The 57,671-nt window shown below is 63.6% G+C and carries 47 protein-coding genes (1 of these 47 running past the window's edge); 24 read left to right on the forward strand and 23 right to left on the reverse strand.

The window, feature by feature from the left end; translation table 11 throughout:
- Together ruvC and ASS64_RS14555 are read right to left on the reverse strand one after the other, a co-directional pair.
- Nucleotides 1-31 carry the 5' portion of a crossover junction endodeoxyribonuclease RuvC gene (ruvC, locus tag ASS64_RS14550; protein WP_067696016.1) on the reverse strand. It extends 446 nt beyond the left edge of the window, so only the first 31 of its 477 coding nucleotides appear in the window; the start codon lies at nucleotides 29-31; its stop codon lies beyond the left edge, outside the window.
- Nucleotides 32-148: 117 nt separating this feature from the next.
- The gene (locus ASS64_RS14555; protein WP_067696020.1) at nucleotides 149-895 is read right to left on the reverse strand and encodes a YebC/PmpR family DNA-binding transcriptional regulator; all 747 of its coding nucleotides are present in this window, start codon (nucleotides 893-895) and stop codon (nucleotides 149-151) included.
- Nucleotides 896-964: 69 nt separating this feature from the next.
- Here ASS64_RS14555 and ASS64_RS14560 point away from each other — a divergent pair, with 69 nt between their 5' ends.
- Entirely contained in the window at nucleotides 965-1,714 is a 750-nt protein-coding gene (locus ASS64_RS14560) for a type II CAAX prenyl endopeptidase Rce1 family protein (RefSeq protein ID WP_067696023.1), read from the forward strand.
- Between the two features lies 1 nt (nucleotide 1,715).
- On the opposite strand, the gene ASS64_RS14565 is transcribed toward ASS64_RS14560, so the two are convergent.
- Complete coding sequence (locus tag ASS64_RS14565) at nucleotides 1,716-2,063, reverse strand: heavy metal-binding domain-containing protein (RefSeq protein ID WP_198147729.1); 348 nt, start codon at nucleotides 2,061-2,063, stop codon at nucleotides 1,716-1,718.
- 34 nt (nucleotides 2,064-2,097) lie between these two features.
- Here ASS64_RS14565 and ASS64_RS14570 point away from each other — a divergent pair, with 34 nt between their 5' ends.
- Nucleotides 2,098-2,724 carry a hypothetical protein gene (locus ASS64_RS14570; RefSeq protein WP_067696028.1) on the forward strand — a complete coding sequence of 209 codons (627 nt, stop codon included), beginning with the start codon at nucleotides 2,098-2,100 and terminating at the stop codon, nucleotides 2,722-2,724.
- Nucleotides 2,725-2,727: 3 nt separating this feature from the next.
- On the opposite strand, the gene ASS64_RS14575 is transcribed toward ASS64_RS14570, so the two are convergent.
- On the reverse strand, nucleotides 2,728-2,964 hold the full coding sequence (locus tag ASS64_RS14575; RefSeq protein WP_067696031.1) for a DUF2312 domain-containing protein: 237 nt from the start codon (nucleotides 2,962-2,964) through the stop codon (nucleotides 2,728-2,730).
- Between the two features lie 101 nt (nucleotides 2,965-3,065).
- Nucleotides 3,066-3,386: a DUF1244 domain-containing protein gene (locus tag ASS64_RS14580; RefSeq protein WP_067696240.1), complete on the reverse strand. Its 321-nt coding sequence runs from the start codon at nucleotides 3,384-3,386 to the stop codon at nucleotides 3,066-3,068.
- A 50-nt stretch (nucleotides 3,387-3,436) separates the two neighbouring features.
- On the opposite strand from ASS64_RS14580, the gene pyk reads away from it, so the two are divergent.
- The gene (pyk, locus tag ASS64_RS14585) at nucleotides 3,437-4,903 is read left to right on the forward strand and encodes a pyruvate kinase (RefSeq protein ID WP_067696034.1); all 1,467 of its coding nucleotides are present in this window, start codon (nucleotides 3,437-3,439) and stop codon (nucleotides 4,901-4,903) included.
- Here the strand turns inward: pyk and ASS64_RS14590 are convergent.
- The 5 genes from ASS64_RS14590 to rpoB all read right to left on the reverse strand — a co-directional run bounded on the left by ASS64_RS14590 (nucleotide 4,900) and on the right by rpoB (nucleotide 18,749).
- Nucleotides 4,900-6,192 (reverse strand): NADH:flavin oxidoreductase/NADH oxidase family protein, encoded by a 1,293-nt coding sequence (locus ASS64_RS14590; RefSeq protein WP_067696037.1) that lies wholly within the window; start codon nucleotides 6,190-6,192, stop codon nucleotides 4,900-4,902. The genes pyk and ASS64_RS14590 overlap by 4 nt on opposite strands.
- 12 nt (nucleotides 6,193-6,204) lie before the next feature.
- Complete coding sequence (gltX, locus tag ASS64_RS14595; RefSeq protein WP_067696040.1) at nucleotides 6,205-7,554, reverse strand: glutamate--tRNA ligase; 1,350 nt, start codon at nucleotides 7,552-7,554, stop codon at nucleotides 6,205-6,207.
- A 42-nt stretch (nucleotides 7,555-7,596) separates the two neighbouring features.
- On the reverse strand, nucleotides 7,597-9,966 hold the full coding sequence (locus tag ASS64_RS14600) for an EAL domain-containing protein (protein ID WP_067696042.1): 2,370 nt from the start codon (nucleotides 9,964-9,966) through the stop codon (nucleotides 7,597-7,599).
- A gap of 186 nt (nucleotides 9,967-10,152) precedes the next feature.
- On the reverse strand, nucleotides 10,153-14,481 hold the full coding sequence (gene rpoC / locus ASS64_RS14605; RefSeq protein WP_067696045.1) for a DNA-directed RNA polymerase subunit beta': 4,329 nt from the start codon (nucleotides 14,479-14,481) through the stop codon (nucleotides 10,153-10,155).
- A 59-nt stretch (nucleotides 14,482-14,540) separates the two neighbouring features.
- Nucleotides 14,541-18,749, reverse strand: coding sequence for a DNA-directed RNA polymerase subunit beta (gene rpoB, locus ASS64_RS14610; RefSeq protein ID WP_067696048.1), 4,209 nt, complete (start codon nucleotides 18,747-18,749; stop codon nucleotides 14,541-14,543).
- 516 nt (nucleotides 18,750-19,265) lie between these two features.
- Between rpoB and ASS64_RS14615 the strand changes: the two genes are divergently transcribed.
- From ASS64_RS14615 to rplL, 6 genes are all read left to right on the forward strand, one after another.
- Entirely contained in the window at nucleotides 19,266-19,817 is a 552-nt protein-coding gene (locus tag ASS64_RS14615) for a DUF2975 domain-containing protein (protein WP_083508398.1), read from the forward strand.
- Nucleotides 19,817-20,023 (forward strand): helix-turn-helix transcriptional regulator, encoded by a 207-nt coding sequence (locus ASS64_RS14620; RefSeq protein ID WP_067696054.1) that lies wholly within the window; start codon nucleotides 19,817-19,819, stop codon nucleotides 20,021-20,023. The genes ASS64_RS14615 and ASS64_RS14620 overlap by 1 nt, the downstream gene beginning before the upstream one ends.
- A 50-nt stretch (nucleotides 20,024-20,073) precedes the next feature.
- Entirely contained in the window at nucleotides 20,074-21,111 is a 1,038-nt protein-coding gene (locus ASS64_RS14625) for a type 1 glutamine amidotransferase domain-containing protein (protein ID WP_198147730.1), read from the forward strand.
- A gap of 132 nt (nucleotides 21,112-21,243) precedes the next feature.
- Entirely contained in the window at nucleotides 21,244-21,477 is a 234-nt protein-coding gene (locus tag ASS64_RS14630; protein ID WP_067696060.1) for a hypothetical protein, read from the forward strand.
- Between the two features lie 308 nt (nucleotides 21,478-21,785).
- The gene (gene rplJ / locus ASS64_RS14635) at nucleotides 21,786-22,301 is read left to right on the forward strand and encodes a 50S ribosomal protein L10 (RefSeq protein ID WP_067696063.1); all 516 of its coding nucleotides are present in this window, start codon (nucleotides 21,786-21,788) and stop codon (nucleotides 22,299-22,301) included.
- A gap of 83 nt (nucleotides 22,302-22,384) precedes the next feature.
- Entirely contained in the window at nucleotides 22,385-22,765 is a 381-nt protein-coding gene (gene rplL, locus ASS64_RS14640) for a 50S ribosomal protein L7/L12 (RefSeq protein WP_067696066.1), read from the forward strand.
- Between the two features lie 125 nt (nucleotides 22,766-22,890).
- On the opposite strand, the gene ASS64_RS14645 is transcribed toward rplL, so the two are convergent.
- Nucleotides 22,891-23,556 (reverse strand): hypothetical protein, encoded by a 666-nt coding sequence (locus tag ASS64_RS14645; protein ID WP_067696069.1) that lies wholly within the window; start codon nucleotides 23,554-23,556, stop codon nucleotides 22,891-22,893.
- A gap of 369 nt (nucleotides 23,557-23,925) precedes the next feature.
- Between ASS64_RS14645 and ASS64_RS14650 the strand changes: the two genes are divergently transcribed.
- From ASS64_RS14650 to ASS64_RS14675, 6 genes are all read left to right on the forward strand, one after another.
- Nucleotides 23,926-25,353 carry an MATE family efflux transporter gene (locus tag ASS64_RS14650; protein WP_083508400.1) on the forward strand — a complete coding sequence of 476 codons (1,428 nt, stop codon included), beginning with the start codon at nucleotides 23,926-23,928 and terminating at the stop codon, nucleotides 25,351-25,353.
- Between the two features lie 150 nt (nucleotides 25,354-25,503).
- Entirely contained in the window at nucleotides 25,504-25,791 is a 288-nt protein-coding gene (gene groES, locus ASS64_RS14655) for a co-chaperone GroES (protein WP_067696073.1), read from the forward strand.
- A 53-nt stretch (nucleotides 25,792-25,844) separates the two neighbouring features.
- Nucleotides 25,845-27,497, forward strand: a complete 1,653-nt coding sequence (gene groL, locus ASS64_RS14660) for a chaperonin GroEL (protein ID WP_067696076.1) — start codon at nucleotides 25,845-25,847, stop codon at nucleotides 27,495-27,497.
- Nucleotides 27,498-27,865: 368 nt separating this feature from the next.
- A complete protein-coding gene (locus ASS64_RS14665; RefSeq protein ID WP_157075212.1) occupies nucleotides 27,866-28,309 on the forward strand; it encodes a hypothetical protein in 444 nt (147 codons plus the stop codon).
- The gene (locus tag ASS64_RS14670) at nucleotides 28,300-28,863 is read left to right on the forward strand and encodes a hypothetical protein (protein ID WP_198147731.1); all 564 of its coding nucleotides are present in this window, start codon (nucleotides 28,300-28,302) and stop codon (nucleotides 28,861-28,863) included. Before ASS64_RS14665 ends, ASS64_RS14670 begins: the two co-directional genes overlap by 10 nt.
- 230 nt (nucleotides 28,864-29,093) lie before the next feature.
- The gene (locus tag ASS64_RS14675) at nucleotides 29,094-29,768 is read left to right on the forward strand and encodes an aspartyl/asparaginyl beta-hydroxylase domain-containing protein (RefSeq protein ID WP_198147732.1); all 675 of its coding nucleotides are present in this window, start codon (nucleotides 29,094-29,096) and stop codon (nucleotides 29,766-29,768) included.
- Nucleotide 29,769: 1 nt separating this feature from the next.
- Here the strand turns inward: ASS64_RS14675 and ASS64_RS14680 are convergent, their stop codons facing one another.
- The 3 genes from ASS64_RS14680 to ASS64_RS14690 all read right to left on the reverse strand — a co-directional run bounded on the left by ASS64_RS14680 (nucleotide 29,770) and on the right by ASS64_RS14690 (nucleotide 34,757).
- Entirely contained in the window at nucleotides 29,770-32,016 is a 2,247-nt protein-coding gene (locus ASS64_RS14680) for a DUF305 domain-containing protein (RefSeq protein WP_067696084.1), read from the reverse strand.
- Nucleotides 32,017-32,106: 90 nt separating this feature from the next.
- Entirely contained in the window at nucleotides 32,107-33,399 is a 1,293-nt protein-coding gene (locus tag ASS64_RS14685; RefSeq protein ID WP_067696087.1) for an acyl-CoA dehydrogenase family protein, read from the reverse strand.
- Nucleotides 33,399-34,757 carry a phosphotransferase gene (locus ASS64_RS14690; protein ID WP_369815377.1) on the reverse strand — a complete coding sequence of 453 codons (1,359 nt, stop codon included), beginning with the start codon at nucleotides 34,755-34,757 and terminating at the stop codon, nucleotides 33,399-33,401. The genes ASS64_RS14685 and ASS64_RS14690 overlap by 1 nt, the downstream gene beginning before the upstream one ends.
- Nucleotides 34,758-34,851: 94 nt before the next feature.
- Between ASS64_RS14690 and ASS64_RS14695 the strand changes: the two genes are divergently transcribed.
- Nucleotides 34,852-35,259, forward strand: coding sequence for a host attachment protein (locus ASS64_RS14695; protein ID WP_067696093.1), 408 nt, complete (start codon nucleotides 34,852-34,854; stop codon nucleotides 35,257-35,259).
- A gap of 139 nt (nucleotides 35,260-35,398) precedes the next feature.
- Nucleotides 35,399-36,415 (forward strand): serine hydrolase, encoded by a 1,017-nt coding sequence (locus ASS64_RS14700; protein ID WP_067696096.1) that lies wholly within the window; start codon nucleotides 35,399-35,401, stop codon nucleotides 36,413-36,415.
- A gap of 91 nt (nucleotides 36,416-36,506) precedes the next feature.
- Here ASS64_RS14700 and ASS64_RS14705 read toward each other — a convergent pair whose 3' ends face one another.
- On the reverse strand, nucleotides 36,507-36,758 hold the full coding sequence (locus ASS64_RS14705; protein WP_067696099.1) for a hypothetical protein: 252 nt from the start codon (nucleotides 36,756-36,758) through the stop codon (nucleotides 36,507-36,509).
- A 248-nt stretch (nucleotides 36,759-37,006) separates the two neighbouring features.
- Between ASS64_RS14705 and polA the strand changes: the two genes are divergently transcribed.
- From polA to ASS64_RS14720, 3 genes are read left to right on the forward strand one after another with little or no spacing between them, the layout of a single operon-like run.
- Complete coding sequence (gene polA, locus ASS64_RS14710) at nucleotides 37,007-39,841, forward strand: DNA polymerase I (protein WP_067696102.1); 2,835 nt, start codon at nucleotides 37,007-37,009, stop codon at nucleotides 39,839-39,841.
- Nucleotides 39,842-39,885: 44 nt separating this feature from the next.
- Nucleotides 39,886-41,118 (forward strand): sensor histidine kinase, encoded by a 1,233-nt coding sequence (locus tag ASS64_RS14715; protein ID WP_067696104.1) that lies wholly within the window; start codon nucleotides 39,886-39,888, stop codon nucleotides 41,116-41,118.
- A gap of 39 nt (nucleotides 41,119-41,157) precedes the next feature.
- Nucleotides 41,158-42,246 (forward strand): mechanosensitive ion channel family protein, encoded by a 1,089-nt coding sequence (locus ASS64_RS14720; protein WP_067696107.1) that lies wholly within the window; start codon nucleotides 41,158-41,160, stop codon nucleotides 42,244-42,246.
- Between the two features lie 30 nt (nucleotides 42,247-42,276).
- Here ASS64_RS14720 and ASS64_RS14725 read toward each other — a convergent pair whose 3' ends face one another.
- Nucleotides 42,277-44,589 carry a CDC48 family AAA ATPase gene (locus tag ASS64_RS14725; protein ID WP_067696110.1) on the reverse strand — a complete coding sequence of 771 codons (2,313 nt, stop codon included), beginning with the start codon at nucleotides 44,587-44,589 and terminating at the stop codon, nucleotides 42,277-42,279.
- A 488-nt stretch (nucleotides 44,590-45,077) separates the two neighbouring features.
- Here ASS64_RS14725 and ASS64_RS14730 point away from each other — a divergent pair, with 488 nt between their 5' ends.
- Genes ASS64_RS14730 through ASS64_RS14745 form a run of 4 tightly spaced genes read left to right on the forward strand, consistent with a single transcriptional unit; the run spans nucleotide 45,078 to nucleotide 49,086 of the window.
- The gene (locus ASS64_RS14730) at nucleotides 45,078-46,004 is read left to right on the forward strand and encodes a 5'-nucleotidase, lipoprotein e(P4) family (protein ID WP_083508402.1); all 927 of its coding nucleotides are present in this window, start codon (nucleotides 45,078-45,080) and stop codon (nucleotides 46,002-46,004) included.
- 56 nt (nucleotides 46,005-46,060) lie between these two features.
- Complete coding sequence (locus ASS64_RS14735) at nucleotides 46,061-47,197, forward strand: nitronate monooxygenase family protein (RefSeq protein WP_083508403.1); 1,137 nt, start codon at nucleotides 46,061-46,063, stop codon at nucleotides 47,195-47,197.
- A gap of 39 nt (nucleotides 47,198-47,236) precedes the next feature.
- Nucleotides 47,237-47,905: a ferritin-like domain-containing protein gene (locus ASS64_RS14740; protein WP_157075213.1), complete on the forward strand. Its 669-nt coding sequence runs from the start codon at nucleotides 47,237-47,239 to the stop codon at nucleotides 47,903-47,905.
- 41 nt (nucleotides 47,906-47,946) lie between these two features.
- A complete protein-coding gene (locus ASS64_RS14745) occupies nucleotides 47,947-49,086 on the forward strand; it encodes a CaiB/BaiF CoA-transferase family protein (protein ID WP_067696116.1) in 1,140 nt (379 codons plus the stop codon).
- Here ASS64_RS14745 and ASS64_RS14750 read toward each other — a convergent pair.
- From ASS64_RS14750 to hisS, 7 genes are all read right to left on the reverse strand, one after another.
- The gene (locus ASS64_RS14750; protein ID WP_067696119.1) at nucleotides 49,083-50,267 is read right to left on the reverse strand and encodes a DUF418 domain-containing protein; all 1,185 of its coding nucleotides are present in this window, start codon (nucleotides 50,265-50,267) and stop codon (nucleotides 49,083-49,085) included. The two genes, ASS64_RS14745 and ASS64_RS14750, sit on opposite strands and share 4 nt — an antisense overlap.
- 1 nt (nucleotide 50,268) lies before the next feature.
- Nucleotides 50,269-51,507, reverse strand: a complete 1,239-nt coding sequence (gene metK, locus ASS64_RS14755; RefSeq protein ID WP_067696122.1) for a methionine adenosyltransferase — start codon at nucleotides 51,505-51,507, stop codon at nucleotides 50,269-50,271.
- 30 nt (nucleotides 51,508-51,537) lie between these two features.
- Entirely contained in the window at nucleotides 51,538-53,133 is a 1,596-nt protein-coding gene (gene lnt, locus ASS64_RS14760; protein WP_067696253.1) for an apolipoprotein N-acyltransferase, read from the reverse strand.
- A gap of 42 nt (nucleotides 53,134-53,175) precedes the next feature.
- The gene (locus tag ASS64_RS14765; protein WP_067696125.1) at nucleotides 53,176-53,841 is read right to left on the reverse strand and encodes a DUF4167 domain-containing protein; all 666 of its coding nucleotides are present in this window, start codon (nucleotides 53,839-53,841) and stop codon (nucleotides 53,176-53,178) included.
- 241 nt (nucleotides 53,842-54,082) lie between these two features.
- On the reverse strand, nucleotides 54,083-54,916 hold the full coding sequence (gene prmC / locus ASS64_RS14770; protein ID WP_067696128.1) for a peptide chain release factor N(5)-glutamine methyltransferase: 834 nt from the start codon (nucleotides 54,914-54,916) through the stop codon (nucleotides 54,083-54,085).
- On the reverse strand, nucleotides 54,913-55,980 hold the full coding sequence (gene prfA / locus ASS64_RS14775; RefSeq protein WP_067696130.1) for a peptide chain release factor 1: 1,068 nt from the start codon (nucleotides 55,978-55,980) through the stop codon (nucleotides 54,913-54,915). Before prfA ends, prmC begins: the two co-directional genes overlap by 4 nt.
- A gap of 331 nt (nucleotides 55,981-56,311) precedes the next feature.
- The gene (hisS, locus tag ASS64_RS14780; protein WP_083508404.1) at nucleotides 56,312-57,580 is read right to left on the reverse strand and encodes a histidine--tRNA ligase; all 1,269 of its coding nucleotides are present in this window, start codon (nucleotides 57,578-57,580) and stop codon (nucleotides 56,312-56,314) included.
- Between the last annotated feature and the right edge of the window lie 91 nt (nucleotides 57,581-57,671).

The following is a 57,671-nucleotide window of genomic DNA, read 5'->3' on the forward strand; positions in this document are numbered from 1 at the left end:
GCGAGGGATCAAGGCCGAGGATCACGGTCATGCGCAGGATACCTTGTGAGAGATCAGCCCGGCAGGCCGATCAGCCAGCCCAGACGCCAGGCGATCGCCAACAGGAAGGCGCCGCCCAGCACGAGTGCCAAGGCCCAGTCGCGCCAGGTCAGTTGTCCAGCTTCTCCATCACCTCATCCGAGATGTCGTAATTGCCCCAGACGGTCTGGACGTCGTCGTCTTCCTCGAGCGCGTCGATCAGCTTGAGCAGAGTTCCAGCGCCCTTCTCGTCCATCTCTACAGTGAGGTTGGGTTTCCATGCGAGCTTGACCGTCTCCGCTTCGCCCAGCGCCTTTTCGAGGTCGCCGGCGACTTGGTGCAGGTCTTCCGCCGCGGTCCAGATCTCGTGGCCGTCTTCGGAGGACGAGATATCGTCCGCGCCGGCCTCCATCGCGGCTTCGAGAACCTTTTCCTCGTCGCCCGCATCGGCCGGGTAGAAGATGAAGCCCAGTCGCTCGAAACCGTGGGCAACCGAACCTTCGGTGCCGAGATTGCCGCCGTTCTTCGAAAAGGCGGTGCGCACGGCGGTGGCGGTGCGGTTGCGGTTATCGGTCAGCGCCTCGACGATGATCGCGCTACCGCCCGGGCCGTAGCCTTCGTAACGGACCTCTTCGTAATTCTCGTCATCGCCGCTGGTCGCCTTGTCGATCGCGCGCTGGATATTGTCCTTGGGCATCGACTGCGACTTGGCGTTGTTGACCGCCAGGCGCAGGCGCGGATTCATATCCGGATCGGGCATGCCCATCTTGGCCGCCACGGTGATTTCGCGCGACAGCTTGGAAAACAGGTTAGAGCGCTTCTTGTCCTGCGCGCCCTTGCGATGCATGATGTTCTTGAACTTGGAATGGCCGGCCATGGGTTCGCTTTGTAGCTGGTATGGTTGGACGTCTTCTCATCAGAGAATCTTGGGGGTCGCCTTAGCCGCATGACCGTGGGAACGACAAGCCTTGCGCGCGCGAATTCGACGCGCGGCGAATGGGCGAATTTCGCCGCATTCCTCAAGCAACCCGCCTTGCCCGAGCGGGCGAACGCGCCAGGGCTGGCGAGCCTTGTGGCCGTCCTGCGCCTGCTGCTGCTCGACCTGGCCGTGATGGGCGTGCTGCTGGCGATCGCCAGCGCGGTCATGGCCATCGGTATCGACGTGCCCGAAACCGCGCTGGCAGGCGTGGAGATCGGTCCCGGCATTATCTTCGCCGTGATTGTCTTCGCCCCGCTGGCGGAAGAGATCGCCTTTCGCGGCTGGCTTTCGGGCCGGCCGGGCCATGTGCTCGCGGTTCTCGTCATCCTTGGCGCCGTGGCGATGGCCGTGGCGCTCGGTGGCGGATCGACCGATCCCGGTGCGCTCCACGGCGCGGCCCTGGCCGTTGTCGGCGGAATGCTGATCGGATTGGCGGCCGTGTTCGCGCTGCGCAAGCGCGGGAGAATGGGCTGGTTCGCAGCTGTGTTCCCCGCCCTGTTCTGGCTCAGCACGCTGGGCTTTGCGAGTATTCACCTGTTCAACTTCCCGGCCGACGAAATGGCGATGGCGCTTCCGCTCGTACTGCCGCAATTCGCGATCGGCACCATGCTCGGCTATCTGCGAGTGCACTATGGATTGTGGGCAAGCATCCTGCTGCACCTGCTCCACAATGGCGCGTTCATTTCGCTGGTTCTGCTGGCGGGCGGCGCGGCCTAGCTCAGACCTTTACGGCCGTGCCGCTGGCCGAAACCATGAGCATCGAGCCGGTTTCCCCGATCACCTCGTAATCGAGATCCACGCCGACGACGGCATTGCCACCTCGCGCGCCGCATTCGGCCTGCAGTTCCTGGATCGCCTGCTCGCGTGCTTCGGCAAGGACGCGCTCGTAGCTGCCCGAGCGCCCGCCGACGATATCGCGGATATTGGCGAAGAGATCGCGGAACAGGTTCGCCCCGACGATCACTTCGCCGGTGACGATACCGAGATAATCCTGGATCGGCCGGCCCTCGATGGTCGGCGTGGTCGTCACGATGATCCCGCGGGCGTCTTTCCAGGGGCTGGGCATTTATTTTTTCCTTTCCGCGATTTACAGATATCTTGTGGATCTCAAGGAACTCATCGCCATACTCATTGCCGATGTTGCAGAGGCAAAGAGCCGTCTGCAGAAAGAGGATACTCAGACTGCAAGGCGCGAACTAATTAGAGCGCAATTCGCCGCAATTGAAGGGCTGGTTTGGCTAGCCCGTCAGCATATCGCAGGGGTAGCTCGGGAGATGGACAAGCTGACAGAAGACGAAGCGTCAGCTCTGAGCGAACAATCGATCTCGATCGGGCAAAATGGAAAGATCACAATCCAGAGAAAGTTCATCCCGACGGCCGCCGCTATTAGATTCCTTGCCAGACTGGCAAGACGGATTTGCCATGAACCGGTGCTCGAGCTGACTGATGCCGGATGGTCGAGGTTGAGCAACGCAACTCAGATTAGAAATCGCATCACGCATCCCAAGCGATCGTCAGACATGGAGATCGAGGAACGCGACCTCGCCGACAGCGAAGTCGCGTTTGCTTGGTGCTTCGAAAGCCTCATCATCGCAATGGAACGGGTCACGCTGGCCTTCCGCGACGAAGTCGAAGGAATTGGCGAAGTTCTTCGCCTCCTCAATGAAAATGACCCAACCGCTTGGGCTCACTATCAAGCGGCGATGACCGACGACCTCGATCGATGATCCTCACTCCATACCGATTGCCGCCTTATAGGTTTCGAGCAGTGTTTCCATTTCCCTGCGATCATTAATGTCCATCTTGCGAAGCTTGATAAGCTGCCGCATCAGTTTTGTATCGTAACCGACCGCCTTGCCCTCGGCATAGACGTCGCGGATGTCGTCGGCGATGCCCTTCTTCTCTTCCTCGAGGCGTTCGATGCGCTCGATCAGCAGGCGCAGGCGGTCGTCGGTGGCTTCGGCCATTTCGTCTTAACTCCGGTGATGTGAGAATCGCCCTCGGGCGAGAGGCACGTGCGATAGCGCCGCCCGCTCCCGCGCGAAACCGCCCTTGTCGATAATTTGCGCTAACGCAAATCCGCCTTGTTGCGCGTAAGGCTGGCTTCCATCGCCGCGATCTGCTCCTCGGTCGCTGGGCTCTGGCGGGTCGTTTTCCATTCCTCCATCGGCATTCCATGGATGAGTTCGCGCGCTGCATCCTTGTCGCCCTCGAAGCCGGCCTCGCGGATCCAGTCCGCCAGGCAATTGCGGCAGAAGCCGGCAAGTCCCATGAGATCGATATTCTGGGCATCGTGGCGGTGTCGCAAGTGCCGTACCAGCCGCCGGAAAGCCTGTGCCGCTACGGCATCGTCGAGTTGGTCGAGCGGGTCTCCCGCATTCGTAGTCATCGTTTCATCGTCCTTGCTTTGTCGCATGGCGGTGCCATAGGCGAATCCCCATGGCAGAACCCGCACCGAAGCTCGACCCGCGCGGCCGCAAGGTCAAGATCCTCGCGACCGTCGGCCCCGCCAGCCGCTCGCCCGAAATGCTGGGCCGCCTGTTCAAGGCCGGTGTCGACGCTTTCCGCGTCAACATGAGCCATGGTGAACATGGTGATCACGCGCAGACGATCGCAGCGATCCGGGCGATGGAAAGAAAGTTCATGCGCCCGATCGCGATCCTCGCCGATCTGCAGGGACCCAAGCTGCGTGTCGGCAAGTTCAAGGACGGGCAGGCGGTGATCCGTCATTCGGGGCACTTCACGCTCGACCGAAATCCCGAACCCGGTGACGAAACGCGCGTCGAGCTGCCGCACCCCGAACTGTTCGGCCTGCTCGAGAAGGGCCAGCGCCTGCTGATCAACGACGGAAAAATCCGCCTCAAGGTGATCAGCGCCGACGACGAGAAGATCCACTGCTCGGCCGAGGTCGGCGGGGTGATCTCGGACCGCAAGGGCGTCAACGTGCCCGATGCCGAAGTACCGATCCCCGCGCTGACCGAGAAGGACCGCAAGGACCTCGCCTTCGCCGTCGGCCAGGGAGTGGACTGGATCGGCCTGAGCTTCGTCCAGCGTCCAGAGGATCTTGCCGAGGCGCGCAAGATGATGGGCGGCCACGGTGCGCTGTGCGCCAAGATCGAAAAGCCGATGGCGGTCCGCCGGCTCGACGAAATCATCGACGCATCGGACGGCATAATGGTCGCGCGCGGCGATCTGGGTGTCGAACTCGAACCGCAGGAAGTCCCGCCCCTGCAGAAAAAGATCGTCAATGCCACCCGCCTCAAGGGCAAGCCGGTAATCGTGGCAACCCAGATGCTCGAAAGCATGATCGAGAGCCCCGCCCCGACCCGCGCCGAGGTCTCCGACGTCGCCAACGCAGTCTATGACGGTGCGGATGCAGTGATGCTTTCGGCGGAAACCGCGGCCGGCGACTGGCCGGAAGAAGCTGTCACGATCATGCACCGTATCGCGCATCAGGTCGAACGCGACGAAGCCTATCTCGAGCGCGTTCGCCTGCTCGACACGCCGCCCGATGCGACGACCGCCGATGCGCTGGCCCATGCCTGCATGACAGTGGCCGATACCGTTCCGGTCAGTGCGATCACGGTCTTTACCGGATCGGGTTCGACTGCGCGCCGCGTGGCGCGAGAGCGGCCGAGCGTGCCTATGCTGGTGCTTACCCCGAGCATGAAAACCGCCCGCCGCCTGGGGCTGTTATGGGGCGCGCATGCAGTTGCGACCAAGGACATCGGCAGCTTCGAGGAAATGATCGCCAAGGGCAAGCGCATGGCCCTGCGCCACGGTTTCGGTCAGGCGGGCAGCAAGATGATCGCGCTTGCGGGCGTTCCTTTCGGCACCCCCGGCTCGACCAACCTGCTCCACGTCGTCACCGTGAGCGGCGACGAGCTGAAAAAGCACCGCAGTTAGAGCGCGCGGCGTTCCTTCATGATGCGCTTGTTGCGTGCATCGACGAGGCGGAAAGCCTTGAAGACAGGAAAGCCGCGGTCGGTCCGCCCTTCGTGGCCGAGAAGCCAGATCTGCTGATAGAACCAGTAAATCCCGGCGAAACCGCTGACCGCTTTCACGATCTGAAAGCGTCTCAGAAAGCCGAGCCAGGAAGGGAGCAGGTCGAGATCGTCTTCGTAGCGAGCCAGCCCCTGCTTGCCGTCCAGCAACGCCTTCGGCGCGTCAGTGTCGACGCAAAGCGGGCGCCCCAGACCGATGACATCCGCCGCGCCGCTTTGCAGCGCCTGCTCCATCGCGGCGCGAGTGCGGAAGCCGCCGGTAACCATCAGCGGCACCGAAACCTCCGCCTGCATCGCCCGGGCGAAATCGACGAAATAGGCTTCGCGAGCGGCAGTCGAAGGGGCGACATTCTGGGGCTCCTCGGCTTCCACACCCTCGACGCCCATCAGCTTGGGCTGTTCATAGGTGCCGCCGGAAATCTCGATCAAATCGACCGTGGCCGCCTCGAGCCATTGGACCACCTGTAGGCTGTCGCCGAAGTCGAAGCCCCCTTTTTGGAAGTCGGCGCTGTTGAGTTTGACCGAAACCGGAAAATCCGGCCCGACCGCTTCGCGCACCGCCGTCACGATCTCGAGCAGAAAGCGCGCGCGGTTTTCGAGGCTCCCGCCGTATTCGTCGGTGCGAAGGTTCACCCGCGGCGAAAGGAATTGCGACACCAGATAGCCATGCGCGCCATGCACCTGCACGCCGGTGAAGCCGGCATCCATGCAGGCCTTCGCGGCCACGGCCCAGCGTTTCACGAGGGCGGCGATCTCGTCCTTCGTCAGAGGCGTCGGCTTGGCGAACTGTCCACCAGGAAGAGCGAGTTGAACGTCCGAGGACGATTTCGGGTGCGGATTGACGAGTTTCTGCGTCTGCCGCCCGCCATGGCTGATCTGTGCCCAGAAATGGTTGCCATTACGCGTGGCGGCTTTGGCCCACCGGGCGAGGCGCGCCTTCATATCGGCATCGGGCTCGGACTCGATGACGACATTGCCGGGCCGCTCGAGATGATCCTTGTCGATGATGATGTTGCCCGACAGCAGCAGTCCGGCGCCGCCATCTGACCAGATGCCGTAGAGCCGTTCGAGCGCCGGAGTGGGCCTGCCGTCCGGGGTAGCCAGCCCTTCGGTCATCGCGGCTTTTGCAAGCCGGTTGGGGAGCACGGCTCCGCATGGCGATTGCAGGTCCGAAGCGAGCGTTACTGTCATCAATTGTCCTCCCTATCCCCGCGCGGGACTCTCCAGCCGGCTACGCGCACGCTCTTCGCCGATCAGCGGGAGCAGCTCGCTCATGTCCGGACCGTGGTCCATACCCGTCAAAGCCTGTCGCAACGGCAGGAACAACGGTTTGCCCTTGCGCCCCGTCGCCTCCTTCAACCTCGCCGTGAGCGCGCGCCACGGATCATCGCCCCATTCGAGCAGTTTGGCGGCTTCGGCCAAATAGGCGCGATCTTCCTCGGAAAACTCGCGCTGCTCGATCGGGCCGGTGACCAGTCGCCACCATTCGGCGGCTTCGCAAACATGCGAGAGATTTGGCCGGATCGCATGCCAGCCCGCCTCGTCGATCCCCTCGGGCAGCCGGTCGGCCACCTCGGCGAACTCCATCTCGTGCACCAGTGCCGTGTTGACGCGTTCGAGTTCGGCTTCGTCGAATTTCGCGGGCGCACGACCGAAGGTCGACAGGTCGAAACTGTCGATCAGCGCCGCGCGATCGGCAATCGGCTCTACCGGTAGCGAAGTGCCCAGCCGCGCGAGCAGCGCGACGATCGCGGCGGGTTCGATACCGCGTTCGCGAAAGGCATCGCAGCCGAGCGAACCGAGGCGTTTGGACAGCTTGCCTTCCTTACCGACCAACAGCGCTTCATGCGCAAAACGCGGCGTTTGCTGCGCTGGGTATTGCGCAGCAATAAGTGCGGTAAACATCTGGATCTGAACGGCTGTGTTGGAGACGTGATCTTCACCGCGGAGGACGTCGGTCACGCCCATATCGAGATCGTCAACCGCGCTGGGCAACATATAGAGCCAGCTGCCGTCGGCACGGCGGATGACCGGGTCCGACAATTGCGCGGGATCGAATCTCTGCGGCCCGCGCACGCCGTCCTGCCAGGCGATCTGCTCGTCATGATCGAGCTTGAAGCGCCAATGCGGGGCAATGCCTTCCGCTTCCTTTGCGGCCTGGTCTTGCTCGCTCAGATCCAGCGCGCCGCGATCGTAGATCGGCGGAAGGCCGCGCCCGAGGCGGATTTTGCGCTTGAGTTCGAGTTCCTGCTGCGTCTCGTAACAGGGATAGACCCGACCTGCGTTGCGCAGCCCCTCGAAAGCGGCGTCGTACTTGGCCAGCCGGTTCGACTGGCGCTCCTCGCCATTCGGTTCGATACCCAGCCATGCGAGGTCGGCACGGATCGCGTCGACATAATCCTCGCGGCTGCGTTCTGCGTCGGTATCGTCGATCCGGAGCAGGAAGCGACCGTCACTTTTTCGTGCGAGCATCCAATTGTGCAGCGCGGTGCGGATGTTGCCGACGTGAAGCCTGCCGGTGGGCGAAGGTGCGAAGCGCGTGACGATGGTCATGTGCGCGCGGATAGCCGAGGGTCGCGCACTTGGCGAGAGGTCTCAGCCGGCGCGCTTGGTGCGGCGTTTCAGGGCGGATTCGCGCATCTGGCGGTATTCGAGGATGCCGCTCGCCTCGCTATTCATCGCCGCTTCGACCGCATCGGCGGATGCGAAACTGTCTCCGGGCACAGGCTCGCAGATCAGATAGCCTTGCGCTTCGTCGCAACCCAGCTTGCGCAGCAGGTCGAGTTGCGTTCGCGATTCGACACCTTCGGCGGTTGTCGCCATCCCCAGCGCCTTGGCGAGCCGGGTAATGCTGGTCACGATCGCCCGATTATCGGCCGACGCTTCTATCCCTTCCACGAAGGCCCGGTCGATCTTGATCCGGTCGAAAGGGAAGCGGCGCAGGTAGCTGAGCGAGGAGTAGCCGATCCCGAAATCGTCGAGCGCGATCTTCGATCCGAGTTCACGCAGCTTCTCCAGATTGGCGGCGCAGATACCACTTTCCTGCATCAGTACATGTTCGGTAATCTCGAATTCGACCCGCGCAGGATCCATGCCCTGCGCATGGATGGCCTGGGCGACCACATCGGCCAGATGCGGGCTGCGCACCTGGGTCGGCGACAGGTTGATCGCGATGCGAAAATCGCCATCCCATTGCGCGGTCTCGGCTAGCGCCTGGCGGATCGACCACTCGCCGATCGGCACGATCATGCCGGTTTCTTCCGCCACATAGAGAAAGTCGGTCGGAGTCACGATGCCGCGCTGCGGGTGATACCAGCGCAGCAAGGCCTCGTATCCCGCAACCTTGCCGGAATCGAGATCGATAACGGGCTGGTAATGAAGGTTGAGTTGCCCGCGCGCGATCACTTCGCGCAGGTCGCTCTCGATTTCGCGGCGCTCGCGCGCCACCCGGTCGAGGGCCTCATCGTAAATGGCCAAGGTGTCGCGCCCTTTGTCCTTCGCGGCAAACAAGGCGATATCCGCGCGGCGCATCAACTCTTCCGCCTCGCACTTGTCATCGGCGCAGCGGGCGATGCCGATGCTTCCCGAAATACGATAGACCTGGCCGTCGATTTCGAACGGTTCGCGGATCGCGGCGAGGAAACGATGGGCGCGTTCGATCAGCATGCCTGCGCCCGACCGCGTCTCGAGCAGGACCGCGAATTCGTCGCCGCCGAGCCGCGCGACCAGGTCGTGTCCGCGCACCTCGCGTTCGAGGCGCGTGCCGACTTCGCGCAAGAGCCGGTCGCCCACGAGATGGCCGCGCGTGTCGTTGACCCCCTTGAAGTCGTCGAGATCGATATAGAACAGCACCGCGCTGCGCGCACGGGAGCTATGCGCGAGGGCGGCACGCAGCCGTTCGTTGAACAGGTAACGATTGGCGAGGCCGGTGAGGTTGTCGTAATGCGCCATGAAGGCGACGCGTTCCTCGATCAGCCGGTCGCCGGTCACATCGCGTGCGACGCCGCCCAACCATCCGTTTCCGCGCGGTCGCGCCGAGAGTTTCCAGTAGCGCAGCTCGCCCTCGACGTTGAGCTTGAGAATGAGGTCGCGGAACTGGCTGTGTTCAGCCAAATGGACCTCAAGCTGATCGCGATCGTCGCCGGGCGCGAACAGATCGATGAGGAACTTGCCCTCGAGGTCTTCCCTTGCAGCCCCGGCAGCCGCGGCGAAGCGGGCAGAGACTTCACGCAGGTGGCCATGCGGGCCAACCGTCCACAGCCAGTCGGACGAATGTTCCTCATAATCGTTGAGCAGCATTCGCACCGTGCTCGACGCTTCACGGAGATTGAATTCCGCCTCCGCCGCCGCGACGATCTGTCTCTGCTGCTCGCGGGTGGTCCCCAGAAAGGCGACGACGAAAAACGCCAGCAGGATGAATGCGGGCCAACCGGTGCCGTCGGTCTGGATCCAAGTCGCCGCGGCGATCGAGACGGTCATAGCGGCGATATGGAAGACTGCCGCCTCGGGAGCGGTCCGGTGAACCAACAGCACGCCGCCGAGAACGGAGAAGGCGATTACCGCGAGCGCAACCGCATCGAAACCGGATGCTACCGATGCGAGATAGGGGAAAATGACGGCCCAGATGCACGATCCGATCCATTGCAGCACTGTGAACCGGCGCCAGTAGCGTTTCAGCTCGCCGAGAGAAGCGTTCTCCTGGTCGAAACGCAGACCCATGACTGCGACAAGCGCGATCAGAGCAGCCATCGCAGCCGTCCACCCCAGAAGGATGACGAGCTGCGCCCGATCAAAAAACATGTAGTTTAGGGCAGCGATCGAACCGAGCGACGGCAGTAGGGACAACCGCATCCCGATGTCCACGTCCGCCAACCGGCGAGTCAGCAGGAGATATTCCAGCGAATGCCTCTCGGCACATTCACCTCCCGCGTCGCGCACTTCGGTGTCGGGCTCTGCTGCGGCCACGAATTCCCCCGGTTGTGGCCCTCACCACCGACGTGGCCACTTACCACACACCGTGCAGCCCATCTCACTTACCGTCAAGCAACATACGGCGTCTCAGTATTCATGCCGATATAGGCGTTTGAAGGCAAAAAGGCCCCGCCGGATCGCTCCGACGGGGCCTTTTACTGTTACATTGACCAGTAAGGCTTATTCGCCGTCCTTGGCATCTTCATTGAGGTAGTCACCCGCGTCGGCATCGGTGCCGTGGGTTTCGCCCTCCATGCTCGCCAGCGGATCGTCGCCGATCGCCGCTTCGGGGCCCTGGGCGAGCTCCGCTTCGTGCTCTTCCTCGGCGGTCTGGGCAGCGATGATCGCTTCCTGGGCCTTTTTCCACTGGGCGCGCAGCGCGGCATCGCGGCTCGAGGCAGTGATGCGCATGCGGTTCATGCCCGCGCCGGTGCCGGCGGGGATGAGGCGGCCGACGATCACGTTCTCCTTCAGACCGACCAGCGTGTCCTTCTTGCCCTCGACCGCGGCCTGGGTGAGCACGCGCGTGGTTTCCTGGAAGGATGCGGCCGAGATGAACGAACGCGTCTGCAGCGAGGCCTTGGTGATGCCCAGCAGGATCGGCGTGCCGACTGCCGGCTGCTTGTTCCGGCCCAGCTTGGCATTGGTCTCGTTCAGCTCTTCCAAATCGACCTGTTCGCCCGGCAGTAGCACCGTATCGCCACCGTCGGTGATCTCGACCTTCTGCAGCATCTGGCGAACGATCACCTCGATGTGCTTGTCGTTGATCTTCACGCCCTGCAGTCGATAGACTTCCTGGATCTCGTTCACGAGATACTCGGCCAGCGCCTCGACGCCCAGAACCTCGAGGATGTCGTGCGGGTTGGGCGAACCGGAAATCAGGGTGTCCCCTTTCTTCACGAAGTCGCCTTCCTGCACGTCGATCACCTTGGTCTTGGGGATCAGGTACTCGACTGCATCGCCTTCCTCCGGCACGATCGCGATCTTGCGCTTCGCCTTGTATTCGCGAACGAATTCGATCTTGCCCGAAATCTTGGCGATGACCGAATTGTCCTTCGGAAGACGCGCTTCGAACAGCTCGGCAACCCGCGGCAGACCGCCGGTGATGTCGCGCGTCTTGGCGGCTTCGCGGCTGGCACGGGCAAGGATATCGCCCGCTTCGACCTCTTGGCCGTCCTCGACCGACAGCGCGGTACCGGGCGCCAGCATGTAGCGCGCGGCCTCGCTGTCGTCGCCCGCATCGTTGAACAGGGTCAGGCGCGGACGCAGATCCTCGTTCTTCTTGCGGCCGGTGGTCTTGGTTTCGGTAACCACACGCTGGGCGATACCGGTGGCATCGTCGACGCGTTCTTCCATGGTCGTGCCGTCGACGAGGTCCTGATAACGGACCACGCCCGACTGCTCGGTGATGATCGGCAGGCTGAACGGATCCCATTCGGCCAGACGATCGCCTTCCTTCACCTTGGCGCCATCCTTGTGCATCAGCACGGTACCGTAGGGCACCTTGTGGATTTCGCGCTCGCGGCCTTCGGCGTCGATCACTGCCAGTTCGCCATTGCGGGCGAGCGACAGAATACGACCCTTCTTGTCGGTGATGGTCGGCATGTCGCGATAGACGACCTTGCCGTCCGACACGGCTTCGAGATGCGAGGTCTCGTTGAGCTGTGCGGCTCCGCCGATGTGGAAGGTACGCATGGTCAGCTGGGTGCCGGGTTCACCGATCGACTGTGCCGCGATGACGCCGACGGCCTCGCCGATGTTGACCGGCGTACCACGCGCGAGGTCGCGGCCATAGCAGGTGGCGCAAACGCCCTGCTGCGCTTCGCAGACCAGCGGGCTGCGGATCTTGGCGACCTGCACTTCCGCTTCCTCGATGATTTTGATCATCGGTTCGTCGAGCAGCGTACCGGCCTTCGCGATGACCGCGCCGGTCGCGGCATTGACGATGTCCTCGGCCACGGTGCGGCCCAGGATACGTTCGCCCAGCGATGCGATGACCGAGCCGCCCTGCACGATGGCGCGCATGTCGAGCGAATTCTCGGTCTTGCAGTCTTCGACCACGATGGTGCAGTCCTGCGACACGTCGACGAGGCGGCGGGTCAGGTAACCCGAGTTCGCCGTCTTCAACGCCGTATCCGCGAGACCCTTGCGGGCACCGTGGGTCGAGTTGAAGTATTCGAGGACGTTGAGGCCTTCCTTGAAGTTCGAGATAATCGGGTTCTCGATGATCTCGCCCGACGGCTTGGCCATCAGGCCACGCATACCGGCGAGCTGCTTCATCTGCGCCGGGCTACCACGCGCGCCCGAATGGCTCATCATGTAGATCGAGTTGATCTCGGCCTGGAGGCCGTCCTTGTCGATCGGGCGGGCCTTGATCTTCTCCATCATGGCATCGGCCACCTGGTCGCCGCAGCGGCTCCAGGCGTCGATCACCTTGTTGTACTTTTCCTGCTGGGTGATCAGGCCGTCCTGATACTGCTGCTCGTAATCGGCGACCATGTTCTTGGTCGTCTCGACCAGCTCCACCTTCTCCTCGGGGATGATCATGTCATCCTTGCCGAAGGAGATGCCGGCCTTGAATGCGTGACGGAAGCCGAGCGACATGATCGCGTCGGCGAACAGCACCGTGTCTTTCTGGCCGGTGTGGCGATAGACCTCGTCGATGACGTCTGCGATGTCCTTCTTGGTCAGCAGGCGATTGACGATGTCGAAGGGAACCTTGTGGTTCTTCGGCAGGCATTCGCCGATCAGCATGCGGCCGGCAGTCGTCTCGAAACGCTTCATTTCGATCTTGCCGTCCTCATCCGCCTGCGGAACCCGGGCGAGGATCTTGGTGTGCAGCGAGACCTGTTTGGTTTCGAGCGCCTGGTGGACCTCGGCCATGTCCGAGAACATCGGCAGCTTTTCGACCTTGTTGCCGTCGGCATCCTCGGCGAACTCGGGCTTCTTCTCCTGCCGTTCCATCGACAGGTAGTAGAGACCCAGCACCATGTCCTGCGAAGGCACGATGATCGGCTTGCCGTTGGCGGGCGAGAGGATGTTGTTGGTCGACATCATCAGGACGCGCGCTTCGAGCTGCGCCTCGAGGCTGAGCGGCACGTGGACCGCCATCTGGTCACCGTCGAAGTCGGCGTTGAAGGCCGAGCAGACCAGCGGGTGAAGCTGGATGGCCTTACCTTCGATCAGCACGGGTTCGAACGCCTGGATGCCGAGACGGTGAAGCGTCGGCGCGCGGTTCAGCAGAACCGGGTGCTCGCGGATCACCTCGTCGAGGATGTCCCAAACTTCCTTGCGTTCCTTCTCGACCCACTTCTTGGCCTGCTTGAGGGTCATCGAAAGACCCTTGGCGTCGAGGCGGGCGTAGATGAACGGCTTGAACAGCTCGAGCGCCATCTTCTTCGGCAAGCCGCACTGGTGCAGCTTGAGTTCGGGGCCGGTCACGATGACCGAACGGCCCGAATAGTCGACGCGCTTACCCAGAAGGTTCTGGCGGAAGCGGCCCTGCTTGCCCTTGAGCATGTCAGACAGGGACTTGAGCGGACGCTTGTTGGCGCCGGTGATCACACGGCCGCGGCGGCCGTTGTCGAACAGTGCGTCGACGGCTTCCTGCAGCATGCGCTTTTCGTTGCGGACGATGATGTCCGGTGCGCGCAGCTCCATGAGGCGCTTCAAACGGTTGTTACGGTTGATGACGCGGCGATAGAGGTCGTTCAAATCCGACGTCGCGAATCGGCCACCGTCCAGCGGCACCAGCGGGCGCAGTTCGGGCGGAATGACCGGAACGACTTCGAGGATCATCCATTCGGGACGGTTGCCCGATTCGATGAAGCTCTCGACGACCTTCAAACGCTTGATGATCTTGGCCGGCTTGAGCTTCGACTTTGTGGTCGCGAGCTCTTCCAGCAGATCCTCTTTCTCCTGTTCGAGATCGAGATCCATCAGCATGATCTTGACCGCTTCGGCACCGATGCCGGCGCTGAAAGCGTCTTCGCCATACTCGTCCTGCGCTTCGAGCAGTTCGTCCTCGGTGAGGAGCTGGAACTTCTCCAGCGGCGTCAGGCCGGGCTCGGTGACGATGTAGCTTTCGAAGTACAGCACGCGCTCGAGCTGCTTGAGCTGCATGTCGAGCAGCAGGCCGATGCGCGACGGCAGCGACTTGAGGAACCAGATATGCGCAACCGGCGCGGCCAGTTCGATATGGCCCATGCGCTCGCGGCGAACCTTGGTCACGGTCACTTCGACGCCGCACTTTTCGCAGACGACGCCCTTGTATTTCATGCGCTTGTACTTGCCGCAGAGGCACTCATAGTCCTTCACCGGACCGAAGATGCGCGCGCAGAACAGGCCGTCACGCTCGGGCTTGAACGTGCGGTAGTTGATCGTTTCCGGCTTCTTGATTTCGCCGAAGGACCACGAGCGAATGCGCTCGGGGCTGGCGATGCCGATCTGGATCTCGTCGAAAGTCTCGGGCTTCGCGAGCTGGTTGGTGAATTTGGTCAGTTCGTTCATGACTTATTCCCTTAGCGGGTGAATTCCTTGTGGGCGGGGGTGGGGAGCGCGTGGCCCCCCTATTCCGCCGCGATCGCGAAGCCGTCGTCGTCCTCGTCGTCGTCGCTGAGCGACTTCAACTCGACGTTCAGGCCCAGGCTGCGCATTTCCTTGACGAGCACGTTGAAGCTCTCGGGAATGCCCGCCTCGAAGGTGTCGTCGCCCTTGACGATCGCTTCGTAGACCTTGGTACGGCCGATCACGTCATCCGATTTCACCGTGAGGATTTCCTGCAGCGTGTAGGCGGCGCCGTAGGCCTGGAGCGCCCAGACCTCCATTTCCCCGAAGCGCTGGCCGCCGAACTGCGCCTTACCGCCCAGCGGCTGCTGGGTGACGAGGCTGTAGGGGCCGATCGAACGGGCGTGGATCTTGTCGTCGACGAGGTGATGCAGCTTGAGCATGTAGATGATGCCCACGGTGACCTTGCGGTCGAAGGCTTCACCCGTGCGTCCGTCGAACAGCACCGACTGGCCCGAGCTGTGGAGCCCGGCCTTTTCGAGCTCGACCGTGACATCGCCTTCGCGTGCACCGTCGAACACCGGTGTGCCCATGGGGACACCTGCGGTGAGGTTGCCGGCCAGTTCGACCACTTCGGCGGTCGAACGGCTGTCGATCGCTTCGTGATACTCATCGCCGTAAACCGTCTTCAGACGCTCGACCACGGCCTCGGGCGGCTTGGCTTTGGCATAGTCTTCCGCCGCATTCGGATTGGCACGCTTCCACTCTTCGAGCTGCTCGCCGATCTGATGGCCCAGATTGCGGGCCGCCATGCCGAGGTGCGTTTCGAAGATCTGCCCGACGTTCATGCGCGACGGCACGCCCAGCGGATTCAAGACGATGTCGACCGGTGTCCCGTCTTCGAGGAACGGCATGTCCTCGACCGGCAGGATGCGGCTGATGACGCCCTTGTTCCCGTGGCGGCCGGCCATCTTGTCGCCCGGCTGCAGCTTGCGCTTCACCGCGACGAAGACCTTGACCATCTTGAGCACGCCCGGGGCGAGTTCGTCACCACGCTCGAGCTTTTCCTTGCGGTCCTCGAACTTCTCTTCGATGAACTTGACCGCTTCGTCGTACTGCGACTTGACCGCTTCGAGCTGCGCCTGGCGACCGTCGTCGGCCACGGCGAATTTGAACCACTCGTGCTTGTCGACACCCTCGAGCACCTCTTCGGTGATCTCGGTGCCCTTCTTGACGCCCTTGGGCGCTGCCGAAGCCGTCTGGCCGACCAGCATGTCGCGCAGGCGGTTGTAGGTCGCGCGGTTGAGGATGGCGCGTTCGTCGTTCGAATCCTTGCGGAGGCGTTCGATTTCCTCGTTCTGAATCGCACGCGTACGGTCGTCGATCTCGATACCGTGGCGGTTGAAGACGCGGACTTCGACGACCGTGCCGGCCACGCCCGGCGGCAGGCGGAGCGAGGTGTCGCGCACGTCGCTGGCCTTTTCGCCGAAGATGGCGCGCAGGAGCTTTTCTTCCGGCGTCATCGGGCTTTCGCCCTTCGGCGTGATCTTGCCGCACAGGATATCGCCCGGGTGCACTTCGGCGCCGATATAGACGATGCCCGCTTCGTCGAGGTTGCGCAGGGCCTCCTCGCCGACATTGGGGATGTCGCGGGTAATGTCTTCGGGGCCGAGCTTGGTGTCGCGCGCCATGACTTCGAATTCCTCGATATGGATCGAGGTGAAGACGTCGTCCTTCACGATACGCTCGGAAATGAGGATACTATCCTCGTAGTTGTAGCCGTTCCAGGGCATGAAGGCGACCAGGCTGTTGCGGCCCAGCGCCAGTTCGCCGAGATCGGTCGAAGGACCGTCGGCGATGATGTCGCCGGGCTCGACCGTCTCGCCCACCTTCACCAGTGGGCGCTGGTTGATGCAGGTGTTCTGGTTCGAACGCTGGAACTTCTGCAGCGTGTAGATGTCGACGCCCGACTGGCCGGGTTCGACATCGCCGATCGCGCGGATCACGATACGCGTCGCGTCGACCTGGTCGACGATGCCGCCGCGGGTCGCCGCGATGGCTGCGCCCGAATCGCGCGCAACGGTTTCTTCCATGCCGGTGCCGACCCAGGGCGCTTCCGCCTTGACCAGCGGCACGGCCTGGCGCTGCATGTTCGAGCCCATCAGCGCGCGGTTGGCGTCATCGTTTTCCAGGAACGGAATAAGCGATGCGGCGACCGAGACGAGCTGCTTGGGGCTAACGTCCATCAGCGTGATGGTGTCGCGCGGCGCCATCAGGTTGTCGCCGTCGTGACGAGCCGAGACCAGTTCTTCGACAAACGAGCCGTCTTCGGTCAGATCGGCCGAAGCCTGCGCCACCGTGTGCTTCTGCTCTTCCATCGCCGACAGGTAGACGACTTCGCTCGTCACTTTGTTGTCGACGACCTTGCGATACGGCGTTTCGATGAAGCCGTATTTGTTGACGCGCGCGAAGGTCGAAAGCGAGTTGATGAGGCCGATATTCGGGCCTTCGGGCGTCTCGATCGGGCAGATGCGGCCATAGTGCGTCGGGTGGACGTCGCGCACTTCGAAGCCGGCACGCTCACGGGTAAGGCCGCCCGGGCCAAGCGCTGAAACGCGGCGCTTGTGGGTGACTTCCGACAGCGGGTTGGTCTGGTCCATGAACTGCGAGAGCTGCGAGGAACCGAAGAACTCGCGCACTGCGGCCACGGCGGGCTTCGCGTTGATGAGGTCGTTGGGCATGACGGTCGAGACGTCGACCGAGCTCATGCGCTCCTTGACCGCGCGCTCCATGCGCAGCAGCCCGACGCGGTACTGGTTTTCCAGAAGTTCGCCGACCGAACGTACGCGGCGGTTGCCGAGGTTGTCGATGTCGTCGACATCGCCCTTGCCGTCCTTGAGGTCGACCAGTTCCTTGACCACGGCGAGAATGTCTTCCTTGCGCAGCGTGGTGACGGTGTCTTCGGCGTCGAGTTCGAGACGCATGTTGAGCTTGACGCGGCCGACGGCCGACAGGTCATACCGCTCGCCATCGAAGAAGAGGCCTTCGAACAGGGCTTCGGCGGTTTCCTTGGTCGGCGGTTCGCCCGGGCGCATGACCTTGTAGATGGCCTCGAGGCCCTCGTCGCGGTTCTCGGCCTTGTCGACCTTGAGCGTATTGCGGATCCACGGACCGGTGGTCACGTGGTCGATATCGAGCAGCTCCATCGCGTCGATGCCGGCGGCATCGAGCACTTCGAGGTTCTCGGCAGAGACCTCGTCGCCCGCCTCGATGTAGATGCGGCCGGTCTTCTCGTCGATCATGTCGCGCGAAGCATAGCGACCGAAGATTTCCTCGGTCGGCAGCAGCAGCGTCTCGAGACCGTCCTTGGCCGCCTTGTTGGCTGCACGCGGGCTGATCTTTTGGCCGGCAGGGAAGACTTCCTCACCGGTCTTGGCATCGACCAGCGCGAAGGCCGGCTTCTGGCCGCGCCAGTTCTCGGCGACGAAGGGAATGGTCCAGCCTTCGCCCTTCTTGCCGGTCGAACGCTTCCAGGTGACGGTGTCGTAGAAATGGTCGAGGATGTCTTCGCTGTCGAGGCCGAGTGCGAACAGCAGCGCGGTGACCGGCAGCTTGCGCTTGCGGTCGATACGCACGTTGACGATGTCCTTGGCGTCGAACTCGAAGTCGAGCCAGCTACCGCGATAGGGGATGATCCGGGCAGCGAAGAGGAGCTTGCCCGAGCTGTGAGTCTTGCCGCGGTCGTGGTCGAACAGCACACCCGGCGAACGGTGCATCTGCGAGACGATCACGCGCTCGGTACCGTTGATGACGAAGGTGCCGTTACCCGTCATGAGCGGCATGTCGCCCATGTAGACGTCCTGCTCCTTGATATCGAGGACCGAGCGGGTCTCGGTTTCCTGGTCGACCTCGAAGACGATCAGGCGCAGCGTCACCTTCATCGGTGCGGCATAGGTGATGCCGCGCTGGCGGCATTCGACGATGTCGTATTTCGGCGCTTCGAGTTCGTAATGGACGAAGTCGAGTTCGGCAGTGCCGGCGAAGTCGCGGATCGGGAACACCGAACGCAGCGTCTTTTCGAGGCCGGAGACGTAGTCGATCTCCTTGTTCGAGCGCAGGAACTGTTCGTAGCTCTCGCGCTGGACCTCGATCAGGTTCGGCATGTCGACGACTTCGTGGATGTCGCCGAAGATCTTGCGGATACGACGCTTCGCCGTGCCCTGCGCGTTCGTGCCCCGGGTCTTCTTCGGAGCCTTCGCCTTGGTAGCCATAAGGGGTAGTTACCTCTTCTCGTGTGCGCCGGAGATCGTCCGCGTCTCTGGGCGGACAACCCCTCGGAATTCGTGTCTCATGCGCGTGAGATCATAGCCGGGACGCGAAAAGGCCGCAGCGTGACGCACACCGGTCCCGGCATGCCTGCTGCAGCTTCTCAAGCGTCGCGAATATGGAAACGCCGCTTCCATCCTGTGCCCGATCCCCGCGCATGAATCGGACTCGCTCGAAGCGTGCGGTCGGGAGGCCATGTAGGAATTGCGGCGCCGCGAGTCAAACACCGAAGCGCACTGCGGGGCTCGGGTGACCATCGAAGAACCGCGTCCGATCCGAATAGCAGTGCGATTCACAGTGTAATTATCGTTTATCGATATTATCGATTGACGATAAGGTCCACTGCTATTATCGAATATCGATATCACACGCCAAGGGGAGCAACCCGTGAAACTGCAAATCCATTCGAAATCGCAGCGAAAGCGCAGTCCAGCGCAGGCGCTGCCAACCAAGGAGGCCCCATGCCAGAATTGACACGCCCCAACGACCTGTTGCTTTTGGCAGGCAAGGTGCTCGCCGTGCTTGCCCAGGCGACAATGGCGATCGCAGCCGTGGCGCTTGCCCTGGCCGGCGGAACCGCCATCGCGAATCGCGACAAGATTTCGATCGACTATGCCGAGGCGCTGGGCGATCCGGCGGCGATCTTCCCACTGTCCACCCTGCTGGGTGCGGTCGCGCTCGCCCTGGTCATCGTCGCCGCACTGTTGGTCTTCTTCGACCAGCTCCGCCGCATCATCGCGACGGCCGGGAGGGGCGATCCCTTTGCTCCCATCAATGCCGACCGCCTCGGGCGAATGGCGTGGCTGATGTTGCTAGTGCAAGTCCTGCTCCACCCCACATGGGCGATGGCGGAACGTTTTAGCCGGATCGCCCAGGGCCTCGACACGCTGCGGGTCGGCATCGGCAGCGGCATCGACATTGGCGGCATCCTCCTCGTGGTCATCCTGTTCCTGCTCGCCCGCATCTTCCGCCACGGAACCTCGATGAGAGAAGATCTGGAGGGGACCGTCTGATGCCTGTTACCGTCAAATTAGACGAATTGCTCCAGCAGCGCGGCATGACGCTGACCGAGCTGGCCGACCGGGTCGGCCTCACCCTCGCCAACCTATCGATCCTCAAGACCGGCAAAGCGAAAGCGATCCGGTTCTCGACGCTCGACGCGATCTGCCGCGAGCTCGAATGCCAGCCGGGCGACCTGCTCGGCTACAAGGACAGCTGACCGACACCCCGCCGACTGTCTCTTTTACGTTAAACACCAAGGAGCGTGTGATGATACGCATGATACTGCTTGCCCTGACCCTATTGCTGGTAAGTCCCCACGCGATTGCTGCGGAGACGGGCCAGTCCGACCGCATCCTGCTGGTTGTGAGCAGCCACGGCCGGGACGGCGGCGAAAGCCAGCCCGGATACGAAATGGACGAATTGTCACAGGCCTGGCTGGTCCTGCGGGACAACGGTTTCGAAGTGGACATCGCCAGCCCGTCAGGCGGTGCGGTGGTCGCCGACAAGTTCGACGCCGAAAAAGCCTATAATGCCGCATTCCTCGCCGACCCTATTGCCCAGTCCAAGCTGGCCTCGACGCTGATGCTCGAGACCGGAATGGGCGATAGATACACAGGCGTGCTGGTGATCGGCGGCAAGGGCGCGATGATGGACCTGCCGTTCAGCCAGGTGCTCCAGCAGATACTGGCCGACACCTACGAACGGGAGGGCGTGATCGCCGCCGTCTGTCACGGCCCCGCAGTGTTGGCTCGCATGCGGACCGAGGACGGATCGCACTTCGTCGCAGGCAGAATGCTCGCCGGGTTCACCGACGAAGAGGAAAGCAGCTTCGGCAAGAAATGGGTGCCGCACTTCCCCTTTCTGCTCGAAAGCGAGCTGCGCAGGATCGGGGCGACGTTCAGCGAAGGGCCGATCATGACCCCTCACGTTGCGACCGATGGCAGGATCGTGACCGGGCAGAACCCGTTCTCGGTCGCTCGCACCGCCGATGCCATGATCCGCGCGCTCGGTCAGGCTCCCAAGGCGCGTGAGCCTTGGGCCGACGAGCGCAGCATGGAACTGGTGCGTCAGTTCGCCGAAGGCGACCGCGCTCCGCTCGCCCAGGCGCTTGCCGAGGACCCCGCGGCACTCGACCCGATGTTGATCGCGGCGTGGGGGTACTATCGCTCGCTGGAGGAGACCATCGACCGGGCGGCGCTCGCCCAGGCCATAGCGGTGATGGAACTTGCATTCCCCCATCTCCAGATGCCCGAATTCGAGGGAGTGATCGCCGAAGCGCGACGTCGACTGGAGGGGCTTTCGTGATCGGCTCTCCCCGCCACGTACACTGGGCGCCTGCCTGCCAAGCGTGCGGGGGCAGCGGAACCGGCAAGGCAGGTGCCGCGTTGTCGATCAATACCGGTCATGACTGATGCCGGTTCCAACAGGGGAGTTTTTATGAAGAAGATCATGCTTGTCGCCGTGCCCGCACTGTTCGCCCTTTCCGCCTGCGACGGCCCGGCTGAAGAGGCTGGCGAGGAAATCGACGATATCGCCGAGGCCGAGGCGGAGGTGATGGACGAACGCGCCGAAGCGCTCGATGCCGTGGCCGATGCGACCGAAGACACCGGCGAATCCGCCGAGCTCGAACAGGAGGCCGAAGCCCTTGAGGAACAGGCCGACGGCATCTGATAGGCTGCCGCAAGTGTCGGAACGCTTGACTCCGACGCCGAAATCCTTAGAGGCCCGCCACCGAACGGCGGGTCTCTTTGATTCTGCCCGTTCATCCGTCCGAGACAGTTGGTGAAGGCAATCTGGCCTTCTTAATTTCCAGCCTAGACGGGGAACAGAGATTTTCCGGCGATGCGCAAGCCTCGCCGTTTCGCGCCGGATGGCGCACTCCTTCCCCATCAACGGACTCGCCCGTTCCGGTTCGCCGGAATGGACAAACGTAGCCGGTCGCCTGCCGCAAGCGGGTGGCCATAGTGAAGGAGTATGGCATGGATCGTTCGCAGAAAGCCGATGCGGTCGCCCAGCTCAGCGATGTCTTCAGCCAGGCCGGCGTGGTGGTCGTCACCCGCAACCTGGGCCTGACGGTCGAACAGTCGACCGAACTGCGCTCGAAGATGCGTGAAGCAGGGGCAACCTACAAGGTTGCGAAGAACCGTCTTGCCAAGCTCGCCCTGAAGGACACCGACTATGCAGGTATCGACGAATACCTGACCGGTCCGACCGCCCTCGGATATTCCGAGGATCCGGTTGCCGCGGCCAAGGCCGTGGTGGACTTCGCCAAGACCACCGACAAGATCGAAATCATCGGCGGTTCGATGGGCGCGCAGAAGCTCGACGAAGCAGGGGTCAAGGCGCTCGCCTCGATGCCCAGCCTCGACGAACTTCGTGGCACGATCGTGGGCCTCCTCAACGCGCCGGCGACCAAGGTCGTCCGCACGGTCAAGGAACCCACCTCGATGCTCGCACGCGTTTTCGGTGCCTATGGCGCCAAGGAAGCCGCGTAAGAGCTGGTTCTCGCGCAGAACACATATTCATCGGGGCATTCGTCCATCAGGACACCCCGGCCTTATATTTGGAGTGAAACATCATGGCCGATATCGCCAAGCTTGTTGAAGAACTGTCGAAGCTGACCGTCATGGAAGCCGCTGAGCTTGCCAAGGCGCTCGAAGAAGAGTGGGGCGTTAGCGCCGCCGCTGCCGTTGCCGTTGCCGGTCCCGCCGCTGGTGGCCCCGACGGTGGCGCCGCTGCCGAAGAAAAGGACGAATTCGACGTCGTCCTGACCGGCGACGGTGGCAAGAAGATCCAGGTTATCAAGGAAGTCCGCGCCATCACCGGCCTGGGCCTCTCGGAAGCCAAGGCTCTCGTCGAAGGCGCGCCCAAGCCGCTCAAGGAAGGCGTCAACAAGGCGGAAGCCGAAGAAATCAAGGGCAAGATCGAAGCAGCCGGCGGTACCGTCGAGCTCAAGTAAGCCCTGTCCCCGCGCAGGCGGGGATCTGCTTACGCTTCGATCTCGTTTCGCGAGATCACGCGAAGGGCGGTGCCAGGTGGCGCCGCCCTTTTTCGTCGGTCCTTATCGCCCGCGGCCAGTCGTGGTTAGCCGAGCTGGGTTTGCTCGACGGTATAAAAGAGTCCCTTCCCGTCCTCGCGACGGCGCAGGACGATGTGGTTTTCGGGAACATGCGGCCCGATGGCATCGGCGAGCGAGCCGGATTGCAGCCGCGTAAAATCCTCGTCCGAGAGCGTCTGGAAATTGAGCCCCTCGTCCGCCGCAAAGACCAAAGCTGCCGGCGCCTGGCCGGACAAGCGCGCCATGAAGGTCGCTGCGGGCTCACTCGTCATGTATCCGTGCAGTTCGAGGATCTGGGTCAGCGAATGCGCAAAGGCGACATGATTGTTGCCCTTGCCATTATGCCATTTGCACAGCGGCATAAGATAACAGATGTTCGACGACGGTACGGTGCCGTCCATATTGGGCGTCATATGCCCGCCCACCTGAAATGCCGGATGGGAATGGTCGGACGTCTGCGGATCGACATAGCAATGGTCATTGGTGCCCACGCCGATGCCGAGCTGCTGAAGCAGATACGTCCAGCTCGGATAGCCGGGGATCTTGGGGTCGTGGGTGCTGCCGATCACATTGTATAGCGCAGCCGTATAGGTCACCACATTCGCGCTCGTCGACATCAGCCGCTTGTCCCCGAAACGGCTGACGAATTCCCGCAATACGCCGATCGGCTCTTCCGGACCCGGATTTTCCATAATTTCTCTCCATCATGCTGCAGACGATGGATGCCTGCGAGTGCGCTGATGGCCAAATGTCCTTGCATCCATATCCGACCGGATCCCGTGCAATCGGCTCGAGCGACCGGCCTGCGGTCTTCCGGCTCGGTGGCCGGCACCAGCCTGGGATCGCCCCAGCACTGCATCGCCAGACCCCGTATTGCGCGCACCGAAGGGCTCGATCGGAAGCAGGCAAAGCCATTACATCCCCACCGGACCGAACTCTGGCCCCAACCAAATGAGAGGCTTGGCTGTGTGGCGTGTGCGCACCATAGGAAACGCGAATTGCGCTTTCGCCCGTACGACGGTTTGAGCGGCGTCCCCCCTTGCCCTATCCGGTCCGGCTGCATGACGCACGAGACCGCCATGGAGCCCACGCCCCCCATTGCGGAACCGGGCGGTGACGGCTGGCGCGACGAACTGGTCGCGACGCTGCGGCTGAGCTGGCCGCTGGCGGCGGCGAACCTTTTGCAGATGCTGACCTATGCCATCGACGTGATCTTCATCGCGCGGCTGGGCGAGGACCAGTTGGCCGCTTCGGCGCTCGCCGTCGCTCTATTCGGCCTCGTGCTATGGGCCTTGTCTGGCCTGACCGGCGCGGTCGCTCCGGTCGCGGCCGCCGAGCTAGGCGAACGCGCGCCCGCGCTGCGCCCCGTGCGCCGTTCGGTGCGCATGGCGCTGTGGCTGGCATTGTTTTCCGGAGTGGGCGGGATCGGCCTGTGCTTGCTGCTCGGCCCGCTGATGCGCGTGACCGGTCAGGAACCGCAGATCGTCGCCATGGCGATCGAATACAACACGCTGCTGGTGCTGAGCCTCGTGCCGATGCTGTTCAATAACGTTTTGCGCAGCTTCGTCTCGACGCTCGACCGGCCGATTTTCGCGACCGCGATCACCGCTGGCGGAATATTCGTCAATGCGCTTGCCAATTACGCCTTCATCTTCGGCAATTTCGGCGCACCTGAACTGGGCCTCAAGGGCGCGGCGGTGGCGACGATCATAACCACGCTGACCACGCTCCTCGCCTATGTCGTCGCGATTCGGCTCGACCCGCGGCTGCATCGCTATCGCATCTTCGGCCGCTGGTGGTCGCCCGACTGGCCGCGCTTCTGGCATATCGCACGCGTGGGCACGCCGATCGCGCTGACGATCACCGCAGAGGCCGGGATATTCGGGGCGGCCGCCTTCCTCATGGGCAATATCGGCGCGAGCCAGCTTGCCGCGCATACCGTGGCGCTGCAGATCGCCGCGCTCGCCTTCCAGGTGCCTTTCGGCGTCGGACAGGCGGCGACGATCCGCGTGGGCTATTTCTATGGCGCGCGCGATGCCGAGGGGATGAAGCGCGCGGGCTGGACCGCAATCGTCGTGGGCACGGGCTTCATGGCGCTGACCGCTCTCGCCATGGTGGTCATTCCCAAACCTCTGATTGCGATCTACGTCGACCCATGGGACCCGAAGAACGCGGTGCTGGTCGGCTTCGCGCTGCAATACATCGTGATCGCCGCGGCCTTCCAGCTGTTCGACGGCATGCAGGCGGTCGCTGCGGGCGCGCTGCGCGGTTTGCAGGATACGCGGGTCCCGATGTGGATCGCGGCCTTCGCCTATTGGGTGCCGGGCATCGGCCTGTCGCTCTACCTCGGCTTCTATACTCCGCTCGAGGGTGTGGGCGTGTGGATCGGGCTCGCGACCGGCCTCACCGTTGCCGCTGCGCTGCTCGGCTGGCGCTGGCACCGGCGCGAAAGACTCGGGCTGACGGACAGACCCCCTCGCCTGGCCTGAACACGCGCACACCCCGGCGAAAGCATCGCAACTTTTTTCGCCGACGCCCCGTTGACTCGACGAAAAGGCGTCCCCAAATGCGCCTCGCTGGCACTCTCGGAGTGGGAGTGCCAACTCTTGTTCCACACTCTTAGAAGAGAGGTCATCACTATGGCATTTCGTCCGCTGCACGACCGCGTTCTGGTCCGTCGCATCGAAGCCGAAGAAAAGACCGCGGGCGGGATCATCATTCCCGATAGCGCCAAGGAAAAGCCGAGCGAAGGCGAAATCGTCGCCGTCGGCGATGGCGCCCGCGACGATGACGGCGATCGTATCCCGCTCGACGTCAAGGCTGGCGACCGCGTGCTGTTCGGCAAATGGTCCGGCACCGAGGTCAAGCTCGATGGCGAAGACCTGCTGATCATGAAGGAAAGCGACATCATGGGGATCATCGGCTGAGCCGATCCCGCTGACGCTTTCAGACAGACACAAGAATTCCAGGAGAAACACCAATGGCAGCCAAGGACGTAAAGTTCGGCCGCGACGCGCGCGAAGGCATCCTGCGCGGCGTCGACACCCTCGCCAATGCCGTCAAAGTCACGCTCGGCCCCAAGGGCCGCAACGTCGTGATCGACAAGAGCTTCGGCGCCCCGCGCATCACCAAGGACGGTGTCACCGTCGCCAAGGAAATCGAACTCAAGGACAAGTTCGAGAACATGGGCGCGCAGATGATCAAGGAAGTCGCATCGAAGGCGAACGACGCCGCCGGTGACGGCACCACTACCGCGACCGTGCTCGCGCAGTCGATCGTGACCGAAGGCATGAAATCGGTCGCAGCCGGCATGAACCCGATGGATCTCAAGCGCGGCATCGACCTCGCCGTCACCAAGGTTGTCGAAGACCTCAAGAGCCGTTCGAAGGACGTCTCGGGCAGCGAGGAGATTTCGCAGGTCGGCGTGATTTCGGCCAATGGCGACCGTGAAGTCGGTGAAAAGATCGCCGAAGCCATGGAAAAGGTCGGCAAGGAAGGCGTGATCACCGTCGACGAGAGCAAGGGTCTCGAATTCGAGCTCGAAACCGTCGAGGGCATGCAGTTCGACCGCGGCTACCTGTCGCCCTACTTCATCACCAACCCGGACAAGATGACGGTCGAACTCGAAAACCCGTACATCCTGATCCACGAGAAGAAGCTGTCGAACCTGCAGTCGATGCTGCCGGTGCTCGAAGCGGCCGTCCAGTCGGGCCGTCCGCTGCTGATCATCGCGGAAGACATCGAAGGCGAAGCGCTGGCCACCCTCGTGGTCAACAAGCTGCGCGGCGGCCTCAAGGTCGCGGCCGTCAAGGCTCCGGGCTTCGGCGATCGCCGCAAGGCCATGCTGCAGGACATCGCGATCCTCACCAAGGGCGAGATGATTTCCGAAGACCTCGGCATCAAGCTCGAAAACGTCACGCTCGGCATGCTCGGCGAAGCCAAGCGCGTCACCATCGACAAGGACAACACCACCATCGTCGACGGTGCCGGTGACGAAGCCGACATCAAGGCCCGCGTTTCGGAAATCCGCACGCAGATCGACAACACCTCGTCCGACTACGACCGCGAGAAGCTCCAGGAACGCCTGGCAAAGCTCGCCGGCGGCGTGGCCGTGATCAAGGTCGGCGGTGCCACCGAAGTCGAAGTGAAGGAGCGTAAGGACCGCGTCGACGACGCGCTGCATGCAACCCGCGCAGCCGTCGAAGAAGGCATCGTCCCGGGCGGTGGTACGGCCCTGCTCTATGCTACGAAGTCGCTCAATGGCCTCGAAGGCGAGAACGACGACCAGACCCGCGGTGTCGACATCGTCCGCCGTGCGCTGCAGGCGCCGGTTCGCCAGATCGCAACCAACGCCGGTCATGACGGTGCCGTGGTCGCAGGCAAGCTGGTGGACGCCAATGACGAGACGCTCGGCTTCAACGCTGCGACCGATACTTACGAAAACCTCGTCAATGCCGGGGTGATCGATCCGACCAAGGTCGTGCGCACCGCGCTGCAGGACGCCGCTTCGGTGGCCGGCCTGCTGATCACGACCGAGGCGACCATCACGGAAATCCCCGAAGACAAGCCTGCCGGTGGCGGCATGCCCGACATGGGCGGCATGGGCGGCATGGGCGGCGGCATGGGCTTCTAAGCCCAGCTACCCAGCTTCACCGCAAAGAACGAGGCCCGGCAGGAGCGATCCTGCCGGGCCTTTCTTATTCCGGCGCCAGTCGCGGTCTCGTGCAATGGCTATCGATCGTGCAACATTGACATGCTTGATGGTCGGACCATTACATATTCATGAGTTTGCAACGGGGGGCATCGGCGATGGGTTCGTGGAGCAGTTTGGCAGTCACTGTCATTGCAGCAATCGCAACGACAAATTCCCAAGTCCTAACGGCGCAAACCGCCCCAATGCCGGCGGAGGAGCCTCCACCGCCTGTCGCGCAAGAAGAGAGCGCAGACGCGGTTACAAGGGGGGATTCGTGGAGCGCCGAACCCGAGCTGCGGTTCGTACCGATGGAAGTCGTCCAGCCTGTGCCGGTAGAGCTACCAGCCAGCCAGACCTTTCGCCAGCCGGCTAACCTGGCATTGACAGGCCCGGAAATCTCATGCGCTCCCGTCCCGGAGCCGTGTGTCCGGGTAATCGGACTGCCCGGCCTGTCATTCTATCTGATCCACAAACGCCGGTTTCGCCATTTCGCGACCCAAGGCGGGCGGCAGCCGTTCGACGCGGGACGGGGAATCGCTCGGATGCTTGCAATTGGGATCGATCGCAACCGCGTGTCGATGGAAGGAGAATTCTTTGGCCAATTGGGCAAGGTCTCGGAAGAATACTGGATCATTCCGTGGTGTGCGCGCGAAATCGACGGTCGCGAGCACTGGAAGGCCAGCTGGCGGACAAACGCGACCGTGGTCATGGCACCGGAGGGCGTCTCTGACGTATATGCCGCATGCCAATAGCCGAGCAATTCAAGTCGACCGAAATGGCAATCGGAGCGGGCGTCGCCTTCTTCGCGGAAATGGCGAAGTATTACGCGATTTCGAATGTCGTCGATTTGCCCGAATCGCTCACTGGACTGCCACCGTTTCTCTCCACCTTGTCCGTCATCGTATTTGGCCTTCTGCTGGTCTATCTTTCGGACAGGGTGCTACAGACGAAGCCAGCCATCCTGGTCGTCATCGTCATCGCCATGCTCACTGGCGGAACATATTTGTCCTCACGCTTCGCAAGTGAAGTCAAGCGCCACTCCATCGCGGTCGAATGCGTCGACTATCCACGATCCCTCATCCTCGAGCCCGAAGAGCCGAGTGCGCAATTGTCCCGATTGCTCGACGATGGCGGGGGCCTCGATCTCGCTTGGTGTGCCGAGAACAAAGTCGAGGTCAGGAGCATGATCAAGAAGCAGAACGCCAACCGGGCACATGGTCTCACGATCATGCTGATTGTGGCCGAGACTCTTCTCGCACTTGCACTGACACTGGCAGGGTGGCTGGTCGCCAACCGCCGGCAATAGCACCGCCCGACTCGTCACGCCTGACAAATGCGTGCACGCTTGTCGAATTCTCACAAGCAGCCGGTCTGAGCGCATGATAGACGGCGCGTATGAGGCGAGATGGCGAAAATCGGACCTCCCGGACCGGTCTCGCCGGAGGCTTCGGTTTGCGGCAAGGACATTACGATAGCGCCAGGACACTATATGCGCGGGAGCGCTACACGAGGCCGAGGCAATCGGCCCCGATCCGCGTGGGCAAGCGATTGCGCGATCCGGTCAATCGCTGGTTTGCCCGTCAGTCGCTGATCGGCGACGAGGATATCCTCGCACCCGAGCACCTTCCCTGCCTCGCCGAGCTGCAACGCGAGTGGCGGACCGTCCAGGCAGAACTCGAACCCTTGCTGGCCGAGCGGGGCGCCATTCCCGCCTTCGGCAAGCTGTCGCCCGATCACCGGCGGATCGCCAACACCTCGGCATGGAAGAGCTTCTTCTTCGAAGGCTACGGCTTCAAGGCGCAGGCCAACCGCGCGCGCTGCCCGAAGACCGCAGCCATGCTCGACCGTATTCCGGGCCTGGTCGTGGCATTCTTCTCGATCATGGAGCCGGGCACGCATGTCCCGCGCCATCGCGGGCTGACCAAGGCCTGGCTCAACTGCCATCTCGGCCTCGCCGTGCCGCAGGGCCCGGGCCGCTGCGAGATGGAAGTCAACGGCCGCCCGATGCGCTGGCACGAGGGCGCATGGCTCGTGTTCGACGAGACCAACCCGCACGAGGTCTGGAACGAGACCGCAAGCCCTCGAGTCGTGCTGTTCCTCCAGGTGCGCCGCCCGATGCGCTGGCCGGGCCGCATCGCGGCCCGGCTGCTCTATGCGATCATCCGTCGCACGGGTTTCGTGCAGGATGTGAAAAAGGCGATCGAAGCGTAGGTCAGCCGCCCTTGCGGCTCGCCTCCGCTGCGGCAATCGCCTCCGCCGGCCAAGTGACCTGCGTCTGCGTCTGCGGGTTGAACAGTTCGCCTTCATACTGGGCCGCTTCGGCGGCGGCGATTTCCTCGGCGGTGAGGAATTCGCTCGGTTCCAGCGCGAAGACGTCGAGCCCGCGGGTGATCTCGGTGGCGTAGATGCGGCCATTGTACCAATAGGCCGACCAATAGCCGCCGGTGATGAGCTGTTCCTCATCGACCGGGCCGCGGTCGAAATAGGCGATCTCGACCGGATTCGCCGCATCGGTGAAGTCGATCACCGAGATCCCGCCCTGGTACCACGCCTGGACGAAGATATCGCGCCCCGGTACCGGGATGATCGAGCCATTATGCGCGACGCAGTTCTCCTTGTCTCCCTGCGGCGCGGGCAGCTTGTAGAGGCTTTCGAACCTGAGCTTGCCATCCTCGATCGAATAGATCGCATTGGCGCCCCAGTCGCGCGGATCGCCTGCCTGGCAGCGCGGACGGCCACCGCCGCCCCACTCGTCGGTAAACAGCACCTTGGTGCCATCATTGTTGAAGGTTGCCGAGTGCCAGTAGGCGAAGCCCTTGTCGGTAACGTCGTCGACGCGCACCGGCTTGAGCGGATCCGCGATGTCGAGGAGGATCCCGTTGCCCGAACAGGCGCCTGCGGCAAGGTTCATCGCGGGGAAGACGGTGATGTCGTGGCACTGGTCGGTCAGGCGGGTTTCCTGCGTCCCCTCGCCATGGTCGCCGCCGCGCCACAGGCCGGCGATCTGGCCGTCCTGCGCGAAAATGCGCGGGCTGTCGGTGATTCGCGCGGCGCTCGGATTGTCGACCGGAACCTCGATTACGTCGATGCTGAACAGCGCCGTATCGTCGCCGCCGCGCTCGAAGCAGCCGGCCAGCTCCTTGTCGTCGCGCACGAAGCTGGTGCCCGAATTGTAGACCACCACGCGATCCGCATCGGCGCTGACCACCGAATGCGTGTGGCTGCCGCGACAGGTCTGAACCTGGCCGACCTGGCGCGGCCGGGTGATGTCGGAAATGTCGAAGATACGCAGGCCGCGGAAGCGTTCGTCGCTGACGTCGTCGGCAACGCCTTGCAGGCCGCAATCCTTGCGCGCGCGGCTGTCCTGCACGCTCATCAACAGGAGGTCGCCGACGATCGACACGTCGCCCTGCCCGCCCGGACAGACGACCGAACTGACCAGCTGCGGCACACCGTCGTCGCCCAGGCGATAAGCGTTGAAGCCGTGGTAATTGCCCGCCACCAGCAGATCTCCGCTGAAGGCCATGTCGGTGTTGGCGAAGCTGAGCAGCGAGCCGCGCTCGCCGAAACGCGGATTGCCGTCTTCGTCTTCCTCGTCGCGGATATCGGGACGCGAGGCATCGACCAGTTCGGGCTCGTCACCCGCCTCGGCGCCGGACTCCTCGTCGCTTTCCTCATCGTCTTCGATCCGCGGGGCGAGCTGCGCCGGATTGTCGGGGTCGAAGAAGCCGGTCGGCTTGGGCTGCGCGCTGACGAGACGCAGATTGCTGATCGCTTCCCCGGCATCGCGGAAACCGGCGGCGAGCGTGGCGCGCGGATCGCTGGAGAGGCCGGCGAAGACCCTGTTCATCCGCTCGATTTCGGCTTCCTGCTCCTTCACCACATCGTTGGTGAATTCGAACATGACCGGGTCGTAAGCCGTGCCGGGCTGGTCGTGGAGTTCCTCGACCATCTCGATCGCACCTTCGTGGTGGCGGACCATCAGCTGCAGGAACAGGCGGTCGAAATCAGTCCCCTCGAGGCTGGCGAGTTCGGCCATCTGCGCGGGCGTCGCCATGCCCATCTTCGCATGATGCGCGGCGTGGTCCATCCCGGCATGGTGCTGCATGGCGACTGGCTGGCCGCGCTCGGTCAGCCAGTCGCGCATGAACTGGATTTCGTCCGCCTGGCTCGCATCGATCCGCCCGGCAATCGCGGTAAGGTCGGGATTGTTGCTGCGTCCCTCGACCAGCGCGGCCATGTCGACCGCCTGCTGGTGGTGGACGATCATGTCCTGCATGAATGTGACGTCGGCGGGCGAAAATCGCGTGTCGGACAGCCGGATCGCTTCGTCCTCGTCGATCACGCGCGGCGCGGCGCCCGGCGCGCCGGGCATAACGATCGGCGCCTGCTGCGCGATCGCGGCGGTGGAAGTGGAAAGAAGCAGGCCGGCGGCCAGCGCCCGAAACGTCGGATTCATGTTGTCAGTCCCCTAGAATGCAGCGCGCAAAAGGCCGCTTCCACGTGCCCGGGTCAAGCGAGAATTCTGCGAACGGTCCAGCGCGCTCCATCAGGTGCGAGCGAAGCACCCGCGCCGCGGACCGAGATAGCCGAACAGATAGGCCGCGACCTTGCGCATCTGGATTTCTTCCGCTCCCTCGGTGATGCGATAGCGGCGGTGGTGTCGATAGATATGCTCGAACGGTTTGTGCCGCGAATAGCCGATCCCGCCATGCACCTGCATCGCGCGGTCGGCCGCCTCGCATACCAGCCGGTTCGCCCAGTAATTGCACATGGAAACCTTGTCGGAGATCGTCTTCTCGATCTCCTCGTGCGCCATATTGTCCATCTCCCACGCGGTCTTGTAGATCAGCAGGCGCAGCATCTCGCATTGCGTCGCCAGCTCGACCAGCGGGAACTGGATTGCCTGGTTCTTTGCCAGCTCCTCGCCAAAGGGCTTGCGCTCGCGGGCGTACCGCACGCTTTCCTCCACGCAATACTGTGCCGCGCCGAGGCTCGATGCCGCCTGGCGGATGCGGTTCTGGTGGACGAAACTCTGCGCCAGAGCGAGCCCGCGCCCCTCGACACCGAGGATCGCGCTGTCGGGCACCCAGACGTTGGTGACCGACAGGCGCGGGTGGTCGGTGGGCATATTGAAGGTCCACATCCACTCCTCGATCTCGAGGCCCGGCGTGGGGTTGGGTACGATGAAACAGGTAATCCCGCTCGCCTCGCCGTTCTCGCCGCCGGTGCGCGCGAACATGGCGCAATGCGTGGCGACATGCATGCCGGTGATCCACATCTTCTCGCCATTGATAAGCCAACCGTCGACGCCATCGCGCGTTTCGCGCACCGCCCTGGTTTCCATCCAGGTCGCATCCGAGCCATGATCGGGTTCGGTCAGCCCGAAGGCGACGCGGCGCGTGCCCTCGAAACCGCCGGTGATGAATTCCTGCTTCTGTTCTTCGCTTCCGAAGGTCTCGAACATGGCGACGAAAGGGAAATTGCCGACGATCGAGTGTTCGTTCTGCAGATCGTTGTGGAGGCCCAGCCCGCGCTGGGCGAAGCGATCGCGGATCACCGCCATCCACAGGTTCGAGCCGTCTTGGCCGCCATACTTCTTCGGTGCGGAGAAGCGCCAGTGCCCCGCTTGGTCGGCCGCCTTGCGGCATTCGCGCAGCAGATCCTCCCAATCGTGGCTTGGCAGTCCGCCGCGGTCCCAATCGGTCCGCGCATCCTCGCGGCGATGATCGAAGAAACGGATATTGTCGTCCCGCGCGACCATCGGCTCGATCGTGTTCTCGATGAAGGCCTCGAGCTCGGCATAATAGTCCTCGAGCTCGGCGGGAATCGCGAAATCCATCAATCCTCTCCTGTCCATTTCGCGCGTGCGAGCGCGAGCATGGGATAATTGGGCACGTCGGCTGCCAGCTTGTCCAGCGCGGTGCGCCGCAGCATCGCGAGCAGACCGGGCGTCGCCAGCGAGCGCCCGCCTTCGAGCAACTCGCATGCGAGCAATTCATCGTCGAACTCGACCTCGATGCAGTCGCCGCGCGCGATCATGCCCAGCGCATTGCGCGCCACGGCTAGCTGGAAACGGTCGTGTCCCTCCATCCGGTCCTTAACCGTGGCCAGCCACTCGGAAATGGCTGTTGCGATTTCGCCGACACTCGCCTCGCCCAGCGGTTCGAGCTTTTTCTCGGCCGGCGGCACAGGCCGCGCCTGCTCCTCTTCCGGCGCCTCTTCCTCGAGCAGCAACAAAAGGTCGAGTTCCTGCTCGCTCGTGCGGCGCGAGATGACGACGCGTTCGAGCATGCGGTCATCGCCGCTGCGCCAGAAGCTTGCCATGCGCAGACAGCCCAGGGCCCACCATACTGTGCGATATACCAGCCAGAAGCGGAAGCGCCTCGCATCTACCGTCGCGCCGCTTTCGGCCTCATAGGCATCGACATAGTCCTGCAGCGATCCCAGCCCGAGCGCGGGCCGGTCGACGCGGGCGAAACGCCAGACCGCCATGCAGCCGAAAGCGAGATCCTCGTGCCGGTCGCCGAAATGGGCGAGCTCCCAGTCGAGCACGCCGGTCAGATGCGAATCCTCGGCCAGCAGATTGCCGAGGCGGTAGTCGCCATGGTTGAGGACGGGTTCGACGCGAGCGGGCAGGTTGTCTCGCAGCCACTTGAGGCCGAGCGCGATGATCGGGCGGTCGCCGCCCGCTTCCGCGAACTGCTCGGCCAGTTCCTCGACTGCCTCGGCATAGTCCATCTCGGGCACGTCTTTGGGCAATGCAGAGCGTTGCAGGCCATGGATTCCCGCAAGATCGCGCGCCACTTCGCGCAGCAACCGATCCGGATCGCGCATTTTCAGGATCGCCCGCGGGTCCGGCGTGCCGGAAAGCGCGCGCATCACGAACCCGCTGCCGATCCCGTCGCCCGGCTCGAGCTCGACGATGATTTCGGGCGCGGTCACGCCGGCACTATGCGCAGCACGAATGATCGCCGCCTCGGTTTCGTGGCCGAAGGGGCGTCCCTCCATGAACGAAAGGCTCGGCGCGCGCCGTAGGACGTAGTCCTCGCCGCCGCTGGAGAAGCGCCAGCTTTCCATTGTCGCCCCGCCGGTAAGGCGCCTCAATCCCTCGGGCGCCTGCCTTCCGGCGCGCGCGAGTGCCCTCGCCAGTCCCTGCTCGAGCGCTTCGGCGCTTTCGATCTCTCCCATACGGCTCATGTGTGCAGGGAAACGCCTCGCCGCTCAAGCCCGGACCTCTCAGGCGGCTGGCTCGTTGAGAGGGCAAAGCAAACCAGTAGAGGAGACCTCCCCTATGCGCCTACCCAGCAACGCCCATGTCGCGATCGTCGACGGCGAGAATTTCACCGTCATGCGCAACAGTGGCAAGCCGCTCGAGCCCAAGCTGAATGCTGCTCAGAAGCCCGATCTGTCGGCGACGAATTTCAGCGCCGGTGTGAAGCACCAGGATCATATCGGCCAGCGGCACGGTCGGACCGATCTCGATGAGCTTGCGCATGGCGCAGCCGCCGCCGAATGGCTCAACGCCAAGTCGATTGCGGGCGAAATTACCGATGTGCTCGTGATCGCCGATCCCAAGACGCTGGGTGAAATGCGGCGTCACTATCATTCGGAGCTGGAAAAGCGCCTCGTTGGCGAAATCGACAAAGCCTTGGCGGGCGAAACGACGGAGCGAATCGAGCAGGCCATTGCGAAGGCCTGAGGGAGAAATCCCGTACGAAAGTAACACATCGCGTGCCAAACCTGTCGCGCCTGCGCCACTTTTCGTCGCCCGGCCCTTGTGTCGACACAATCGGTCGGCATTAAGCTTCGCCTAACCACGGAGAGTGTATAGGGGCGGAATGCGGAAACGACTTTTTGGACGACTGCTGGCGATCGGGGCCGTGGCTCTTGCCACTCCCGCGCTGGCGCAGGGCAATGGTTTCGAAGCCCAGTTCGACAATGCGCTGGGGACCGAGCTTCGGACGCCGCAAACGCTGGATGCGATTTATTCGACGCCGCTCGAGCGTCAGCTCGCGCAATTGGCGGATAGCTCCAATGGGCGGATCGGGGTCTACGCCATCGATCTGTCGACCGGGCGCGAAATCGGCGTCCTGGCGGACCAGCGCTTTCCGATGGCCAGTACCAGCAAGGTGGCGATCGCGGCGGTCTTCCTTGCCGGGGTGGACGAAGGACGCTGGAGCCTGACGAGCGAATTTCGCCTACCGCGCCCGGGCAGGGTCTATCTCCCCGCCTACAAACATCTCAGCCTGATGATTTCCAAGAGCTGCAACGATTGTACCGACGCGCTGCTGCAGGCGGTCGGCGGCCCCCGCGCGGTCAACAAATGGATGCGGGATGCGGGAATCGAAGGCTTCCAACTGACACGCGACATCGCAACGTTGATCCGCGAGGACGGCCGGGTCGATCCGGCCTGGAGCGTCGATGCCAAGGACAGTGCGACCCCGCGCGCCATGGGCCAACTACTTGCCGGGATCTACCAGGGCAAATGGCTGAGCGACTATTCACGTAGGGTGCTGCTCGACGCGATGGAGGAAACCACGACCGGCAAAAGGCGCATGCGATCCGCGCTTCCGGCGAGCGCCAATCTCGCGCACAAGACCGGCACGCTTTCGCGCACCGCAAGCGACATCGGCATTTTCCACACGCCCGACGGTCGCGCGATCGCCGCCGCGATCTATGTTACGGGGCAGAGCCCCTCGATGGCGATCGAAAATGGCAGCCGCAGCCGTAAGCTCGAAGCGCGCGCGAATCGCGACGCGCGCATTTCGAACATTACCCAGGCGCTCTATTACGGATTCGGCCCGAACACCGATGACGGACGGAATTGGGCCTCCGCCGACTACGGCGGCGAATAGGCGCGCATATTGCGAACAAAGAAAAAGGGCGGCGCCGGAAGGCACCGCCCTTTCTTTTCGTGAACGATAACCGTTCGCGAAGCGTGCGCGATTAGTCGGCAGCAGCTTCGGCTTCGGTTTCGCCTTCGACTTCAGCTTCGACTTCAGCGGCAGCTTCGTCGGCTTCGGCAGCAACTTCTTCAGCACCGGCTTCCATGGCGTCGCCAGCGGCTTCCATGTTGGCTTCAGCGTCGGCAGCAGCCGAATCGGCGGTTGCTTCGGCAGCGTCTTCGGTAGCTTCCGAGCAAGCAGCCAGGGTCAGAGCAGCAGCCGAAGCAGCAGCGAAAAGAGCGATCTTGCGCATAGATAAAATCCTTGAACAGCGAGTTTGTGTGCGGTTCGAAGGCCACGGGCCCCCTCTCCACGCGAGTCCCGAATTGGGGCCTCACAGTGTCCAAATAATGGCGAAATTTTGGCCCGGCAAGCAGATTCGCACTTATCCTGACACATTTTCGCCTCATTTGGCCCCAATGCGGCGCGAATCCGCCACTTGTGGACCGCGTGCAAAATGGCGCTCCCCATCACCGCAAGCCGTTGCTAAGCCGCTTCGCCATGGGTGACACACCGCATCTCTACCTCGTCGACGGCTCGGCCTACATCTTCCGCGCCTATCACCGCCTGCCCCCGCTGACCGATCCGGAGGGCACCCCCGTGGGCGCCGTCTATGGCTACACGACCATGCTGTGGAAGCTCGCCGACGATCTCGACAAGGCCGACGGACCGACCCATCTCGCCGTCGTTCTCGACAAGTCGAGCAAGAGTTTCCGCAACGAGATTTACGACCAGTACAAGGCCAACCGGCCCGATCCGCCCGAGGACCTGGTCCCGCAATTCCCGCTCATCCGCGACGCGACGCGTGCATTCAGCCTGCCGATGGTGGAAGAACCCGACGTCGAGGCGGACGATATGATCGCCTCCTATGCCCGCGCCGCGCAGAAGCAGGGCTGGAACGTGACCATCGTTTCCTCCGACAAGGACCTGATGCAACTCGTCGGCGAGAAGGACGGTGCGCGCATCGACATGCTCGATACGATGAAGAACGCGCGCATCTTCATCGAGGAGGTCGAGGAGAAATTCGGCGTAGCGCCCGAGAAGGTCGGCGACGTCCTCGCGCTGATGGGCGATTCGGTCGACAATATCCCGGGCATTTTCGGCGTCGGCCCCAAGACGGCGAGCAAGCTCATCGCCGAGCATGGCGATCTGACCGCTGCGCTCGACGCGGCCGAGGACATGAAGAAATCCAAGCTCAAGGAACGCCTTCTCGAACACCGCGCTGATGCGGAGCTCAGCCGCGTGCTGGTGACGCTCAGGGAAGACTGCCCCTTGCCGATCGCCCTCGACGACATGAAGCTCGACGGCGTGCCCAGCGAGCCGCTCGCCGAGTTTCTCTCCAAGCATGGCTTCACCAGCCTGTTGAAGCGGCTCGATGCAGGCACCGGCAGCCCCTCGCGGACAAACGACCTCGATCCGGCCCGGCAAGACACGAAAGGCGCGCCCGCCAACACCGAGGGCAATCGCCAGCCCCTGCCCGACTATCCCGCCATCGATCGATCGGCCTATGAGTGCGTCCAGACGATGGAGAAGCTGGAAGAGTGGATCGAACGCGCTCGGGCGGCGCGGCTGATCGCCGTCGACACCGAGACCAGCAGCCTCGATGCGATTCGCGCCGAACTCGTCGGCATCAGCCTCGCTCTGGGCGCGAACGATGCCTGTTACATCCCGCTTGGCCATGGCGGCAGCGACATGTTCGCCGAAAAGCCCGAGCAGGTGGACAAGTCTGCCGCGCTCGAAGCGCTGAAACCTCTGCTGGCCAGCGACGCCGTGCTCAAGATCTTCCACAATGGGAAGTACGATCTGAACGTCCTCGCCCGCAATGGCGTCGAGGTCGCGCCGATCGACGACACGATGATCATCAGCTTCGATCTCGATGCCGGGCGCCAGCTCGACGGGATCGGCGGGGGCCACGGGATGGACGAACTTGCCGACCGGCATCTCGGCCACACCTGCCTGACCTTCAAGGAGGTCTGCGGCACCGGCAAGAAGGCGATCCCCTTCGGCGAGGTCCCGCTCGACAAGGCGACCGAATATGCCGCCGAGGATGCAGACGTCACCTGGCGGCTCTACCGGCATCTCAAGCCCCGGCTCTCGACCGAAGGCGGGACTACCATTTACGAGCGGGTCGACCGCCCGCTGGTCCCGGTAGTGGCGCAGATGGAGCGTCACGGGATCAAGGTAGATCGCGCGCGGCTCGCCAAATTGTCGGAGGAGTTCGCTGGCGAAACCGCGCGGCTGGAGAAGGAAATCCATGGCATGGCGGGCACCGAATTCACCGTCGGCAGCCCCAAGCAGCTGGGCGAGGTGCTGTTCGATACGCTCGGCTACAAGGGCGGCAAGAAGGGCAAGAGCGGCCAGTATTCGACCGACCAGAGCGTTCTCGAGCGGCTGTCGGGCGAAGGCGCTAAGATTGCCGACAAGGTCCTCGAATGGCGCCAGCTCGCCAAGCTCAAGAGCACCTATACCGATGCGTTGCAGGAGGCGATCAATCCCGAGACCGGGCGCGTGCATACCAGCTACAGCCTCGTCGGCGCGCAGACCGGGCGGCTGTCCTCGACCGACCCTAACCTGCAGAACATCCCGATCCGCACCGCCATCGGCCGCCAGATCCGCGAAGCCTTCGTCGCCGAGGAAGGCAATGTCCTGCTCGCCGCCGACTATTCGCAAATCGAGCTGCGGCTGGCCGCGCATATGGCCGATGTGCCCACGCTGAAAGAGGCCTTCGCCAATGGCGAGGACATCCATGCGCGCACCGCGACGGAGATGTTCGGCGAGGTCAATCGCGACACCCGCGCCAGCGCCAAGACGATCAATTTCGCGATTCTCTACGGTATCTCGCGCTGGGGGCTGGCCGGTCGGCTAGGTGTCGAGCCCGAGGAGGCTCAGGCGATGATCGACACCTATTTCCAGCGCTTTCCCGGCATTCAGCGGTACATCGTCCGCACGCTGGAAGAGGTGCGCGAGCGCGGCTATTCGGAGACGTTGTTCGGCCGGAAGACCTGGTTTCCGCGCATCGGCTCGAAGAACCAGGCCGAGCGCCAGGGCAGCGAGCGCGCCGCGATAAACGCGCCGATCCAGGGCACCAGCGCGGATATCATCAAGCGCGCCATGGTCCGCATGATGCCCGCCCTCGAAGAAGCCGATCTGGGCCATGTGCGCATGCTGTTGCAGGTGCATGACGAACTCGTCTTCGAACTTCCCGAGGGCGATGTCGAAGCCGCCTCCGCAGTCATCGAAAGCGTCATGGCCGGCGCTGCCGAACCTGCTGTTAAGCTTGACGTTCCGCTCGGCGTAGATATCGGTACGGGTTCCAGCTGGGGGGCCGCACACTGAGCGAAATCGAGGAATTCGTCGCGCGCACGCGCAATCCGCGCTGGATGAATGTCGCGCTGCTGAGCGTGATCGCCGCGGCGATGTTCGCCACGCTCGTACTCGCCTACCAGACGGTCGAGGCCGAGCGTGCCCAGCGCGAACAGGTCGAGCGCACCGTCGAACTGTTGGAGGAACTGCGCAAGGTGAACCGTGCCGCCTTGAGCGGAGAAACCGGCCAGCGCGGCTATCTGATCACGCTCGACCGTCGCTACCTCGCGCCATACCTGACGGGCCGCGAGCAGATCGAGCCTTCGCTCGATCGCATTCGCGGATTGCTTGGCGAGGACGCAACCCCGCGACAAACCGAGCTGGTCGATCAGATCGACGCGCTCGCGCGTGCGAAATTCGACGAGATGTCCGGCAGCGTGCAGCTTCTCGAAGACGGTCGCTTGCTCGACGCCCGGCGGGCGGTTTTGACCGACGAAGGGGTGGAAACCATGGAGCGGTTGGGGCGCGCCATCGCCGAATTGGAGGACATCGAGAACGAGATCCTTGCCGAGCGCATTACCGAAGCGGCCCGCTCGGAGGCGCGCGTTCTGCCGTTGCTCGGCGCGCTGCTGGTGCTGCTGATCCTGGCCATGCTGGCAGGTGCCAGGCTGGTCGGTCGCGCCGCTCGCGCCGAGGCCGAGGCCGCGCAGGCGGCCGTCGTGAGCGAAGCGCGCGACCGGGCAGACCTGCTCGCGCGCGAGCTCAACCACCGGGTCAAGAACCTCTTCGCGGTTATTCTCGCGATCGTTCAGATGAGCGCGCGCGACAAACCCGAAGCGAAGGAAGTCACCGACAGCATCGCCCAGCGCATTCGCGCGCTGCTGACCGCGCATGAGGTTAGCCAGGGCGAGCTGGACCGTCCCGTCGCCTCGCTACGCGCGCTGGTGGAAACCTCGCTCGCGCCCTACCGTTCGAGCAAGCATCCCGCCGAAATCGACGGTCCGGAAATCATGCTGCCCGCCAAGCGCGTGACGCCGCTGGGCCTCGTTCTGCACGAGCTTACGACCAATGCGGTCAAATACGGCGCATGGAGCAATGAGGGCACGGTCCATGTCACCTGGTCCGAAAAGGACGGCACGGTAACGTTGAATTGGCGCGAGACCGGTGCGGATCTCGACGAATTGCCCGAACGAAAAGGTTTCGGCAGCCTGCTGATGACCAGCGCCGCGCGTCAGTTCGGGGGCACGTTCGATCGCAGCTTCACCCAGGACGGCCTGCAGGTCACGATCGAGCTTCCAGCAGGTGACTAGGCTTGCCTTGACGCACCTTGGTCCATACCGGTGGATCGGATGCTAGACCGCTACGATCCGCGCAATTGGCAGATATCGCTCGAAGGGGTGATCCACACGCTGATCGTGCTCGGCGGCGCGCTTGCCGTCGCGTTCCTCGTGCATTGGGTCGCTTTCGCGATCCTTCGCCGTCTGGCGCGTACTTCCGACAGCTCGCTCGACGATGCCGTGGTCGAAGCGGTCCGCAAGCCGCTGCGCTGGGCAGCCTTCGCCTTCGCTATCGCGGTGGCCGCGGAAAACGATGCGCTGGTGGGTCAGGGATGGGACAGCCTGGCGCGGTTCCTCACGCCCGCGGTGGTCGGCTGGGTCGCCTATGCCGTCGTGCGCGGCCTGGCCCGCGGATACGAAGCGCAGATCAGCGGAGCGGAAGACCCGGTCGCCCAGCGCGGCCGCCTGACCCGCATCGCGATTCTCTCGCGCACGGTGAAGGTCGCGATCATCATCATCACCGTCTCGCTCATCATGCTCAACATCCCCGGGGTGCGCGACGTCGGGACGACCATGCTCGCCTCCGCCGGTCTGGCCGCTCTGGCGGTCGGTGCCGCAGCTCAGCCCGCGCTCAAGTCCCTGATCGCCGGCCTGCAGATGGCGATGACGCAGCCGCTCAGGATCGGCGATCTGGTCAAGGTCGATGGCGAGGCCGGCCGGGTCGAGGAAATCCGCATGAGCTACGTCACCGTGCGGACCTGGGACGAGCGCGTACTCGTCGTGCCGACCAGCCGGTTCCTCGACCAGAGTTTCGAGAACTGGTCGCGCGTCGACGAAAAGCTCACCGGTCCGGTCATGCTCCATCTCGACCCGATCGCCGATGTCGAGCCGATCCGCGCCGAGTTCGAGCGCTTCGTGCAGGCGCATGACCTGTGGGACGGTCGCAATCTGCAGCTGCTGATGACCGACGCCTTTCCCGAGAGCATCGCGCTGCGCCTGTCGATGAGTGCCGATACGATCGGCGACCTGTGGACGCTGCGCTGCGCCGTGCGCGAGCACATGCTCGCCTGGCTCAAGGAGAACCAGCCCGATGCGTTGATCCGGCACCGTTTGGAAGTTCCGGGCGGGCACCCGAAGGCCGAAGAGCCGAGCGCGCCCTAGGCATCGCGATCGGGCGCGCGCAAATGCACCCTAATCGTGTTTTTTGTCGCGGGTCGATTCCACCATGCCCTCGTGCAGGAAGCCTATCGGTTGGACTTCCGCCGCGCGCTTCTTGAGCTCGCCGCGCATCTTGCGATATTCGGCCTCCATCTTGGACGTAACCGTCGCGCGGCTGTCCTCGAGCGCTTCGTGGAAGTCGGCACTGGTCACCTCCTTCACTTCCCCGCCCGCGCGCTTGAGCGCTGTTAGGCCGGCACGGCGGACGACATCTTCCAGGTCGGCTCCGGTAAAACGCGCGGTCTTGCCCGCGATGGCGGCAAGGTCGACGTCGTCGGCCAGGGGCATGCCCTTGGTGTGGATACCCAAGATCTGCTCGCGCCCCGGCTTGTCCGGCGTACCCACATAGACCAGCTCGTCGAAACGGCCTGGACGCAACAAAGCCGGATCGACCAGCGTGGGCCGGTTGGTCGCCCCGATCACCACGACCGATTGCAATTCCTCCAGTCCGTCCATCTCGGCAAGGATCGTGTTGACCACACGGCCCGTAACCTGCGGCTCGCCCTGCCCGCTGCCGCGTGCGGGAACGAGGCTGTCGATCTCGTCGATGAACAACACGCATGGCGCAACCGCCCGTGCCCGCTTGAACATGCGCGCAATCTGCTGCTCGCTTTCGCCATACCATTTGGACAGGAGGTCCGAACTCTTCATCGAGATGAAATTCGCCTTGGCTTCCTTGGCGACGGCCTTGGCCAGCAGCGTCTTGCCGGTGCCCGGCGGGCCGTAGAGCATGAAACCCTTGGCCGGGCGGATGCCGAGGCGATGGAAGGCCTCGGGGTTCTTCATCGGCAGTTCGATGCCCTCCTTGAGCTTTTCGATGGCATCGCCGATCCCGCCGATGTCGGACCAGCCGACATTGGGCATCTGGACCATCACCTCACGCATCGCCGAGGGCTGGATGCGCTTCAATGCGGAAAGAAAATCCTCGCGCGTGACGCACAGCTCGTCGAGGACCTCGGGCGGAATGGTCCGCTCGTCGAGGTCGATCTTGGGCATGATCCGGCGCACCGCATCGATCGCCGCCTCGCGGGCGAGTGCGGCGATATCGGCGCCCACGAAGCCGTAGGTCGCCTTGGCCAGTTCCTGCAGATCGACCTTGTCGCCGAGCGGCATCCCGCGCGTATGAATGCCGAGGATTTCGCGGCGCCCCTTCTCGTCGGGTACGCCGATCACGATTTCGCGGTCGAAGCGGCCGGGCCGGCGCAATGCCTCGTCGATCGCCTCGGGGCGATTGGTCGCCGCGATGACAACGAGGTTCGAACGCGCCTCGAGACCGTCCATCAGCGTCAGCAATTGGGCGACCAGGCGCTTTTCCGCCTCGCCCGGCACGCGGTCGCGCTTGGGTGCGATCGAATCGATTTCGTCGATGAAAATGATCGCAGGCGCGGACTTGCTCGCCTGCTCGAACACCTCGCGCAGCGCCTTTTCGCTCTCGCCATAGCCCGAGCCCATGATTTCCGGCCCGTTGATGGTGAAGAAATTGGCATCGCTTTCATTGGCGACGGCCTGGGCCAGCCGCGTCTTGCCCGTCCCCGGGGGGCCGTGCAGCAGCACGCCCTTTGGCGGATCGACGCCCAGCCGGGTGAACAGTTCGGGATAGCGCAGCGGCAGTTCGACCATTTCGCGCAATTGCTGGATCGTCTCGTCCATCCCGCCGACATCGTCGTAATTGACCACCGCGCGCGCATCGCGCGGCGCCTCGAACTCGGCGCGCAGCTCGACCTCGGTGTTCTCGTCGATATGGACGATACCCTTGGGGCTGGTCGACACCACGCTCAGGCGGATCTGCGTCAGCGCATAGGCCGGCGCGTTGAACATGCGGCGCACCTCGGAGGGCATATTCTGCACCGGTTGCTGCCCGGTCGTCGCGACGAGATCGCCCGCAACCAGAGGCTTGCGGAAGAAATTCCGCTTCAGCGCCTGGGCCGGACCCTGTAGCCGCATCTCTCGCTGCGCAGGGGCAAAGACGACGCGCGTGGCAGGGCGCGATTCGGCCACGGCCACCTTGACATGCTCGCCCGAGCCGACTTCGGCATTGCCGCGCTGAAGGCCATCCAGCCGGATGACATCGAGGCTCTGGTCCTCGTCATAGGCGGGCATGGCGACCGCCGCGGTCGCCCGCTTGCCGGTGATCTCGACCACATCGCCTTCGGTGATTCCGAGCGTCTGGAAGGTCGAACGCGGCATGCGGGCAATGCCCTGACCGCTTTCCTCCTGCCGTGCCGCTGCGACCTGCAGCCTTACTGTGGTGTCCTCTACCGCTGGTGCAGCATCCGCATCGGCCATATCGGCTAGGCTCCCGTTACCTGTTCGCTTGCTGCCCACCCACTTGGGAAGCACTCCTTACCGTTGCAATGAACGAGCGAAGGCGGTGGGTCCGTTCGGGCCAAGAAAAAAGCCCGGCTGGCGAACCAACCGGGCTTGGAAGTCTTGGGAGAGGATGCCTAAAAGGCACGAGCAGATATGCGTGCAGGCTGGCTTTTGTGCAAGTGCGAAAAGGACAATTTTTGTTGCGTGAAATGCATCTTACGGTCTGGGCGCATCTTAAAGTATTGAATTTGTGGGCTGTCGTGAGAAGGCTCGACGTATAAGGAATATTGCATTGCACAATCGCGCCCGCAGCGCAGGCGGCTCCGCCAAACGGGTGTTAAGGTCGAGCAGGCGAGTTGGCCGGCGCTCGCACTGGATGTAAGGGAGGAGCTAGTGAAGATGGGAGAAACGCAGATATCCGCAGCCTAGTCGTTCGCTATTTTCCCCTTTTCGGAGATTGGGACATGAACCGGTTTGTTCTACTTGCCGCCAGCACTGTCGCCCTGGGTGGATGTGCGAGCGTCCAAACCCCGACGAGAGCCAGCGCCCCGGTCGTCACGATGGACGAGCATCGACCGGCGCCCGACACCATGCGCTGGCTCTACGGCTCGGGCGAGGCGGCAGGGGCCTCGATCCAGACCTGGCGACAGATCGCCGATTATTCGATCGCCATCGCACAGCAGAGTTCGGTGGCGCAATCGGTGCCGCTGGGCCTCCCCGACGCCGAAGGCGGGATCGGCACACGCTCCTGCATGGCGGGAGACGGCGCCGGCAAGCCACTCGCTGTCGTGTTCGACGTCGACGAAACCGTGCTGCTCAATACCGGTTACGAATATTGGCAGGCGCTGAGCGGCAGGCCGTTCGATCCTTCCGAATGGGATCAATGGGCCGACAACGGCGCAGGGATTGCGCGGCCGGTGCCCGGTGCGGTCACGGGGCTCAGGCGCCTTCGCGAGGCGGGAATCACGGTGATCTTCAATACCAATCGCAATTCGGAAACGGCAGCGGGCACCATTGCCGCGCTCGAAGCGGCCGGGGTCGGCCCAGCGGCTCATCTCGAGACGCTGTTCTTGCGCGGTGATGACGACATGGGCGGTCGGAAAGACGGTCGCCGCGCGCGGATCGCCGAAAGCTACTGCATCATCGCCATGGCGGGCGACAATCTCGGCGATTTTGCCGATGTCTTCAACGCGGATGAGGGCGACATTGCCGCGCGCCGCGCTATGGTCGCGCGCGGCCAGTACGCGCAGCTCTGGGGGAATGGCTGGTTCCTGATGCCCAATCCGGTCTATGGCGCGTGGCAGGAAGGCAGCATCGGCGAGGTCTTCCCGCCGGATGTTCGCTGGAAGCCCGAGCCGGGCGATGCGCCCGCGATCATGGACGGCCAGTAAAGCCCGCTTGCGCCGGCGCGACTTGGCAATAGGGTGATCGCCGAGAGGAGACACCCATGCCGATGAACCGCGTCTGTGAAATGACCGGGGCGGAATTCCCGCTATTCGCTTTCAGCCATTGCCGCGATGTGGTCGCCGCGGTCAGCAAGGCGGGCGGTTTCGGAGTGCTGGGCGCGACGCGCTTCAGCCCCGATCAGCTGGAGGAGGAGCTTGCCTGGATCGATGCGCATGTCGATGGCGCGCCCTATGGCGTCGACGTGCTCGTGCCCGAAGTGATCGACCCGCGCGTTCGCGGGCTGTCCGACAATAAGAGCCGCGCCGGGGCCATCGACCCCAAATACCAGGGCTTCGTCAATTCGGTGCTTGGCGATCACGGTATCGCGCCCGAGGCACGAATGCCGATCCTGAAGGAGCGGATGGGCATCACGCCCGAGAACGGCCTCGCGCTGATGGAGGTCGCTTTCCGCCACCCGATCCGGTTGATAGCCAATGCGCTGGGCATAGCCCCACCCGCGATGATCGAGGAAGGAAAGAAGCGCGGCGTACCGGTTGCCGCGCTGGTCGGTGCGAAAGAACATGCGATCCGCCAGGCCGAGGCGGGCGTCGACATCATCGTCGCGCAGGGCACGGAGGCCGGCGGCCATTGCGGCGAGGTTTCGACACTGGTGCTGATACCCGAAGTCGTGCGCGAACTGGCGCGCGCCGGACACCGGATCCCGGTGCTCGCGGCGGGCGGAATCATGACCGGCGGGCAGATGGCCGGGATGATGGCGGCGGGCGCGCAAGGGGCATGGACCGGGTCGATCTGGCTCGCCACGCCCGAGGCCGAGACCAGCGAGGCCTTTCGCGACAAGATGATCGTCGCGCGCAGCCGCGACACGATTCGCTCGCGCAGCCGCACGGGCAAGCCGGCACGCCAGCTCAAGACCGCCTGGCACGAGGCGTGGGACGATCCGCAAGGTCCCGGCACGCTGCCCATGCCGCTGATGGGCATGGTGTCCGAACCCGCTTTCGCCCGGATCGAACGCAAAGCGGCGGCGGGCAATGAAGGTGCGCGCGAGCTTGTCAGCTATTTTGTCGGTCAGGGTGTAGGATTGGTCGAACAGGTTCGCTCGAGCAGGCAGGTCGTGCAGGATTTCCGCGAGGAATTCGTCGGAGCGGTGTCGGGACTCGGAAGCCTGCTGGAAGAGTAGGTCATTTCCCTCAGGCGCCAAATGTGAGACAATCAATGCATGGGCATTCGCAACGCCTTTCGCGAGCGATTCCTCGACGTGCTCGGATCGATCTACATCTATAACGAGCACCGGGGCTACACCTCGCTCGACCGTGTGCTGGAGGCGGTACGGGCGCGCTGCCCCGACGATGCCGACTTCATCGCCGCGGTCGAGAAGCATCGCGCCGACGAGGAAAAGCATTATCGCATGTTCCGGCGCTGGTTCGAGTTGCAGGGCAAAATGCCGCTCAAGGTCGACCGCACCTGCGGCCATATCGATCATTTCATCGAAACCATCTTCGGCTGCACGATCGACGAACTCGACACGCAGGCCATCGTGGCCGATGGCGATGAGTTCGAAAAGCTGTGCCGTGTGATCATGATTACCGAACAGCGCGGAATGGAGCAGGTCGAAGTGCTGCTGAAGAACCGGCACATCCGCTCGGACAAGGCACTGCGGCGTATCTTCGAAGTGGTCGAGCGGGACGAGCCCAGCCACTGGATGCCCTACGACAGCTGGCTGCGCGCGCATGGCCGAAGGCCCAAGCCGCGATGGCGCGAGAAATGGACCGACTACTGGATCCACAAATCGCTGATGCTGGTCAAACTGCCGGCCGTGTTCCTCGATCGCAAGAACCCCCGGCTGGCAGGCTGGCCTGATGAAAATCCGCAGGTCTACGCGATCTGAGCGCTTGACCGGACCGGATCGCTGGCCCAGCAGCACTGCGCATGTGGCTCGATCGACTTCGCAATCCGAACGCCCCGCTCGCCGGGCTCAAAGTGCTCGAACTCGCTCGTGTGCTGGCAGGTCCGTGGGCTGGCCAGATCCTCGCCGACCTGGGAGCGGACGTGATCAAGGTCGAAAGCCCCGACGGCGACGGTACACGTAAATGGGGACCGCCCTGGGTCGAGCGCGAGGACGGCACCCGAGAGGCAGCCTATTATCACGCGACCAATCGCGGGAAGCGCAGCATCGTCGCCGATTTCGGGGACGAAGGCGATCTCTCGAAGGTTCGCCAGCTGGCGGCAACCGCCGACGTTGTGCTGGAAAACTTCAAGACCGGATCGCTCGCGAAATTCGGCCTCGACTACGCGACCCTGGCGCGGAGCAACCCGCACCTGGTCTATTGCTCGATCACCGGCTTCGGCCAGACCGGGCCACGGGCGCGCGAAGCGGGGTATGATTTCGTGATCCAGGCGATGAGCGGTTTGATGGCGCTCACCGGCGAGCCGGATGGCCAGCCGATGAAGATGGGCATCTCGATTTCCGATCTTACCTGCGGGCTTTATTCGGTGATCGGCATTCAGTCGGCACTTGCCATGCGCGAGCGAACCGGACGCGGGCAGCATGTAGACATGGCGCTGCTCGACTGTTCGGTCGGATTGCTCGCCAGCCAGGCGACGCATTTCCTGACGACCGGCGAGAACCCACCGCGCATGGGCAATGAACATGCGCAGGTCAGCGCTTACGGCGTATTCCCGGTGGCCGATGGCGAAATCGTCCTGGCACCGGCCAATGACGGCCTGTTCCGCAAGCTGCTCAGCCTGCTCGGGCGCGACGACCTGCTTGGCGATGCCCGCTTCGCGACCAATGAGGATCGGCTCGCCAATCGCGACGAACTCGACGCCATCATAGCTGCGGAAACGCGCAAATGGCAGATGGTCGAACTGCTTGCCGATTGCGCCGAGGACGGGATACCGGCGGGGCCGATCAATCCGGTCGACGCCGTTTTCGCCGATCATCAGGTTCGCGCGCGCGGCATGCGTGTCGATCTCGACGGTATCCCAGGCGTGCGCAGCCCTTTCGCCTTCTCCGACGCCGAACTCGCGCTCGATCACCCGAGCCCGCGCAAGGGCGAACACGGCTAGGCGTGTCGGCCGGTGATGGCGCGCGCGCCGGCACGCCACAGCCGCTCGGTCGGCCCCTGTCCATACAATCTTAGCCAGAGCGGCGACCATACCAGCATCAACGCTGCCGGCACGAGCGAGAGGAGCAGCGCTTCGGCGCGCGACACGGCGGCGAACAGGCCCGCTCCCCAGCTGGCAAAGAGCGCCGAGAATACCAGGCTTGTCATCAGGTAGTTGGTCAGCGACAGCCGCCCGGCAGCGGCGAGCAGCCGGACGCCGAGCGAATCACGAATGCGCGTGAACAGCGCCAGCATCGCTACCGCGTAGGCGACGCCCATCAGCAGGTCGAACGGGGCGGACAGCACCAGCGCGTTGCGCGCCACCACCTGCGGGTCGAAGGCTAGCGAATGCGCGCTGAAGGCGATGAGGGTCAGCGCGGGCAGTGCGACGAGACAGCACAGGACGATCAGGCCAAGCACCCGCCCGCGCGACCATCGCGAGGGCAGGAGGCCGCTCTTCCACAGCGCGACACCGGCAAGCATGGACGCAAGATTGATCGGCACCCCGGCGCTGATCGCCGCGAGCGTTGCTGGCAGGCTCGCGAGCCTTCGGACTATGCGGTCACCAACGCTTTCCCGTCCCAGCTCCAGGGCATAGGCCAGCCCGTCGGGATGCCCTCCGAAATTGAGTGCGAAGAACTCCGGCGACCGGCTCGCCAGCCAGACATAGCCGCCGCCCAGGTGTAGCGCGACGAGCGCTATCATCGCGAGACCGAGACCATGCCAGCCGAGCTGCAGGAGCAGCGGCAGGGCCAGGCCGGCAAGCGCATAGACCCGCAGGATGTCGTTGCTCGCGAGCAGCGTGGCGTGGATAACCCCGATCGCAAACAGGAGCGCCATGCGTGCGAGATGCTCGCGCCAGCCGGTACCGCGCTCCCACATGATCGCCACGCCCAGACCGAACAGCATCGCGAACAGCGTGCGAAACTTGTCCTCGACCAGTACGAAGCTGACCGCCCAAAACGCGTAGTCGAGCGCACTTTGGGCGCCATAGGCAGCCGGATTGTAATAGGCCTGTAGCGGCAGCGCGAAGACATAGACGTTCATCCACGCGATGCCGATCACGGCAATCCCGCGCAGCGCATCGAGTTCGACGATGCGCTCGCGCGGAAACGGCAGGCCGGTCTCGCCGGCCCTGCCCATGTCAGGCCAGCGCGGCCTTCAGGTCGTCGACAAGATCGGTGCGTTCCCACGGGAAATGTTCACCGTCGGCCTGCCGGCCAAAGTGGCCGTAGGCGGCGCTCTTGCGGTAGATCGGTTTGTTGAGGCCCAGATGCATGCGGATGCCGCGCGGGGTCAATCCGCCCAGCGAGCCGATGTTGGCGATCGCCTTCTCCAGCGCCTCGTCGGTCACGCCATCGGCGCTGGTGCCATGGGTATCGACATACAGCGAAAGCGGCTTCGAAACACCGATCGCATAGGCAAGCTGGATCGTGCAGCGCTTCGCGAGACCCGCCGCAACGATGTTCTTGGCCAGGTAACGGGTGATATAGGCTGCCGAACGGTCGACCTTTGTCGGGTCCTTGCCACTGAACGCACCGCCACCATGCGGAGCTGCGCCGCCATAGGTATCGACGATGATCTTGCGCCCGGTGAGACCAGCGTCGCCATCCGGTCCGCCGATTTCGAATGCGCCGGTCGGATTGATGTGCCAATCGGTTTCGCCGTTCAGCCAGCCTTCCGGCAGTATTTCGGACACGACCTGCTTAACATAGGCCTTGAGTTCGGCTTCCTTGGCGCCTTCATGATAGCCCTTGGCGTGCTGGGTGGAAACGACCACCGCCGTGCAGGCGACCGGCTTGCCGTCTTCGTAGCGCAACGTGACCTGGCTCTTCGCATCGGGCTCGAGGAAGGGCGCAGCGCTGCTTTTGCGATCGGCTGCGAGCCGCTCGAGGATCTTGTGGCTGTAATCGAGCGTCGCCGGCATGAGGTCGGGCGTCTCGTCGCAGGCGAAGCCGAACATGATCCCCTGATCGCCCGCGCCTTCGTCCTTGTTGCCGCTGGCATCCACGCCCTGCGCGATTTCGGCGGACTGCCCGTGCAGGTGGTTTTCGAAGGTCAAGGTCTGCCAGTGGAAGCCGTCTTGCTCATAGCCGATCTCGCGTACCGTATGGCGCACCGCGCGTTCGATCTCTTCCTTAGCTCCCGGTGCCCAGCCGCCGTTTTCGGCCCACTCCGGGTTCGTCGCATCATACATCGGCGCGCAGCGGATCTCTCCTGAGAGGATGACCCGCTGGGTCGTCGTCATCGTCTCGCAGGCGACGCGCGCCTCCGGATCCTTGGCCAGCATAAGATCGACGATGGCATCCGAAATCTGATCGGAAACTTTGTCAGGATGGCCTTCCGAGACACTCTCGGAAGTGAACAAGTAACTTGTGCGCATAAAGTTGCATTTCCCGATATAAAGAAGTCTTTATGTGTTGCGCGTGGGGTAGCCTCCCGAGCGCCGCATGGCAACCAGCGATAGCGCCAGCATGGCGACGCCCCACAAAAGTGTGAGCCAATGGCCAAGACGCGCGAACCAGGTGGGTGCATGGGGGGGAGGCACGATGGTATCGATCCGGCCCTCGACATTGCGACCGATATGCTCGCGAACCACGCCGCGGGCATCGATCACCGCACTGATTCCCGTTGTGGTCGAACGTAGCACCGGCAGACCTTCTTCGACCGCGCGCATACGTGCCTGTGCCAAATGCTGCGGCGGCCCCCATTCGCCGAACCAGCCATCGTTGGACGGATTGAAGATGTAATCCGGCCGGTCGCTGCGATCGACGACTTCGCCGGAAAAGACGATCTCGTAGCAAATCTGCATCCCCGACTTGCCATATGCGCCGAGATCGTAACTGAGCGGCCCCGGGCCGGGAATGAAATCGAGTGTGCCCGCGACAAGGCGCGACAGGCCAAGCGGTTCGAGCAGGCCGCGCATCGGCAGGTATTCGCCATAGGGCACGAGATGCGCCTTGGCGTAGCGCTCTCCCAGCCGCCCGTCGGGATCGATGGAGGTGATGGCATTGTAGGCACCGACGGCCCTTTCGCGCCCATCGACGGTCCCGATTTCAAGATCGACCACGCCGGTCAGGAGCAAGCTTCCCGGACCGATCACCCGGCCGATGCGTGCGCGGGCGAAGGCGGGATCGCCGGCGGCAGTCATCTGCGTGTAGTAGCGCTGGGGATAGCCATCGCGCAGGTAGTCGGGAATGCCGCTTTCGGGCCACAGCACCAGGCGGCGGTCGTGCGTTTCGAGCGGTACGCTAAGTCGGCCGATGCGTTGGAACTGTTCTTCGAAACGCGCGGTGTCGTTGATCTCTTCCTGCTCGAGGTTGGGTTGGACGAGCGTCAGCGGCAGCGTGCCTTTCCGTGCCTCACCGGCAGGCAGGTAGATCAAAGTGGTGATACCTGCAGAGGCGAGCGCCAATGCGATCCAGCGCCTCGACCGCGCGAAGGCGACAAGCACGACCGCCAGCCCCGCGGCAATGCCCGACAAGGCATAGCTTCCCGTAAACGGTAAGACCATCGCCAGGCCGGGCCGATCCCACGGGCCCAGCAGCATCATCGAAAACGGCCCCCAGCTATATCCGCTGAAGACCCAGCTACGCAGCCATTCGGCTGCAATCCACATGGCTCCGAACGCCAATGCGAATGCGACGAGATTGCCTTTTCGCGCGACAAGCCACGCGCCGCAGGTGGCCAGAGCAGGCCACACCGCCAGATAGAGCGAAAGCAGCGGCACCGCGGCCCAGCCGAGAACGGCTGGCATTTCCGTCTGGTAGGTGAAGGCGGTCGCGATCCAGTTGTTGGTAACGGTGAAATGCGCAACGCCGAACAGCCAGCCGGCGAGCAGTGCGCGCTTCCAACTCGGCAAATGCCAGGCGAGCCAGCCGAATACGCCCATCGCGACGAGGCCGAGCGGCCACAGATGAAAGGGCTGAAATCCAAACGCCGAGACCGCGCCCAGCAGGAGCGCGGCCAAATTCGGGTGCGAACGGACGAAGCCGGGAATTTTCTCCATCGGCTCGCCCATTAGATTGTCAGATCAGCACTGCAAGCGCGATCAGCCGACCGCGCTCACTTCGCCGTCATCGTCCTGCTTGCGCTTGCGCCGGCGCGGGGCAGGCTTGGACTCCTCTCCCGCGTCGTTGGCGCCGAGCGAAGGCGGGAGGACCGCCGCATCGATCTCGCCTTCGTTACCGGGAGCGCCCTCCGCGTCCTTCTTGGCCTTACGCGGTGCACGGCGCTTCTTGGGCGCCTCGTCCTCGTCATCGCGGCGCGTGAAGGGATTTTCTGCCGGCTCGAACTCGGTGTCGCTACCATCGTCGCCGCCCTTGGGCTTGCGACCGCGCGGTTTGCGAGCGCCATCGTCATGGTCGTCACGGCGTGCGCGCTGGCGGCGGTTGCCCCGGCGATCGTCGCCATCGCCTGCGTCGGCGTCATCGTCGGACTGGCTTTGTCCGCGCTCTTCCGCACGTTTGGCCTTCGCTTCTTCCTGGCGGGCCTTGTTATCGGCGATCACGCGGAAGTAATGGTCGGCAAACTGTAGGTAGTACTCGGCCTGCACCCGGTCGCCATTGTGCTGGGCATCCTGGGCAAGCTTCTTGTACTTGTCGAGCAGCTGGGGCGCGTTGCCCCGTGCCCGGCTATCGATCCGGTTGGCCGAATTGGCTCCGCCCTGATGGCGACTCCCGCGTCCGCGACGACGGTTATTGCGATTGGTGTTCAAGGGTAGCTGGTCCTCATTCAATGCGCGGCGCGAACCGTAACCCGGTCCGTATGCGGCCGCGTGACCCCTTGCACGACTGCGCCTGTCGCAGCTCGTGTGCTCCGTCTCGTGCATGGTATGCGTAGCAATAGGCTGCGCACCAAAACTGCAATGTCGGAGCTGGAACCGGCGGGGAGGCGTTAGCCGCGCACCGCTGGCCTTGGGCCAGAGGTAATGGGTCGAATCGGCTTTGCCAAGTCTTTTATCGCAAGATAAGCGCGCGCGGTCGCCCGCCGAGGTCTCGATGCATACTGACCGCGAAGCCCGATTCGCGCGCTATGCCCGCGACCGCCTCCTGCTGGGTCGCGCCAATCTCGAGCACCGCCACGCCGCCAGGCAAAAGAAGCTTGCCAAGCTGCGGAATAATCGCGCGATAGTCGTCAAGCCCCTCGGGTCCGGCGAACAGGGCGGAGGCGGGTTCGTAATCGCGAACGTCGGGCTCGAGCTGTGCATCGGTCTCGACATAGGGCGGATTGCACAGGATGAGGTCGAATTGGCCGAGATCATCGCACCAACCCGCTTCGTGCCAGCTGGCTTTGTGGAAATGCGCGCGATCAGCGAGGCCGAGCCGGGCGGCATTGGCGGCCGCCACCACGAGCGCGCCCTCCGAAGCATCCATCCCCATGCCGCTTGCCTGGGGACGCCGGTCGAGAAAGGCGAGCAACAACGCGCCCGAGCCGGTACCCATGTCGAGCACCCGCGCATCGGATCTCGCCGTATCGAGCGCGGCCTGAACGATCGTCTCGCTGTCACCGCGCGGGATCAGCGTGTCGGGCGTGACCGTGAACGCAAGCCCGAAAAACTCCTGCTCGCCGATGATATGCGCGATCGGTTCACGCGCGGCGCGGCGCTCGACCAGTTGGGCGAAATGCGCGGGTGCGGGATCGCGCATATGGCGCAAGAGCATGTCCGAGCGCGATGAGCCGAGCGCATGCGCCATCAGCAGCTCGGCATCGAGGCGGGCGGTGTCGGAGGTTTCAGACAAGCGCCCGGCCGCCTGCCTGAGAGCATTGCCGACATCGATTCCCGCGTTCATTCACTCATCGCCGCGAGCCGCTTGGCCTCGTCCTCGGCGATCAGCGCATCGACCAGTTCGCTCAAGCCAGGCCCGGCGATGATCTCGGGCAGTTTATGCAGCGTCAGGCCGATCCGGTGATCGGTCACGCGTCCTTGCGGGAAATTGTAGGTGCGGATGCGTTCGGAACGGTCGCCGCTGCCGACCATGGCCTTGCGCGCCTCGGCTTCGGCGCCCTGCGCTTCGTCGCGCGATTTCTCGTATAGCCGCGCGCGCAGCACCTGCATCGCCTTCTCACGGTTCTTGTGCTGGCTGCGCCCGTCCTGGCAGGTCACCACCAATCCTGTCGGCAGGTGGGTGATGCGGATGGCGCTGTCGGTGGTATTGACGTGCTGGCCGCCCGCCCCGCTGGCGCGATAGGTGTCGATCTTGAGATCGGTCGCATCGATCTGGACGTCGACCTCGTCGGGCTCGGGCAGCACCGCCACGGTAGCGGCCGAAGTATGGATGCGCCCGCCGCTCTCGGTCTCGGGCACGCGCTGGACGCGGTGGACGCCGCTTTCGAACTTGAGCTTCGCGAAAACACCGCTGCCGGTAACATTGGCGACCACTTCCTTGAAGCCGCCGACTTCGCTCGGACTCATCGAAACCGGCTCGACCTTCCAGCCCTGCTCGGCGGCGAAGCGCTCGTACATGCGGTAGAGATCGCCGGCGAACAGCGCCGCCTCGTCGCCTCCGGTACCCGCGCGAATTTCGAGCATGGCGGGTTTCGCATCGGCGCTGTCGCGCGGGAGCATGGCGATCGCCAATTCGCGCTCTGCCTCGGGCAGACGTCGGCGCAGCTCGGCCAGCTCTTCCTCGGCCATGGCCTTCATTTCGGGATCGGCGAGCATGTCCTCCAGCTCCGCGATTTCCTCGCGCGCGGCCTTCACCTCGGCGGCGACCTTGGCCACCGGTTCGAGTTCGGCATAGTCGCGGCTCGCCTTGACGAATTCGTCGCCCTCGAGCGTGCCCGAGGCCATCCGCGCCTCGAGCTCGGCGAAGCGATGGGCGATCTGGTCGAGGCGTTCGGCAGGGATGGTCATGCGTGCGTCGGGTGGCGGATGGGTGACAAAGGTGACAGGGTGTCAACTTCGATTTTTAGCCTAACCCTTTCTTTCTCAATGATAAATCTACGAATATCTCGGGGTGACACCCGGGTGGGAGAGCCCCGGCGGGGGCGGTTGTTCGGCATTCGCCCGCCCCTTAACCCCTGACCGGGGGGTAGGAAAGCCTTTCGCTCTCTCCCCTTATCCCGGCCGCCGAGTGAGGACCAACATTCCCCTTACGTCATCCCGGACTTGATCCGGCATCGAGCTTTCCTTCCGGCGCGCCAGCCGAAGCACCGGCCCCGGATCAAGTCCGGGGCCACGGAATTCATCGGTTCACTTCGGTCCACCGGTCGGCGAAGATCTTACTCGCATCCGCTTCCCGACCATATCCCGTGCCAGCGACCGTCAGCGTCTGTGTGCGCTGCCCATCCCTGATGTCGAAGGAAATCAGGATCGCGGGCTGTGCCTTGCGAGCCTTGTCGAACCGCTTGCGTGGGCTTCCCGTAGCGAAGAGTTCCGCATTGAAGCCGCGCCGCCGAAAGATGGAGACCATTTCCGCAGCATCACCTTCCCGCTCCACATTCTCGGCAGCGATGGCGATTTCCAACTTTTCCGTGCCCTTCCCCTCGCACAGCATCGCCAGCCGCTCGATTCCCGCGGCCCAGCCGACCGCAGGTGTGGGTGCACCGCCGAGGCTTTCCATCAGGCCGTCATAGCGCCCGCCGCCGAGGATGGTGCTCTGGCTGCCAAGCTTGCCTGCGGCTTCGCTGCCCTCGGCGGGGATGAATTCGAAGGCGGTGTGACGGTAATAGTCGAGGCCGCGCACGAGACTTTCGGCGCGGGTCCACTTTACGCCTGCTGCATCGAGGCCGCCGGTGACCGTGTCGAAGAAGGCGCGCGCCTCGTCCGACAGGAAATCGTCGATCTTCGGCGCGTCGGCGACGAAGCGCCGGTCGCGGCGATCCTTGGAATCGAGAATGCGCAACGGGTTCTTCTCGAGCCGCTCCTGCGAATCCTCGGATAGCTCATCCTTCACCGCACGAAAATGCTCGACCAGCGCCGCGCGCCAGGCTTCGCGGCTGCCGCCGTCGCCCAGCGTGTTGAGATGCAGCGTCACGCCCTCGATGCCCAGTTCCTTCAGCAACTGGTCGGCCATCGCGAGCAGTTCGACATCGGCCTGCGGCTCGCCCGCGCCGATGATTTCGGCATCGATCTGGTGGAACTGGCGATAGCGGCCCTTCTGCGGACGCTCGTAGCGGAACAGCGGCCCATGCGTCGCGACCTTCAGGGGCGCATGCTGTTGCCAGCCGTTCGAAAGATAGGCCCGCGCAATCCCGGCGGTGAATTCGGGACGCAGCGTCAGGCTTTCGCCGCCGCGGTCGTCGAAGGAGTACATTTCCTTGCTGACGACATCGGTCGTCTCTCCGATCGCGCGGCTGAACACTTCGGTCTTCTCGAACACGGGCATTTCGACACGGCGAAAGCGATAGAGCCTGCGCACGCGCTCGAAGGTTTCGACCACGAATGCGAAAGCTTCGGCATCGGCGCCGAAAATATCCTGCGTGCCACGGATGGCTTGGGGTGTTTTTGCCATGGGCGCGCGCTTAGGCGAGGAAGGCTGTTGCCGCAATATACACGGGGGGCTAGAGGCCGCGCGAAGTCTTTCTGGGGAGAGGGGCCGAACG

The organism is Erythrobacter sp. AP23 (assembly GCF_001542855.1).
Lineage (GTDB): Bacteria > Pseudomonadota > Alphaproteobacteria > Sphingomonadales > Sphingomonadaceae > Qipengyuania.

Excerpts from the sequence above, each read along its gene's own strand:
- gltX (WP_067696040.1), bottom strand. The coding sequence starts at position 7,554 with ATGACCATCGTCACGCGCTTCGCACCTTCGCCCACCGGCAGGCTTCAC.
- groES (WP_067696073.1), top strand. The coding sequence starts at position 25,504 with ATGGCATTTCGTCCGCTGCACGACCGCGTTCTGGTCCGTCGCATCGAA.
- ASS64_RS14725 (WP_067696110.1), bottom strand. The coding sequence starts at position 44,589 with ATGGCCGATGCGGATGCTGCACCAGCGGTAGAGGACACCACAGTAAGG.
- ASS64_RS14700 (WP_067696096.1), top strand. The coding sequence starts at position 35,399 with ATGCGGAAACGACTTTTTGGACGACTGCTGGCGATCGGGGCCGTGGCT.
- rplJ (WP_067696063.1), top strand. The coding sequence starts at position 21,786 with ATGGATCGTTCGCAGAAAGCCGATGCGGTCGCCCAGCTCAGCGATGTC.
- ASS64_RS14740 (WP_157075213.1), top strand. The coding sequence starts at position 47,237 with ATGGGCATTCGCAACGCCTTTCGCGAGCGATTCCTCGACGTGCTCGGA.
- ASS64_RS14705 (WP_067696099.1), bottom strand. The coding sequence starts at position 36,758 with ATGCGCAAGATCGCTCTTTTCGCTGCTGCTTCGGCTGCTGCTCTGACC.
- ASS64_RS14695 (WP_067696093.1), top strand. The coding sequence starts at position 34,852 with ATGCGCCTACCCAGCAACGCCCATGTCGCGATCGTCGACGGCGAGAAT.
- ASS64_RS14580 (WP_067696240.1), bottom strand. The coding sequence starts at position 3,386 with ATGACTACGAATGCGGGAGACCCGCTCGACCAACTCGACGATGCCGTA.
- ASS64_RS14715 (WP_067696104.1), top strand. The coding sequence starts at position 39,886 with ATGAATGTCGCGCTGCTGAGCGTGATCGCCGCGGCGATGTTCGCCACG.
- ASS64_RS14560 (WP_067696023.1), top strand. The coding sequence starts at position 965 with ATGACCGTGGGAACGACAAGCCTTGCGCGCGCGAATTCGACGCGCGGC.
- groL (WP_067696076.1), top strand. The coding sequence starts at position 25,845 with ATGGCAGCCAAGGACGTAAAGTTCGGCCGCGACGCGCGCGAAGGCATC.
- pyk (WP_067696034.1), top strand. The coding sequence starts at position 3,437 with ATGGCAGAACCCGCACCGAAGCTCGACCCGCGCGGCCGCAAGGTCAAG.
- ASS64_RS14615 (WP_083508398.1), top strand. The coding sequence starts at position 19,266 with ATGCCAGAATTGACACGCCCCAACGACCTGTTGCTTTTGGCAGGCAAG.
- ASS64_RS14680 (WP_067696084.1), bottom strand. The coding sequence starts at position 32,016 with ATGAATCCGACGTTTCGGGCGCTGGCCGCCGGCCTGCTTCTTTCCACT.
- ASS64_RS14575 (WP_067696031.1), bottom strand. The coding sequence starts at position 2,964 with ATGGCCGAAGCCACCGACGACCGCCTGCGCCTGCTGATCGAGCGCATC.
- ASS64_RS14555 (WP_067696020.1), bottom strand. The coding sequence starts at position 895 with ATGGCCGGCCATTCCAAGTTCAAGAACATCATGCATCGCAAGGGCGCG.
- ASS64_RS14590 (WP_067696037.1), bottom strand. The coding sequence starts at position 6,192 with ATGACAGTAACGCTCGCTTCGGACCTGCAATCGCCATGCGGAGCCGTG.
- ASS64_RS14685 (WP_067696087.1), bottom strand. The coding sequence starts at position 33,399 with ATGGATTTCGCGATTCCCGCCGAGCTCGAGGACTATTATGCCGAGCTC.
- ASS64_RS14630 (WP_067696060.1), top strand. The coding sequence starts at position 21,244 with ATGAAGAAGATCATGCTTGTCGCCGTGCCCGCACTGTTCGCCCTTTCC.
- ASS64_RS14645 (WP_067696069.1), bottom strand. The coding sequence starts at position 23,556 with ATGGAAAATCCGGGTCCGGAAGAGCCGATCGGCGTATTGCGGGAATTC.
- ASS64_RS14720 (WP_067696107.1), top strand. The coding sequence starts at position 41,158 with ATGCTAGACCGCTACGATCCGCGCAATTGGCAGATATCGCTCGAAGGG.
- ASS64_RS14565 (WP_198147729.1), bottom strand. The coding sequence starts at position 2,063 with ATGCCCAGCCCCTGGAAAGACGCCCGCGGGATCATCGTGACGACCACG.
- prfA (WP_067696130.1), bottom strand. The coding sequence starts at position 55,980 with ATGACCATCCCTGCCGAACGCCTCGACCAGATCGCCCATCGCTTCGCC.
- ASS64_RS14650 (WP_083508400.1), top strand. The coding sequence starts at position 23,926 with ATGACGCACGAGACCGCCATGGAGCCCACGCCCCCCATTGCGGAACCG.
- ASS64_RS14735 (WP_083508403.1), top strand. The coding sequence starts at position 46,061 with ATGCCGATGAACCGCGTCTGTGAAATGACCGGGGCGGAATTCCCGCTA.
- metK (WP_067696122.1), bottom strand. The coding sequence starts at position 51,507 with ATGCGCACAAGTTACTTGTTCACTTCCGAGAGTGTCTCGGAAGGCCAT.
- ASS64_RS14730 (WP_083508402.1), top strand. The coding sequence starts at position 45,078 with ATGAACCGGTTTGTTCTACTTGCCGCCAGCACTGTCGCCCTGGGTGGA.
- ASS64_RS14670 (WP_198147731.1), top strand. The coding sequence starts at position 28,300 with ATGCCAATAGCCGAGCAATTCAAGTCGACCGAAATGGCAATCGGAGCG.
- rpoB (WP_067696048.1), bottom strand. The coding sequence starts at position 18,749 with ATGGCTACCAAGGCGAAGGCTCCGAAGAAGACCCGGGGCACGAACGCG.
- ASS64_RS14745 (WP_067696116.1), top strand. The coding sequence starts at position 47,947 with ATGTGGCTCGATCGACTTCGCAATCCGAACGCCCCGCTCGCCGGGCTC.
- ASS64_RS14665 (WP_157075212.1), top strand. The coding sequence starts at position 27,866 with ATGGAAGTCGTCCAGCCTGTGCCGGTAGAGCTACCAGCCAGCCAGACC.
- ASS64_RS14620 (WP_067696054.1), top strand. The coding sequence starts at position 19,817 with ATGCCTGTTACCGTCAAATTAGACGAATTGCTCCAGCAGCGCGGCATG.
- ASS64_RS14690 (WP_369815377.1), bottom strand. The coding sequence starts at position 34,757 with ATGAGCCGTATGGGAGAGATCGAAAGCGCCGAAGCGCTCGAGCAGGGA.
- lnt (WP_067696253.1), bottom strand. The coding sequence starts at position 53,133 with ATGGAGAAAATTCCCGGCTTCGTCCGTTCGCACCCGAATTTGGCCGCG.
- rpoC (WP_067696045.1), bottom strand. The coding sequence starts at position 14,481 with ATGAACGAACTGACCAAATTCACCAACCAGCTCGCGAAGCCCGAGACT.
- ASS64_RS14750 (WP_067696119.1), bottom strand. The coding sequence starts at position 50,267 with ATGGGCAGGGCCGGCGAGACCGGCCTGCCGTTTCCGCGCGAGCGCATC.
- prmC (WP_067696128.1), bottom strand. The coding sequence starts at position 54,916 with ATGAACGCGGGAATCGATGTCGGCAATGCTCTCAGGCAGGCGGCCGGG.
- ASS64_RS14625 (WP_198147730.1), top strand. The coding sequence starts at position 20,074 with ATGATACGCATGATACTGCTTGCCCTGACCCTATTGCTGGTAAGTCCC.
- rplL (WP_067696066.1), top strand. The coding sequence starts at position 22,385 with ATGGCCGATATCGCCAAGCTTGTTGAAGAACTGTCGAAGCTGACCGTC.
- polA (WP_067696102.1), top strand. The coding sequence starts at position 37,007 with ATGGGTGACACACCGCATCTCTACCTCGTCGACGGCTCGGCCTACATC.
- hisS (WP_083508404.1), bottom strand. The coding sequence starts at position 57,580 with ATGGCAAAAACACCCCAAGCCATCCGTGGCACGCAGGATATTTTCGGC.